Source organism: Paenibacillus naphthalenovorans (assembly GCF_900099895.1).
GTDB lineage: Bacteria > Bacillota > Bacilli > Paenibacillales > NBRC-103111 > Paenibacillus_G > Paenibacillus_G naphthalenovorans.
Genome location: NZ_FNDY01000004.1, coordinates 1 through 57,671, shown reverse-complemented (window position 1 = coordinate 57,671; position 57,671 = coordinate 1). Strand labels below are relative to the sequence as shown.

Annotated in this window: 49 protein-coding genes and 1 tRNA gene; 38 read left to right on the top strand and 12 right to left on the bottom strand. The window is 50.3% G+C overall.

From position 1 onward, the window contains the following. The first annotated feature begins 121 nt into the window (after positions 1-121). The 3 genes from BLT35_RS05580 to BLT35_RS05570 are packed head-to-tail and all read left to right on the top strand — an operon-like array spanning position 122 to position 3,442. Positions 122-1,267: a glycerate kinase gene (locus BLT35_RS05580; protein WP_307722566.1), complete on the top strand. Its 1,146-nt coding sequence runs from the start codon at positions 122-124 to the stop codon at positions 1,265-1,267. 17 nt (positions 1,268-1,284) lie between these two features. After that, positions 1,285-2,244: a D-2-hydroxyacid dehydrogenase gene (locus tag BLT35_RS05575; protein ID WP_074727246.1), complete on the top strand. Its 960-nt coding sequence runs from the start codon at positions 1,285-1,287 to the stop codon at positions 2,242-2,244. A gap of 37 nt (positions 2,245-2,281) precedes the next feature. Then, positions 2,282-3,442 (top strand): NAD(P)-binding domain-containing protein, encoded by a 1,161-nt coding sequence (locus BLT35_RS05570; protein ID WP_254777518.1) that lies wholly within the window; start codon positions 2,282-2,284, stop codon positions 3,440-3,442. Between the two features lie 160 nt (positions 3,443-3,602). Here BLT35_RS05570 and BLT35_RS05565 read toward each other — a convergent pair whose 3' ends face one another. From BLT35_RS05565 to BLT35_RS05555, 3 genes are all read right to left on the bottom strand, one after another. After that, positions 3,603-6,191 (bottom strand): Ig-like domain-containing protein, encoded by a 2,589-nt coding sequence (locus tag BLT35_RS05565; RefSeq protein ID WP_074727245.1) that lies wholly within the window; start codon positions 6,189-6,191, stop codon positions 3,603-3,605. Between the two features lie 464 nt (positions 6,192-6,655). Beyond that, entirely contained in the window at positions 6,656-7,474 is an 819-nt protein-coding gene (locus BLT35_RS05560) for a Cof-type HAD-IIB family hydrolase (RefSeq protein WP_062406945.1), read from the bottom strand. After that, a complete protein-coding gene (locus BLT35_RS05555) occupies positions 7,471-8,244 on the bottom strand; it encodes a DeoR/GlpR family DNA-binding transcription regulator (protein WP_074727244.1) in 774 nt (257 codons plus the stop codon). Before BLT35_RS05555 ends, BLT35_RS05560 begins: the two co-directional genes overlap by 4 nt. Positions 8,245-8,390: 146 nt before the next feature. On the opposite strand from BLT35_RS05555, the gene BLT35_RS05550 reads away from it, so the two are divergent. Next, entirely contained in the window at positions 8,391-9,542 is a 1,152-nt protein-coding gene (locus BLT35_RS05550; RefSeq protein ID WP_083351204.1) for an acyltransferase, read from the top strand. 74 nt (positions 9,543-9,616) lie between these two features. Beyond that, complete coding sequence (locus BLT35_RS05545) at positions 9,617-9,898, top strand: hypothetical protein (protein ID WP_074727243.1); 282 nt, start codon at positions 9,617-9,619, stop codon at positions 9,896-9,898. Between the two features lie 87 nt (positions 9,899-9,985). Here the strand turns inward: BLT35_RS05545 and BLT35_RS05540 are convergent, their stop codons facing one another. The 4 genes from BLT35_RS05540 to BLT35_RS05525 form a co-directional block, all read right to left on the bottom strand. After that, positions 9,986-10,318 carry a hypothetical protein gene (locus tag BLT35_RS05540; RefSeq protein WP_074727242.1) on the bottom strand — a complete coding sequence of 111 codons (333 nt, stop codon included), beginning with the start codon at positions 10,316-10,318 and terminating at the stop codon, positions 9,986-9,988. 138 nt (positions 10,319-10,456) lie between these two features. Beyond that, positions 10,457-10,873: a YtpI family protein gene (locus BLT35_RS05535; protein ID WP_254777517.1), complete on the bottom strand. Its 417-nt coding sequence runs from the start codon at positions 10,871-10,873 to the stop codon at positions 10,457-10,459. Beyond that, entirely contained in the window at positions 10,849-11,358 is a 510-nt protein-coding gene (locus BLT35_RS05530; RefSeq protein ID WP_062406949.1) for a sporulation membrane protein YtrI, read from the bottom strand. The genes BLT35_RS05535 and BLT35_RS05530 overlap by 25 nt, the downstream gene beginning before the upstream one ends. Further along, entirely contained in the window at positions 11,355-11,687 is a 333-nt protein-coding gene (locus BLT35_RS05525) for a YtrH family sporulation protein (protein WP_062410828.1), read from the bottom strand. Before BLT35_RS05525 ends, BLT35_RS05530 begins: the two co-directional genes overlap by 4 nt. Positions 11,688-11,886: 199 nt before the next feature. On the opposite strand from BLT35_RS05525, the gene BLT35_RS05520 reads away from it, so the two are divergent. From BLT35_RS05520 to BLT35_RS05480, 9 genes are all read left to right on the top strand, one after another. After that, a complete protein-coding gene (locus tag BLT35_RS05520) occupies positions 11,887-15,459 on the top strand; it encodes a DNA polymerase III subunit alpha (protein WP_074727241.1) in 3,573 nt (1,190 codons plus the stop codon). A gap of 89 nt (positions 15,460-15,548) precedes the next feature. Further along, complete coding sequence (locus tag BLT35_RS05515) at positions 15,549-16,043, top strand: phosphatidylglycerophosphatase A family protein (protein ID WP_054819142.1); 495 nt, start codon at positions 15,549-15,551, stop codon at positions 16,041-16,043. 262 nt (positions 16,044-16,305) lie between these two features. Further along, positions 16,306-16,497, top strand: coding sequence for a hypothetical protein (locus BLT35_RS05510; RefSeq protein WP_054819143.1), 192 nt, complete (start codon positions 16,306-16,308; stop codon positions 16,495-16,497). A gap of 55 nt (positions 16,498-16,552) precedes the next feature. Then, the gene (gene accD / locus BLT35_RS05505) at positions 16,553-17,479 is read left to right on the top strand and encodes an acetyl-CoA carboxylase, carboxyltransferase subunit beta (protein WP_074727240.1); all 927 of its coding nucleotides are present in this window, start codon (positions 16,553-16,555) and stop codon (positions 17,477-17,479) included. Further along, on the top strand, positions 17,469-18,449 hold the full coding sequence (locus tag BLT35_RS05500) for an acetyl-CoA carboxylase carboxyltransferase subunit alpha (RefSeq protein WP_062406956.1): 981 nt from the start codon (positions 17,469-17,471) through the stop codon (positions 18,447-18,449). Before accD ends, BLT35_RS05500 begins: the two co-directional genes overlap by 11 nt. Next, on the top strand, positions 18,442-20,199 hold the full coding sequence (gene pyk, locus BLT35_RS05495) for a pyruvate kinase (RefSeq protein WP_074727239.1): 1,758 nt from the start codon (positions 18,442-18,444) through the stop codon (positions 20,197-20,199). The genes BLT35_RS05500 and pyk overlap by 8 nt, the downstream gene beginning before the upstream one ends. A gap of 196 nt (positions 20,200-20,395) precedes the next feature. Further along, the gene (locus BLT35_RS05490; RefSeq protein WP_074727238.1) at positions 20,396-20,803 is read left to right on the top strand and encodes an acyl-CoA thioesterase; all 408 of its coding nucleotides are present in this window, start codon (positions 20,396-20,398) and stop codon (positions 20,801-20,803) included. Positions 20,804-20,810: 7 nt separating this feature from the next. Then, on the top strand, positions 20,811-21,206 hold the full coding sequence (locus BLT35_RS05485) for an FxsA family protein (protein ID WP_062406962.1): 396 nt from the start codon (positions 20,811-20,813) through the stop codon (positions 21,204-21,206). 136 nt (positions 21,207-21,342) lie between these two features. Then, on the top strand, positions 21,343-23,460 hold the full coding sequence (locus tag BLT35_RS05480) for an RNA degradosome polyphosphate kinase (RefSeq protein ID WP_074727237.1): 2,118 nt from the start codon (positions 21,343-21,345) through the stop codon (positions 23,458-23,460). Here BLT35_RS05480 and BLT35_RS05475 read toward each other — a convergent pair. Then, positions 23,402-24,946, bottom strand: a complete 1,545-nt coding sequence (locus tag BLT35_RS05475; protein ID WP_074727236.1) for a Ppx/GppA phosphatase family protein — start codon at positions 24,944-24,946, stop codon at positions 23,402-23,404. The genes BLT35_RS05480 and BLT35_RS05475 overlap by 59 nt on opposite strands. A 345-nt stretch (positions 24,947-25,291) precedes the next feature. On the opposite strand from BLT35_RS05475, the gene citZ reads away from it, so the two are divergent. The 7 genes from citZ (at position 25,292) to BLT35_RS05445 (ending at position 33,563) form a co-directional block, all read left to right on the top strand. Further along, on the top strand, positions 25,292-26,404 hold the full coding sequence (gene citZ / locus BLT35_RS05470) for a citrate synthase (RefSeq protein ID WP_074727235.1): 1,113 nt from the start codon (positions 25,292-25,294) through the stop codon (positions 26,402-26,404). 179 nt (positions 26,405-26,583) lie between these two features. Next, positions 26,584-27,879 carry an NADP-dependent isocitrate dehydrogenase gene (gene icd / locus BLT35_RS05465; RefSeq protein ID WP_062406969.1) on the top strand — a complete coding sequence of 432 codons (1,296 nt, stop codon included), beginning with the start codon at positions 26,584-26,586 and terminating at the stop codon, positions 27,877-27,879. Positions 27,880-27,999: 120 nt separating this feature from the next. Next, positions 28,000-28,941 carry a malate dehydrogenase gene (mdh, locus tag BLT35_RS05460; RefSeq protein ID WP_054819145.1) on the top strand — a complete coding sequence of 314 codons (942 nt, stop codon included), beginning with the start codon at positions 28,000-28,002 and terminating at the stop codon, positions 28,939-28,941. Positions 28,942-28,999: 58 nt separating this feature from the next. Further along, positions 29,000-29,143: a hypothetical protein gene (locus tag BLT35_RS26780; RefSeq protein WP_174350924.1), complete on the top strand. Its 144-nt coding sequence runs from the start codon at positions 29,000-29,002 to the stop codon at positions 29,141-29,143. 177 nt (positions 29,144-29,320) lie between these two features. Then, positions 29,321-29,920: a TetR/AcrR family transcriptional regulator gene (locus BLT35_RS05455; RefSeq protein ID WP_062406970.1), complete on the top strand. Its 600-nt coding sequence runs from the start codon at positions 29,321-29,323 to the stop codon at positions 29,918-29,920. Continuing rightward, a complete protein-coding gene (locus BLT35_RS05450; protein WP_074727234.1) occupies positions 29,917-33,048 on the top strand; it encodes an efflux RND transporter permease subunit in 3,132 nt (1,043 codons plus the stop codon). Before BLT35_RS05455 ends, BLT35_RS05450 begins: the two co-directional genes overlap by 4 nt. An 89-nt stretch (positions 33,049-33,137) precedes the next feature. After that, complete coding sequence (locus BLT35_RS05445; protein ID WP_062406974.1) at positions 33,138-33,563, top strand: hypothetical protein; 426 nt, start codon at positions 33,138-33,140, stop codon at positions 33,561-33,563. Positions 33,564-33,650: 87 nt separating this feature from the next. On the opposite strand, the gene yfbR is transcribed toward BLT35_RS05445, so the two are convergent. Then, positions 33,651-34,232, bottom strand: coding sequence for a 5'-deoxynucleotidase (gene yfbR / locus BLT35_RS05440; protein ID WP_062406977.1), 582 nt, complete (start codon positions 34,230-34,232; stop codon positions 33,651-33,653). A gap of 281 nt (positions 34,233-34,513) precedes the next feature. Here yfbR and BLT35_RS05435 point away from each other — a divergent pair, with 281 nt between their 5' ends. From BLT35_RS05435 to BLT35_RS05420, 4 genes are all read left to right on the top strand, one after another. Beyond that, positions 34,514-36,052 (top strand): fumarate hydratase, encoded by a 1,539-nt coding sequence (locus BLT35_RS05435; RefSeq protein WP_074727233.1) that lies wholly within the window; start codon positions 34,514-34,516, stop codon positions 36,050-36,052. 305 nt (positions 36,053-36,357) lie between these two features. Next, entirely contained in the window at positions 36,358-38,154 is a 1,797-nt protein-coding gene (gene pnpS / locus BLT35_RS05430; RefSeq protein WP_074727337.1) for a two-component system histidine kinase PnpS, read from the top strand. Between the two features lie 102 nt (positions 38,155-38,256). Beyond that, positions 38,257-38,976 (top strand): response regulator transcription factor, encoded by a 720-nt coding sequence (locus BLT35_RS05425; RefSeq protein WP_054819147.1) that lies wholly within the window; start codon positions 38,257-38,259, stop codon positions 38,974-38,976. A gap of 182 nt (positions 38,977-39,158) precedes the next feature. After that, positions 39,159-40,241, top strand: coding sequence for a Gfo/Idh/MocA family protein (locus BLT35_RS05420; protein ID WP_074727232.1), 1,083 nt, complete (start codon positions 39,159-39,161; stop codon positions 40,239-40,241). Positions 40,242-40,415: 174 nt separating this feature from the next. Here the strand turns inward: BLT35_RS05420 and BLT35_RS05415 are convergent, their stop codons facing one another. Beyond that, complete coding sequence (locus BLT35_RS05415; RefSeq protein ID WP_074727231.1) at positions 40,416-42,260, bottom strand: methyl-accepting chemotaxis protein; 1,845 nt, start codon at positions 42,258-42,260, stop codon at positions 40,416-40,418. Positions 42,261-42,513: 253 nt separating this feature from the next. On the opposite strand from BLT35_RS05415, the gene BLT35_RS05410 reads away from it, so the two are divergent. The 6 genes from BLT35_RS05410 (at position 42,514) to BLT35_RS05385 (ending at position 48,864) form a co-directional block, all read left to right on the top strand. Continuing rightward, positions 42,514-43,509: a PstS family phosphate ABC transporter substrate-binding protein gene (locus BLT35_RS05410; RefSeq protein ID WP_074727230.1), complete on the top strand. Its 996-nt coding sequence runs from the start codon at positions 42,514-42,516 to the stop codon at positions 43,507-43,509. Between the two features lie 107 nt (positions 43,510-43,616). Beyond that, positions 43,617-44,534 (top strand): phosphate ABC transporter permease subunit PstC, encoded by a 918-nt coding sequence (gene pstC, locus BLT35_RS05405; protein ID WP_062406988.1) that lies wholly within the window; start codon positions 43,617-43,619, stop codon positions 44,532-44,534. Next, positions 44,534-45,403 carry a phosphate ABC transporter permease PstA gene (pstA, locus tag BLT35_RS05400; protein ID WP_062406990.1) on the top strand — a complete coding sequence of 290 codons (870 nt, stop codon included), beginning with the start codon at positions 44,534-44,536 and terminating at the stop codon, positions 45,401-45,403. Before pstC ends, pstA begins: the two co-directional genes overlap by 1 nt. 29 nt (positions 45,404-45,432) lie before the next feature. Next, complete coding sequence (pstB, locus tag BLT35_RS05395) at positions 45,433-46,185, top strand: phosphate ABC transporter ATP-binding protein PstB (RefSeq protein WP_054819150.1); 753 nt, start codon at positions 45,433-45,435, stop codon at positions 46,183-46,185. A gap of 28 nt (positions 46,186-46,213) precedes the next feature. Next, entirely contained in the window at positions 46,214-46,873 is a 660-nt protein-coding gene (gene phoU, locus BLT35_RS05390) for a phosphate signaling complex protein PhoU (protein WP_054819151.1), read from the top strand. A gap of 167 nt (positions 46,874-47,040) precedes the next feature. Then, positions 47,041-48,864: a GGDEF domain-containing protein gene (locus tag BLT35_RS05385; RefSeq protein ID WP_083351201.1), complete on the top strand. Its 1,824-nt coding sequence runs from the start codon at positions 47,041-47,043 to the stop codon at positions 48,862-48,864. Here BLT35_RS05385 and BLT35_RS05380 read toward each other — a convergent pair. Beyond that, complete coding sequence (locus BLT35_RS05380) at positions 48,840-49,604, bottom strand: HAD family hydrolase (protein WP_074727228.1); 765 nt, start codon at positions 49,602-49,604, stop codon at positions 48,840-48,842. The genes BLT35_RS05385 and BLT35_RS05380 overlap by 25 nt on opposite strands. Before the next feature lie 198 nt (positions 49,605-49,802). Between BLT35_RS05380 and polA the strand changes: the two genes are divergently transcribed. The 5 genes from polA to BLT35_RS05355 all read left to right on the top strand — a co-directional run bounded on the left by polA (position 49,803) and on the right by BLT35_RS05355 (position 55,347). Further along, on the top strand, positions 49,803-52,490 hold the full coding sequence (gene polA, locus BLT35_RS05375) for a DNA polymerase I (protein WP_074727227.1): 2,688 nt from the start codon (positions 49,803-49,805) through the stop codon (positions 52,488-52,490). 21 nt (positions 52,491-52,511) lie between these two features. Then, positions 52,512-53,372, top strand: coding sequence for a DNA-formamidopyrimidine glycosylase (gene mutM / locus BLT35_RS05370; protein ID WP_062406998.1), 861 nt, complete (start codon positions 52,512-52,514; stop codon positions 53,370-53,372). A 97-nt stretch (positions 53,373-53,469) separates the two neighbouring features. After that, positions 53,470-54,150 carry a sporulation membrane protein YtaF gene (gene ytaF, locus BLT35_RS05365; RefSeq protein ID WP_074727226.1) on the top strand — a complete coding sequence of 227 codons (681 nt, stop codon included), beginning with the start codon at positions 53,470-53,472 and terminating at the stop codon, positions 54,148-54,150. A gap of 28 nt (positions 54,151-54,178) precedes the next feature. Then, on the top strand, positions 54,179-54,775 hold the full coding sequence (gene coaE / locus BLT35_RS05360) for a dephospho-CoA kinase (protein ID WP_074727225.1): 597 nt from the start codon (positions 54,179-54,181) through the stop codon (positions 54,773-54,775). Next, positions 54,772-55,347 (top strand): lytic transglycosylase domain-containing protein, encoded by a 576-nt coding sequence (locus tag BLT35_RS05355; protein ID WP_062407004.1) that lies wholly within the window; start codon positions 54,772-54,774, stop codon positions 55,345-55,347. The genes coaE and BLT35_RS05355 overlap by 4 nt, the downstream gene beginning before the upstream one ends. Positions 55,348-55,442: 95 nt before the next feature. On the opposite strand, the gene BLT35_RS05350 is transcribed toward BLT35_RS05355, so the two are convergent. Continuing rightward, complete coding sequence (locus BLT35_RS05350; RefSeq protein ID WP_054819156.1) at positions 55,443-55,667, bottom strand: alpha/beta-type small acid-soluble spore protein; 225 nt, start codon at positions 55,665-55,667, stop codon at positions 55,443-55,445. A 97-nt stretch (positions 55,668-55,764) separates the two neighbouring features. Here BLT35_RS05350 and nrdR point away from each other — a divergent pair, with 97 nt between their 5' ends. Beyond that, on the top strand, positions 55,765-56,247 hold the full coding sequence (gene nrdR, locus BLT35_RS05345) for a transcriptional regulator NrdR (protein WP_062407006.1): 483 nt from the start codon (positions 55,765-55,767) through the stop codon (positions 56,245-56,247). Positions 56,248-56,522: 275 nt separating this feature from the next. Continuing rightward, a tRNA-Ala gene (locus BLT35_RS05340) sits at positions 56,523-56,595 on the top strand. Positions 56,596-57,671: the final 1,076 nt, after the last annotated feature.

Here is a 57,671-nt window from a genome sequence, read left to right as displayed (position 1 = left end):
TTATAACTGAATTTGAGTTGAAAATAACTTTAAAATTTAGTTAAAAGCAATAAAGAAAGCGATTACGTTTTCGTGTATGATAAGGATAACAGCAGATAAGATCAGACGGGAAAGAGGATGAATGATGAAAATTGTAGTCGCACCGGATTCCTTTAAAGGAAGCCTGACGGCCGTACAGGTAGGCAATATCATGGCCCGGGCCCTGCTTCAGGAAATTCCATCAGCTGAAGTGAACGTGATTCCTATGGCGGACGGAGGAGAAGGTACAGTCGACGCCTTGGTCAAAGCGACGGACGGCAGCATCGTTCGGCTTCAAGTCACAGGGCCTAGAGGAGAGCGTGTGGACACGTATTATGGCGTCATTACGGATCAAGGAGAGCCTGCTGCGGTTATCGAAGCGGCCAATGTCATCGGACTGCCTATGGTGCCCAAGGAGCACCGGAATCCTCTGCACACGACGACCAGAGGGTTGGGTGAAGTCATTCGCAGCGCTCTGGATCAAGGCTATCGGCGATTGATCATCGGGCTTGGGGGAAGCTCGACCAACGATGGAGGATTGGGGCTTCTTATTGCGCTTGGAGCCCGTTTTACCTGCAAGGACGGACGAGCTGCGGAAGGATACGGCCGTGAGCTCGGGCAGCTGGCCGAGGCGGATTTGAAAGGCTTGGACCCGCGTCTTGCGGATTGCCGAATTACGATTGCCAGCGATGTGACGAATCCGCTGCTCGGGCCGGAGGGCGCTTCCCACATCTTCGGTCCGCAAAAAGGAGCTTCTCCCGAGATCGTACTTCAATTGGACAAAGGCATGAAGTCATATGCTGACCTGCTGGAGGCCCGAATGTCCCTTAGTCTGCGGGATCAGCCGGGAGCCGGTGCCGCAGGAGGGCTTGGCTTTGCGCTGTTGGCCCTGGGAGCTAATATGGTTCCCGGCGCTCGATTGGTGGAAGAAATGTCCGGTTTGAAGCAGCGGATCGATGAGGCGGATTGGGTGATGACCGGAGAAGGCCGAAGCGACGGGCAGACTTTGTTCGGCAAGCTTCCATATCATGTGGCGCAACTGGCCAAGGAAGCAGGAAAGGAAGCTATCCTGATCTCCGGCAGTCTCGGAGACGGCAGCGAACGGCTTACGCCCCATTTTGCCGGCTGCTTTTCTGTCGTACGCGGCCCCTCGACACTTGAGGAATGCATGGAGGATGCCGAGAACCATTTGTTTCAGTGCACGCTGAACGTAGCCCGTTTGTTGTATAAAGCTTCAATCAGATCATAAGGAGGAACCATGCGTACATGAAAATCGTTGTGTTGGACGGATATACCCTGAATCCGGGGGATTTGAATTGGAAGGGTCTGGAGGAACTCGGGGAAACGGTCATTTATGACCGTACCCCTTCAGACGAAATCATTCGTCGGGCCGCGGAGGCCGAGATTGTGCTTACAAACAAGACGCCGCTCTCGGCGGACACGCTTTCGCAGCTGCCGAAGCTGCGCTATATCGGTGTTCTGGCTACCGGATATAATGTGGTAGATATCCAGGCGGCCAAGGAGAGAGGAATTCCCGTTACGAATATACCGGCATACGGAACGAACTCCGTGGCGCAATTTGTATTCGCTCTGCTCCTGGAGCTGTGCCACCGGACACAGTGGCACAGCGATGCCGTTCACGGGGGGGAATGGTCTCGAAGCATTGACTTTTGCTTCACCAAGACGCCCCAAGTAGAGCTGGCCGGCAAGACGCTGGGCCTGATCGGGCTTGGGCGCATCGGTACCCAAACGGCCAGGATTGCCCGCGCTTTCGACATGCGGGTCATCGCAGTCGGCAGCGGCAGAAGCGTACCTCCGCAGGTGGAGGGAGTCGAATGGGTGGAGCTGAATGCGCTTTTGGAGCAGTCCGATGTGGTCAGCCTTCACTGCCCGTTGATACCTTCCACGGAAAAGTTCATCAACGCGGAGCGAATCTCGCGTATGAAGCCTTCGGCTTTTCTGATCAACACCTCGAGAGGTCCTTTAATTGAAGAGAAGGATTTGGCGGCAGCGCTCAATGAAGGGCGTTTGGCCGGAGCGGCTCTGGATGTGCTCTCCGTCGAACCGCCGACGCAGGACAATCCGTTGTTCGGAGCCCAAAACTGCATCATTACTCCCCATATGGCTTGGGCTACTAGAGACGCGAGAGCAAGATTATTGGATACAGCCGTAGGCAACGTGCGGGCTTTTCTTGAAGGCCGGACGGTTCATGTGGTAAATTCGTAAAAAACAATCCTTTTTTATCCAATTTGGAGGGGGAAAAATGACCATGAAACTGGCTTTTATCGGACTTGGCAATATGGGGCTCCCAATGGCTCGGAATTTGGTGAAGGCGAATTACGAAGTGTACGGCGTCAATCGAAGCAAGGCCAAAGAAGATGCTTTCGTGAATGCCGGAGGGAAAGCGGGACGATCCGCAGCTGAATTGGCTCAGGATGTGGATGTGCTGATGACCTGCCTTCCCATGCCCGCTGATGTGGAAAAAGTGTTCCTCGGTGACGACGGAGTCATTCCAAACGGCCGGAAGGGATTGATCCTGATCGACTTCAGCACGGTATCTCCCGACCTGAACCGGAAGATCGCAGCCAGAGCGGAAGAAGCCGGCATGTTCTTCCTGGATGCTCCTGTCAGCGGGGGAACCGTAGGAGCCGAGCAGGGCACGCTGTCCGTTATGGTGGGCGGGGAGAAGGCTGTATTTGATCAGGTTCTTCCCATTTTAGAGGTCGTCGGAAAGAACATTTACCATGTTGGCGCAACAGGCAGCGGTAACGTGGTGAAGCTGATCAATCAGCTGATGGTCGGAATACATACCCAGGCCGCGAGCGAAGCGATGGTGCTCGGTGAAGCTATGGGCGTTTCCAAAGAGACGCTGCATCAAATATTAAGCGCCAGCTTCGCTCAGAGCCGGATTTATGACCGGCACTACACGCAATTTGTGCAGAAGAATGCATTCGAGCCGGGCTTCGCTTTAAATTTGCTGCACAAAGACATGACCTTGCTCGAGTCGATGGCTCAGGAAAGCGGCACCCCGATTCCGCTCGGTTCTTATGCCGGGATGATGCTCGCATCCGCAAAGGCCGGAGGATTCGGCGACAAAGATATGTCGTCCATGTACTTATACAACAAAGAACGCGCAAGCGTGAAGACAGAGCGGAAGTATTTTGCCGTGTTTCTTCCCATGAAGGATGCGGAAAAAAGTCAGATCTATCGTCCTCAGCATCTGGCCTTTCTGGAGGAGCAGCGCAATGCGGGCAGGCTCTTTGCGAACGGCCGCTTCGCGGACGGAGGCGGCGGCTTGGTCGTTTACATCGCGCAAAACGAAGAAGAAGTGAAATCGTGGGTGGAACAGGATCCTTATATTGTTCAGGGGGCCAGAAGCTACGAAATTCACGAGTGGGATCTGGTGAAAGGCCACTTGTTTTAAGGCTTCATTGTCCTTAAGGCCGTCCGGTTTCCATACGGTTTCATTCGATAAAAAAAGCCTGCAGCTCCTTCCGTCAGGAAGGTTTGTCTGCAGGCAGGAGGATCCGCTTCGGCGGATCCTTATCATTTTATAAAAGATGATAAAAGCTGGATGTTATCGGTTAGTTCACGATGACATATACCGTCGTTTTCTTCTTGGCATAGCTTACCGTAACCGTCGCCTTCCCTTTCCCGGTAGCTTTGATGATCCCGTCCTTCACATCGGCAACGCGAATGTTGGACGAGGTCCATAGCGCCGGAACGCTAACATCTTCCTCCGACAGGTCAGCAAAGGTAGCGGTCGCTTTTACCTTTGCAGTGGCCCCCTGCTTCAACTCTACCTTAACAACGTCCGTTTTCAAATATTTCAGCTTGTCGACCTCTGTAGGAATCGCAATGCTTTTGCCGCCAAAAGATACGGAGATCGTCGCATTGCCTGCGGATACGCCCGTTACTAAACCATTGTTTACATTGGCGATTTTATAATTGCTTGATTTCCATTGAGCGCTGGCGGTTACGTCTTTTTTGCTTCCGTCCGAAAGCGTGGCGGTTAGCGTAATTTGTTCCGTAGACCCGGATTTCGTGGAAATGAACCGCTTATCCACCTCCAACGTCTGTACGACACCGATCTCTACAGATATCGAGACCGTTTTGCCGCCGTATTTTGCCGTAATCGTAGCTTTTCCGCGAGAGACTGGAGTCACCGTGCCCTTATCCACCGTGACGATCGCGGTATTGCTCGATGTCCAATCCGCTTCCGCCGTTACATCCTTGACCGTTCCGTTTGCATCGGTGGCATTTAACGTAATCGCCCTCGTTTCGTTCAAATCGAAGTGAAGAAAAGCCGGATTTGCCGTCAGCTTGTCGGCCATATCCACTTGAACCGTAAAGGTCACCGTCTTGCTTTCAAATGACGCCGTAATGGTCGCTTCCCCGGAGCCAACAGCAGTAACCACACCCGCATCAACCGATGCCGCTTTGGCATTCGAGCTTGTCCATTCGGCTTCCGTGGAAACCTTCTTTGTCGTACCGTCCGTATACGTTGCAGTCAAGTCAAGAGCTTGAGCCGCTCCTTTTTTCAAAGACAGGATGGTCTGGCTTGTTGTAGTCAAGCTTTTCAGCACGCCGACGGATACTTGGACGGTTGTCGATCTTGTTCCGTACTTGGCCGTAATCGTAACAGCCCCGGTACCTACACCGGTAATCTGGCCTTTGCTTACTTCGGCGATGGCCGAAGAGCTTGTCGACCATTCCGCTTTATCGGTAATATCCACGGTTCTTCCGTCGCTGTAAATGGCGCTTAGTGTAACCTGTTCGTAGCCGCCGACTTGAAAGCTGACGGTTTTCAAGCTTGGCTTGATCGTAATCGGGATGTCCACGGATACTTTAATCGCAACGCTTTTACCGCCGTAATTGGCCGTCACGGTTGCTTCACCGGCTTTATAAGCGGTTACCTTGCCGCTCAAAACGGAAGCGACGGCATCATTGTCAATCGACCATTTGGCCTGGTCCGTTACATCTTCCTGCGTACCATCAGCATATGTGGCCCATAATACGATGGAATCGCTTTTGCCCGTTTGCAGATCCAGCGTATCCTTTTCCGGCTCCAGCCTTTTCGGCACATCGACGTCGACGGTCACGGCCGCTGTTTTCTGACCGTATTTTGCCGTAATGATCGCTTCGCCCGATGCATTGGCAAACAATTTGCCTTTGACGACGCTAACGACAGCTTCATTGCTCGAAGACCATTCCGCCCGGCCGGTAATTTCCTCTGTGTTTCCTTCGGCGTAGCTTGCCGTCAGCTTCAACTGCCGGGTGTCGTTCTTTTTCATTAATATGTTTTCCATTCCGAGATCGAGCTTGATGGCATGATCGACATCCACTTTAATCGTGGCCGATTTCGTTCCGTAAGATCCGGTGATCGTCGCCTGTCCCGGACCGTATCCGGTAATTTTTCCCTTCAGAACGTCGGCGATATCCGGGTTGTCCGATTCCCATTCAGCCTTGTCCGAGACGTCTTCCGAGGACCCGTCCGGATAAGTGGCCAGCAGCTGTACGGTATCCGAATCGTTTAATAATAAAGATACTTTCGATTTATCCGGATCGACGCGCTTCACAATTTCGATATTGACCGGGATAGATACGGACTGGTTGTTATATTTGGCCGAAACGATAGCCGTACCTGAATTTTGCCCCGTAACCAAGCCGTTGACCACCGTAGCGACCTGACCATTATCGATATTCCAATCGGCTTTCGAAGTCACGTCTTCCGAAGCACCGTCATCATAATAGGCGGTAAGGGTGACCTGTTCCGATTTGCCTTTGCGTAAATCGATGGTTTGCTTATCCTTGATCAGCGACCGGACACGCTTGTTCACGGTCACGTTTACGATCACGGTTTTTCCCAGGTAAGTCGCCGTGATGACGGCTTTTCCTTCTTTTTTTGCGGTGACCACTCCCGCGTATACCGATGCGATATCCGATGCTCCTGAATTCCAGTCCGTTTTAACCGTCACCTCTTCTGTCGTTCCGTTAGTATGCACGGCCGTAGCTGTTAAAGCTGCGGTGCTGCCAACCTCCAGCGTCAGCTCGTTTTTATTCAGCACCAGACTGGAAATTTCCGCAGCCATCGCGCTCATTGCGCCAAAGCTGCTTGATACGATCGTCAAAACAAGTAACCCCAGCAAAAGCTTTTTTGCCCGCAAGCCCATATAGTACCATCTCCTTAGTCATTTTTCTGATAGGTCAATCTTTGTCAAAAAAAAGACCTTCTCCAGTCTCCCGGCTGCAAGCCCAATTTGGGCATTCTTCGTGACTTTGAAACCGCAATCCTCCTTTTAGATGAAAAGTCTTTCGTCTGAATAGGGGTCTCCATGAGCTCGTTTTCCTGCTTTGATCGACGACATAATTTTGGAAACCTCACCCATCGTATATCGACGGGATTCTTCAAAAATTTTAGTTTTGGAAGCTGAAAGAATGCTGAAAATGTACTCTTCGGATAAAACACTTAAGAAATAACGCCATCAGCATAAATAGAAATCTGTAAACTACCTTCAAAAACAAAAACAGGGCCGTCCCATAAGTCAACCCTGGAGTAACTGGATGACTGAGGGACAGCCCTTGTGATTTTCAGCGTAACAGTGACAATCTGCCGCCGAAGGCGGTTCTAGCCCTTTCAGCTGCTCCGGTTCGAGCGTCCGTGAAGAGAGGCATTGTGTGAGAGGATCCGTTTAATGCCTTCCGCTACACCCGATACAGAGTGCGCCGCTTTTGCCTGAACGTCAGGGTGGCTGGCAGCCATCGCAAAGCTGTGCGGCGTGACTGCGAACATGGATAAATCATTAAACGAATCGCCAAAGCAGGCGGTCTCCTCCAGCTTCATGCCCAAATGTTCAAGAAGCGAGAGCAGTCCGGTGCCCTTGGAGGTGTGCCGCGGCATGACATCCATGCAGTCCACATCAGAGATATAGGCATCAATGGCTTCGCCATACTTGCCTTTCAACACCTTCTGGAACTGCAAAAGCTCGCCGACATCGCCCATGAAGGAGATTTTGCCGCATACCAGCTGCCGGCCCAGCTTTTCCTGCAGGTCGTTCATTTCCACAAGCGGAGCCATCAGACGGCTGCTCAGCTCTTCCGCCCGTTCGCTCCAGCGTTCTACGACATAGCTGTCGGGGGCGGCGATCAGGGTCAGGAAGGGTGTACCGGAAGCCGCCTGCGCAAGATCCGCGATCAGCTCGCGTTCAAATGCGCTTTGATGAATCAGCTTTCCTTCCGCGGTGTGCACGTAAGCGCCGTTTTGGGAGATCGCGTGACCGGTAATCCCCAGCTCCTCCATGACGCTGACGATTTCGGGCCGCATTCTTCCGGAAGCGAATGCAACGGCAATCCCTTGTGCCTTTGCTTCTTGGAGCGCCTGTCTATCTTCCGGACGAACGGCCTTATGGTTGTGCAGCAGAGTGCCGTCCAAATCGCTGACAATCAATCGGATCATGGTTCGTTCTCTCCTTTGGCAATCATGATATTGATATCGTGGCGCAGCAGCGCTTCTTTCATCCCGTCCTCCGGCTCGCGGTCGGTGATCAGAATGTCGATGCTTTCCAGTCCGGCTACCCGGTAAAATTGGCGAAGCCCGAATTTCGTATGGTCCGCCAGCACAATGACCTGATCGCTTCTGCGCATCATTTCTTTCATCACATACCCTTCTTCTTCAAAAGGGTTTGTCAGTCCGTCGGGGGTAATCCCGCTGGTGCCGATGATCAGCTTGTCGGCCTGATAATCACGCAGCATTTCGAGAGTCCGTGCGCCAAAGATAAACCGGTGACGCGGATGCACGACGCCTCCGAGCAGATGGACGGTAATGCCCGGTCTTTGCGAGAGAAGTCCGGCGATGTCGATGGAATTGGTCACGATCACGTGCCCGTCCGTGCGCAGCTCTTCCGCCGCATTCATGACGGTGGTCGAGGCGTCCATGAACAAGTAGTCTCCTGTCTGCACCAAGGAGGCGGCCAGACGTCCGATGGCCCGTTTTACGGCGGGCTCCTCCTGAAGCCGGTCTCCGTAGCCCGAGACATCTTTATTGAGCCCGCGCCATATCGCGCCCCCGCGGGTACGCAGAATCTGGCCCTGCTCCTCAAGCTTGACGATATCCCGGCGAGCCGTATCCCTCGAAACCTGAAACAACTCGCAGATGTCTTCGACGGAGATTCGCTGATGCTGCCGAATATGCTCCAAAATGGCGATCAATCGCTCCTCTTGGTACATGGTCCGCTCCTTTCAACCCTTCGTTTTTATCAATTATAAGCATTATTACTTAAATTGTGCAAGTATTTATAAGTGATTGTAAGTATTTTCTCGCAGATATGGCAAATCAGAGATTCGTTCCATGCTCCCGAATATGTTACAATGTCATGAGAAGTTGCAAAGTGATTATTTTCAAAGGAAGGAAAAACCTGATCGTGGCTACTGCAAAACCGAAATCAAAACCGAAGCTGTTAGAACTGGACGTCGTCCGGGCCATCGCCATACTGGCGGTGCTGATTATTCATTCGACGTCGGATGCTACCGTGGAGCTTCCGATTGGAAGTGGCTCACAGGCCATGTATTTGGCGCTGAACAAGCTGAGCAATTTTGCCGTTCCGGTCTTTATTATCGTGAGTGGAATCGTACTTTTTTACAAATATCAGGGCGAAAGCTTTGGCGGCAAGCAGGTGCTTCAATTTTACGTCAAGCGTGTGAAGCATGTGCTCTTTCCCTATGTGCTCTGGTCGTTGTTCTATTACTTGTACAACCAGTGGATTTTCGACAGGGAAAACTTGCATATGGATTGGTCCAGGTTCGCCGATTTGCTGCCATGGGCCGAGGCATCTTATCATTTGTACTTTATGGTGATTATCGTCCAGTTTTATTTGCTGTTTCCGCTGATGATGTGGCTCTGCCGGTTTGCCTGGTTCAGGAGAAGCCTGATATGGATCGGTCTTGTCATTCAGGCGGTCTTTTACTCCTACAACCATTGGGTGGAGCCGATCAACCACATGCCGTCGCTTTGCGTCAATTATTTCAGCATGTTCACGCTGGGCGGCTGGATCGGTCTTCATTATGAGACGTTTGCCGCCTGGCTGAGAAGACATACCGCATGGGTGCTGCCGGCTGCCGTCGTCATAGGCTGCAGCTTCCTGGGACTGTTCATGCTGGAGGGTCGGACAAGCATTGTTCTTGACGGAGCCTGGTATCATGTGCTCTTCTTCGTTTATGCGGCGTTCGCAGGGCTGAGCTTGATCCGGCTGGGACAATTGCTGATTCGCTTCGCCATGCCTGCGGCCCGGGCGCTAATGGCGCTGGGGGCCGTTTCCTTCGGGATTTATTTGATTCATCCGGCGGTGCTGACTTACTACCGCACTCATTTTCCGAATGAAAGCGGAGCGATCGGGCAGTACCATCTGTATACCTTTACGGCGTTCGCTCTGAGTCTGATCATTCCATGGATTCTGACTTACGCATACGGATTGGCTGTCCGGCTGCTGCGCCGTCCCAAGCCGAAGTCGTCTGCACAAGGAGCCTGAACGGTGATATTCGGACCTCATCCTTCATACAATGGATTGTACAAGTCTTTTGAGAGGGAGGAGGGCATGCAATCATGAAAGGAATCAAAAATATCGTATTTATAGGGCTGACGCTGGGCATGCTGATTTACGCTGTACCGAAGCTTAAAACGACGGGGCTTGACTGGTCGCTTGAATCGGTATTCGGACTCGGCTGGATCGCTTTTGCTCTGCTTGTAGTGGCGGCCCATTTGCATCAGCTGCTGGGCGTGGAGGAAGAAACGAAACGGGAGCTTTTGAAGGTGAAGCGCATGAAGCGGTGGAAGATGGAGCAGGCGCTGCAAGGCAGACGCAAGCTGCTGCAGGTAAAAAAATAATGGATACGCAAAAAAGGCCTTTTTTCCTGTACAGGGTGAAAATGGCCTCTTTTTTGCGTACCGTTGTCCTTGTTCGGTTCTGCCGGATTAAATGAGCAGGGTGATGGCAAGCAGATCGAATAATACAAGAGGTAAAATGACATTGCTGTAGTACGAATAGTACGGAAAGTAAGGATAAGGACCAGGCAGTAAAGCCCGGCTGTGTCCCGGCAGCGTTTGCAGGTATAAGTGGTGGTTGTCGACATGCACGATGATGCCGTCGAAGGTCTGGCCGTGAACGGTTTGTACGCGCACGGGCTTGTGTACGTGTTGGGAGCACACGTGAAGAAGTTTTTCTTTGCACTTGCCGATGACTTCCAAGGCATTGGCTTCCAACTCGTAAATGGGCTGCTGCTGCCCTGCATGGGGAGCCTTCTCCATGATGATCGGACACCTCCTAAGGATGCAAGCTACTTCCATCCTATGCAGGCAAATCACGAAATATTAAGTATAAAATGTTGTAAAACGGTCGTATGAAAAGCAAAAACCGCCGGAAGCCCCGGACGGTTCGTATGGCTTTTAGCGCTTGAAGTGGAAGTAATTGCGAAGACCTGCGTAGAAATTAAACAATCCCAGAAGAAGGCACACCGTACCGAAAATTCGCCTGATAACCGAATCCTCAAAGAAGAACAACTGGGTGATGGAGATGATAATCAGCATGATCCCCATCGCAATATTCATCTTGGATGAGAGCAAGCCTCCGCGCTTCGGGTCCGTCTCTCTGCGGAAGCGATAGCTGTAAAAAACGGAAAAGCCAAGTGCGATGAAAATGAGTGTGCTGAGAGCGATCTGAATATTGGCAATCATGTTGGAAAGGCACATCCTTGTCGACAGGTTACATTCTTTAGTAATCACTTTACCGATTTCCGCCATGAAAATCAACCGGTTACCACCTGATGAATCGGGGGCGATCACGCCATCGGAATTCGTTTCCATTCCTTGACCGTGACCCAAACCTTGAGCTCCGTTTGCGTCAAGACGATCCATCTGACCGATTGGACGATGTAGTCCTTGTCCAGAACCCCTGTATACGGTTTTTCTTTTAGAATCTGCTCGTACACATCCGGCATGGCTGCAAAATCCGAAATTTTGCGGCCGACGATAATTTTTTTGAGCTCGCCGTGGATTCGGCGCTTCAGCTCGCTTTCCGTTATTTTATCCAATGGAGAATCGTCGGCCGATTCCACATAAATATTCAGCAGGTTGATCGTATTTTGTTGATTTTTGTTTTTTTTCAAGTCCTCCACTTCCCCCTCCAATCTGACATTTTCAGACACGAGTTCCCTGTTCTGAACGATCATCATATTAAGGCGCTGGTTATAGATACTTAGAAAAAGTGCGGCGCCGATGATCATGCCGGCAATCAGCAATCCTACCGCACGCAAAACATTTCCTGCCGATTCGTGAGGGGGAATTTTCAACCGCTGCTCCCTCCCTTGCAGATCCATTGAATAAGCGTCGTGCCCATATGGGCCCCGATAAATGCGCACACGATGTACATGATTTGTTGAATGGCAGGAGAAATGTGGCCGTCATGAAAATGAGTTTCGATCGCCCGGATCGGATCAATCGTTCCGCCGATGGCGGCAACCATAGCCCATATTTTGATCTGCTCCGACACATTCATCATTTTGTATACGGGAGGCTCCAATGTAATGACGGCGCTGATTCCCGCCAGCATGGTTCCCCCAAAAACAACCCCGAACGCCACGAAAAAATCCAGCAAGCATTTGGATAAAAATACCGCCATCATTTCCACCCTTTCCCGTTCTTTGACTGTTCGCTATAGGGCGGACCCATGCTGAAAGAGGTTGTCCCCCGTAAGCAGCCTGCCGGCCCCGACCCTCGAATGCTTCTTCATCTAAATATATGGCACACTTGTTCGCCTTATGCTAAAATAGGTACAAGATTTTTTTTGAGGGATTCAGTAAGTATAGGAGGCGGCCCGGATGGGCGATATCGATTTTGTCCATTTGCATGTGCACAGCGAATACAGCTTGCTTGACGGCGCCGCACGCATTCAGGATCTGGTTCAGCAAGCGGCCGAGCTTGGCATGGAGGCTTTGGCGCTTACGGACCATGGCGTGATGTACGGTGTTATTCCTTTTTACCGCGCGTGCAAGGAACGGGGCATCAAGCCGATCATCGGCTGTGAAATGTACTTTACTGCGGGTTCATTACGTACAAAGGGCACCAGACAGGAGCAGCCCATCTATCATTTGATTCTGCTCGCCAAAAATCAGACCGGCTATCAAAACCTGATGAAGCTTTGTTCCATTGCGCATATGGAAGGCTATCATTACAAGCCGAGGATCGATCTCGAACATCTGGAGCGCTATTCGGAAGGACTGGTGTGCACGAGCTCCTGTCTGGGGAGCGAGGTATCCCAGCATTTGCTGCACGGACGCTATGAGGAAGCGAAGGAAGCGGCGCTCAGGTACCGGGCGATATTCGGAGACGATTTTTTTCTGGAGCTGCAGGATCACGGGCTTCCGGAGCAAAAAAAAGTGATGTACGAGATGATCAGGCTTGGCCGTGAGACAGGGATTCCGCTGATCGCCACCAATGACGTGCATTACGTACGGGAGCAGGATCATGCGGTGCAGGATATATTGCTGTGCATCGGCACGGGCAAAACCGTGGAGGACGAAGAGCGGCTCCGCTTTCATTCTTCACAGCTGTATCTCAAGAGTAAAGACGAGATGGCACGGATGTTCGCCCATGTACCGGAAGCGATAGCGAACACGGCGGCTGTTGCTGAACGCTGCAATCTGGAGCTTGAATTTGGGCGGTTCATCCTCCCGCAGTTCGATCCGATTCCGGAAGGGTTAACGGCCGGCGCGTATCTTGCGGAGCTTTGCGGGCAAGGGCTTAAAAGACGCTACTCCGCTCTCAAGGAATGGCAGGACGCGGCGTGGAGGGAAGCGGTGGAGCAGAGGCTTCAGTATGAGCTCGACGTCATCGAAAGGATGGGTTACTCCGATTATTTTCTGATCGTGTGGGATTTCATCCGTTTTGCGCATGAACGGGGCATCGCTACGGGACCGGGACGCGGCTCGTCCGCGGGCAGTCTGGTTGCCTACACGTTGAATATCACGAATGTGGATCCGATTCGCTACAACCTGCTGTTTGAGAGGTTTCTTAATCCCGAGCGGGTGTCGATGCCCGATATCGATATCGATTTCAGCGATCTTAGACGCGATGAAGTCATTGACTATGTGGTTCAAAAATACGGCAGGGATCGGGTCGCCCAGATCATCACCTTCGGTACGATGGCCGCTAAAGCGGCGGTAAGGGATGTGGGACGGGCGCTGAATGTGCCGTATAACGAAGTGGACCGCACGGCGAAGCTGATTCCCAATCAGCTCGGCATGACGCTGGAGGAAGCGCTGCGCGTCAGTCCCGAGCTGAAAGCGCTGGCCGACAGGCAGCCCAAGACGGCGGAACTGCTGTCGCTTGCCATGAAGGTCGAGGGCATGCCGAGGCATGCGTCTACACACGCGGCGGGCGTCATCATTTCGCGCGAGCCGCTGACCCAGTACGTGCCTCTGCAGGAAGGAAACGAGCAGACAGCGCTGACGCAGTATCCGATGGAGCATTTGGAAGCGATAGGGCTGCTCAAAATGGATTTTCTCGGACTGCGTACGCTTTCCATCATTGAGCGTACAGTGGAGTGGATCCGCGAGCAGACCGGTAAGGCTCCGGACTGGACACAGGTGCCGATGGACGATCCGGCGACCTACGAACTGTTGGGCCGCGGAGACACGACTGGCATATTTCAGCTCGAATCGCAAGGGGTTCGGCGCGTGCTCAAGGAGCTGAGGCCGTCGGATTTTGAAGATATTGTCTCGGTTCTCGCCCTGTACCGGCCGGGCCCGATGGAGTTTATTCCGAAGTATATCGGGGGCAAGCACGGACAACTGCAGGTGGAATATCCGCATGAAGCGCTGGAACCGATTCTTCGGGATACTTACGGCATTATTGTTTACCAGGAACAAATCATGCAAATCGCTTCGCTGATGGCCGGCTTCAGTCTGGGGGAAGCGGATTTGCTGCGCAGAGCGGTCAGCAAGAAGAAACGCGAGGTACTGGATCAGGAACGGTCCCACTTCGTTCAAGGCAGCTTGGGACAGGGCTACAGCGAAGCCGAAGCGAACCGGGTGTACGACATGATCGTCCGCTTCGCGGACTACGGATTTCCGCGGGCTCATGCGACGGCTTACGGCGTTTTGGCGTTCCAGACGGCTTATTTAAAGGCTCATTATCCTGTGCAGTTCATGGCTTCGATGCTTACCGCAGTCATGGGCAGCCACCATAAAGTGGCGGAATACGTGGACGAATGCAGGCGGATGGGCATAGCGGTACTGCCGCCGGATGTGAACGAGAGCGGCTTTTTGTTTACCCCGGTCCAAACCCGGGAGGGCGGCGCCATTCGTTTCGGGCTGGCAGCCATCAAAAATGTCGGCACAACCGCGATCGAATCGATCCTGAAACAGAGGGAATCCGGTCCCTACCAAAGCTTGATCGACTTCTGCCGGCGCATCGATCTGCGGGTATGCAACAAGCGCGTGATGGAATCATTGATTCAAGGGGGCGCCTTCGATTCGCTGCCGGGACACCGCGCTCAGCTGCTGGCGATGCTGGAGGAGGCCATCGATGCGGCCGTCAAGTGGCGAAAGGACCGCGAGGATCTGCAGCTCGTTCTGGAAGGATTTGGGTTTACGGAAGAGGTGAATTGGGAGGTAGAATATCCGGATATCCCTCCATTTACGTTGACGCAGCAGCTTGAGCTGGAAAGAGAACTGACCGGTCTTTATATCTCCGGCAGTCCGCTTGACGAGTTCGAGTCCAAACTGCATAAGCTTGAGCTTGATCCTTTGTCATCGCTGCAAGAATATCCTGACGGAAGCGATGTGATGGTAGCCGGGCTGGTCACGGCAAGCAAGACGATCGTGACCAAGAAAGGCCAGCCGATGGCGTTCATGGAACTGGAAGACCGTGTCGGCAAAACGGAGGTTGTCCTCTTCCCGGAGGTGTGGAAAAAATACGCTCCGCTCGTGCAGAAGGGAAAGCCGGTGCTCATCATGGCCAAGCTGCAGCTCGGAGACGAGGACTATAAGCTGTTTGCCAACCAGCTGCTGGCGCTGGACGACCCGCACCTGGAGCAGAAGGCGGTCAAACCCGCTGCTTCCGCGGCGGGAGGCAAGTTTTCCCGAAGCGAACGAGGGCCGTCCCCGCCAGCCCGCAGGCAGCCGGCTGCGCCGAAGGCCGCCGGGGCCTCGGCTGCTCCGGTATCCCAGCGGGTGTATATCCGAATCCCCGCGCAGCATGAGCAGCCCGGCGTTCTCTCCGAGCTGAAGCGGCTGATTGCGCAGCATACAGGGGCACTGCCGGTTGTACTCTACTATGAGAAAAGCCAAAAAACGCTGGGCTTAAGCGATAAATACAAGGTAAGGCCCTCTCCGGAGCTTTTCCGGCGCATTGAAGAGCTGCTCGGTAAAGAATGTGTAAAAGTGAAATAATTCCGTCTTCCTCCGCATACATTTAATAACCCGTACGGCATCGGCGTGCTGCCGACCGATCTGATGGAACTGGAGGAGGCGTTGTTTTTATGCCGCATCAATCAATTGTCGAATATCTGGAGAAGCGGGGCGTGAGTGTCGAAAGTATTGCCGATATCGTGTACAAGCTGCAGCATCCCTATAATCCGGCGCTTTCCAAGCAAGCTTGCGTGAACAGCGTAATGACCGTTTTAAAAAAAAGGGAAGTGCAATATGTGTTGTACACCGGAATTGCGTTGGATGAGTTGGCGGAGAAAAAGCTGCTTCCCGAACCGCTGCAGGGATTGATGGAAACAGACGCCCCCCTGTACGGTGTGGACGAAACGCTCGCGCTTGGGATCGTTCATGTGTACGGAATGATCGGACTGACCAGCTTTGGATTCCTGGACAAGCAGAAAATAGGCATTATCCGGGACTTGAATAACCATAAAACGGGGATTCACGTGTTTCTGGATGACCTTGTTGCGGGACTTGCCGCAGCGGCTTCGGCGCGCATTGCCCACAAGCACCAGGATGAATTGGACGGCCTTCCTCCGGTTGAATGAAGTCTTTTTTGGCGAAATGCCGATGATATTTAAGAAATCAGATCTCCCCGAAAAGCGCTAAGGTTCGGTTGCGGGCAAAAGAGCACTTATGATATCATTAATCCAATATGTCCGTGATTCAGAACGTGGGCCATAAGTTGTATCCACATTACTGAATCACCTTGACAAACGCTCGCGTCCTCAGCTTTCCTTATGAAAAAGGTTGATTTGCCAAGCTTTAGGACAGCGCTGCCGTTTTAACCTTGGGGAGGTCTTTTTTTTCATGTGGACGGTAATCTATATCGCTCCGACAGCCAAAATCGCTGAGAGAATCAAGCAAAGACTGACGGAAGAGGGCTTTCTTGTACAGGTGCGCGCGATCAACATGACAAAAAATCAATTTGAAATTTTAGTTCCCGAAGGCGAATTGGAAGAGGTTCAAGAGGTTCTAAACACCATTTTGCATAGATCATAGCCACAAGTACCGTTTGGGCACGGACAAGTCCATCATTCGCAAGTGAGGTGTAGACGTGCAGTTCAAAGATTTATTTCAGAAAAAAAGAAAATACGCCACTGTTCCATCGGCGGACAGGCCTGCGCCCAATGCTCCGGTTGATGGAGCGATCGACGTTCCCGAGGAGCGTCCGAAACGTGAAATTCCCGAAGGACTGATGAACAAGTGCCCGAGATGCGGGACCATCCAGTATAACAAGGAACTGGACAAGAACCTGAAGGTGTGTGCCGCGTGCGATTATCATTATAAACTCAACGCGGTTGAGCGCATCCAGATGACGATGGACGATGGCGAGTTCACGGAATTCGATAGTGAATTGGGCTCGGAAGATCCGCTGGGCTTTCCCGATTACGTGAACAAATATAACAAAGCTGTTGAAACTACGGGGATGCAGGATGCGGTGATTACCGGCGAGGGAACCATCGGCGGATACCCGGTTATCGTAGCGGTGATGAGCTTCGATTTTATGGGAGGCTCGCTTGGCTCGGTCGTAGGAGAAAAAGTGACAAGGGCTATTGAACAGGCCATTGCCAAACAGCGGCCGGTCATTATTTTCTCGACGTCGGGCGGAGCGCGGATGCAGGAGAGCATTCTCAGCTTGATGCAGATGGCCAAAACGAGCGCGGCCCTGGCCAAGCTGAATGAGCAGGGGGGACTGTACATCTCCGTTATTACGGACCCGACATTCGGAGGCGTGTCTGCGAGTTTCGCTACCTTGGGCGATTATATCATTGCTGAACCGGGAGCGGCTTTCGGCTTTACAGGACGCCGGGTGATCGAGCAGACGATTCGTCAGAAGCTACCGGATAACTTTCAAACCGCCGAATTCAATCTCAAGCATGGACAGGTCGATTTCGTGGTGCACCGAAAAGAAATGCGGACCATGCTGACCAAGCTGCTTAGCATGCATACGGTAAAGGAGGAGACGGCCAGTGGCAAGTGAAATGCCTTTTGAGCTGCCGCTTGTCGAGCTTCGCGCGAAAATCGATGAGCTGCGCAAATTCGGAGAGGAAAAGAAAATTGATTTCTCGGACGAAATTGACCGGTTGGAGCAGCGATATCAGCAGTTGGAAGCCGAATTGTACTCAAGCATGACCACACAACAGAAGATGCAGGTGGCCCGCCATCCTCAACGTCCTACGACGCTCGATTACATTCAATACTTATTCACGGATTTTATTGAGCTTCATGGCGACCGTGTTTATGGGGACGACTTAGCCATCGTTGGCGGAATAGGCCGTTTTAACGGGATTCCCGTGACGGTCGTCGGACACCAGAAGGGCAAGGATACAAAGGATAATATCGCCCGCCATTTCGGCAGTCCTCACCCGGAAGGATTCCGTAAAGCGCTGCGTCTGATGAAGCAAGCCAATAAATTCAACCGGCCCATCATTACATTTATTGATACCAAAGGCGCTTATCCAGGGAATGCGGCAGAAGAACGGGGTCAAGGTGAAGCCATCGCGCGCAATCTGCTTGAGATGGCGTCCATGCGAGTGCCGATTTTATGCGTGGTGATCGGTGAAGGCGGCAGCGGAGGTGCGTTGGCGCTTGGCGTCGGCAATCGCGTGTTTATGCTTGAAAATTCGATCTATTCCGTGATCAGTCCGGAGGGTGCGGCCTCGATTCTATATAAAGACGCGTCGAAATCGATGGAAGCGGCCGAAGCGATGAAGATTACGGCTGATGAAATTTTAAAGCTCGGTGTGATCGACGCGATTATTCCGGAACCGAAGGGCGGGGCTCATCGGGATGTTGTCATGCAGGCTGAATCCATAAAACAAGTATTATGGGCGCACTTGCAGGAGTTAATGAAAATGACAGAGAAAGAATTAATGGAAGACCGTTATAAAAAATTTAGACAAATCGGTCGGTTCACAACCATTCAGGAGGGTAACCACAACCATGCGTAAAACCAAAATTGTTTGTACCATCGGACCGGTCAGCGAATCGCTGGACATGTTCAAGAAGTTGATCAACGCGGGAATGAACGTCGCGCGGCTCAACTTCTCCCACGGCGATTTCGAAGAACATGGCGCCCGGATCGCCAATGCCCGTAAAGCTTCTCAGGAGCTGGGAAAGAACCTTGCGATTTTGCTGGACACAAAGGGTCCGGAGATTCGCACAGGCAAGCTGAAGGACGATCAGAAGGTCGAGCTGATTCAAGACCGGCTGATTACGCTCACGACTGAAGAAGTGCTCGGCGATGCTGATCGCGTGTCTATTACATACAGGGATTTGTACAAAGATGTAAGAATCGGTTCCACGATCCTGATCGATGACGGCTTAATCGGGTTGAGTGTTGAGGATATTCGCGGTACCGATATCGTTTGCCGGATTAAGAATGGCGGATTGCTTGGCAGCAAGAAAGGCGTAAACGTACCCGGCGTCAAAATCAATTTGCCGGGGATTACGGAAAAAGATGCGAACGATATTATTTTCGGTATTCAGCAGGGAGTTGATTTCATCGCTGCTTCTTTCGTGCGTAAAGCGAGCGATGTCATGGAAATTCGTGAAATTTTGGAGCGTCATAACGCTGCTCACATTCAGATCATCTCCAAAATTGAAAATCAGGAAGGCGTAGACAACCTCGATGAGATTCTGGAAGTATCCGACGGACTGATGGTGGCGCGGGGAGACCTCGGTGTGGAAATTCCGGCGGAGGATGTACCGATCGTACAAAAAGCCATGATCAAAAAATGTAACCAGGTGGGCAAGCCGGTCATTACGGCAACGATGATGCTGGATTCGATGCAGCGCAATCCGCGTCCGACCCGTGCGGAAGCAAGCGACGTAGCCAATGCGATTTTCGACGGATCCGATGCCGTGATGCTGTCCGGTGAAACGGCGGCGGGAAAATATCCGGTCGAGTCCGTGCTAACGATGGCCCGGATTGCGGAGCGTGCGGAGCAGGCATTGGAACACCGTGAAATTTTCATCCGCCAAAGCAATGCTCAGCAAACCACGGTGACGGAAGCGATTAGCCAGGCGGTTGCCAACTCCGCTTTGGACCTTGATGCGAAGGCGATTCTGACCGCTACCGAAAGCGGCTATACGGCACGTATGGTTTCCAAATACCGCCCGAAAGCACCGATTATTGCCGTTACCCCGGATGACCGGGTATTGCGCCGATTGTCTCTCGTTTGGGGCGTTATGCCGGTTAAGGGCGAATCTTGCTCCTCCACGGACCAATTGTTCGAGCATGCGGTTGACGCCAGTGTCAAAACCGGTTTAGTCAGCCTTGGCGATCTGGTTATCATCACAGCGGGCGTACCGGTAGGACGTTCCGGAACGACAAACCTGATCAAAGTGCATCAAATCGGCGAAATGATTGCCAAGGGACAAGGAATCGGTACTCAGATCGCTACCGGAAAAGTGATCACGGCTCGCAGTGCGGAAGAGGCGAACGCCAAAGCAACCGAAGGGTGCATTCTTGTCACTCCTACGACAGATAAAGAATATATGCCGGCATTCGAAAAGGCCGCAGCCGTCATTACGGAAACGGGCGGGATTACTTCCCATGCAGCCGTGGTTGGTATCAGCCTTGGCAAGCCTGTGGTCGTTGGTGTAGTTAACGCGCTGGAGATTCTAAAGGACAATGAAGAAGTCTCCATATATCCCGAAGTGGGCGTCATCTACTCCGGACGGGCTCGGGTACTGTAAGAATGCCCCGGGCATACAAAAAGAGCGGACCCGCTTGCGGGTGCGCTCTTTTTTCTATAATATAAGACTTTATAAGTTGATCGGCAGGGTCACGATTCTGATAGTTGAAGAAAAGGTTCATCCAAAACACGGACCGTTCTTCATTGAATGGGCTTCGATCGGAGCATTTATCGAATGAGAGGTGAAAACATAAACTATGAAAACATTTCGTCATCACATACGTGTGCGGTATCAGGAAACAGACCAAATGGGAGTCGTGTATCACGCCAATTATTTAAACTGGTTTGAAATCGGCCGAACGGAGATGATCCGGGAGATGGGCATGCCGTATCGGACTTTAGAGGCCAAGGGGCTGCTGCTTCCTGTTATTGAAGCGGATTTGAAGTTTCATCAGCCGGCCCGTTATGACGATTCGATTACAATCCTTACCCGGATTGCAGAGTTTAGTCACCTGCGCATTCGTTTTGAGAGCGAAGTTCACAGGGAAAGTGAGCTGCTGGTCAGCGGAGGCACCCGGCATGTGTGGCTGAACCGCGATTGGAAACCGGTCCGAATCGATAAAGAAGCGCCGGATGTATACACGCTGATCAAGGAATGGAGCTGATCCGTCCATGTTACGTTATGTTGTCATCGCATTGATTGTGATTCCGGCTTTGGAGCTGATCGTTATCTTTCAAATGGGTAAGCTGATTGGCGGTTGGCCCACCTTCGGATTGATGATCGTGACCGGTTTTTTGGGCGCATGGCTTGCGCGCAGAGAGGGCCTCAAGGTGTGGCGGCAGGCACAGAATCAGCTTTCTCTGGGCCAGCTTCCCGGGGATTCGATTGTGGACGGAATATGTGTGTTTACCGGAGGAATACTGCTGTTAACTCCCGGCCTTTTGACGGATGTGCTTGGATTTCTTCTCGTGTTTCCGCTTAGCCGTCCAATGTTTAAAGGTTGGATATACGCGTTATTACGCAAAATGGCAGACCGGGGAAATACTTATTTTTTTTGGCGCAGATAGGTCCTGACTATTTTTTCAGACATTTACATAAAATTAACAAAGTCTGCATCATCTCTTAACAATATCGAATTATGATGAACAATGTAGAAAAGGACAAGCGAAAACGGTGGATTTTCATGGAGGTCATAATGCGAATATGAAAGATACAACGGTCCGTGAAACGTCGAACAACTATTTGAATCGTGATTTGAGCTGGATTGAATTCAACAGACGTGTGCTTGAAGAAGCGCAGGATGCGGGGACGCCGCTGCTGGAGCGGGTAAAATTTCTATCTATCGTATCCTCCAATTTGGATGAGTTTATGAGTGTGCGGGTAGCGGGGATCATCGAGCAGATGAAAGCGGGTCATACCAAAAAAGATTTTACGGGCTACACTCCTGCCGGATTATTCAAGCGAATCATGAAACGGACGGCAAAGATGGTCGCGGATCAGTACAAGACTTATCGGGATCTCATGAGACAATTAGCCAAACAAGGCATTATCTTTACGCGATATGATGATTTGAATGCAACGCAGCGTAAAGCCATGGACGAATATTATCACGAGATCGTTTTTCCCGTGCTGACTCCGATGGCGGTGGACCAGGCGCGGCCGTTTCCGCTGGTGCACAGCCAAGCGCTTTATTTGGCGGTGGTCTTGATGAAAGAAGGAGATAGCGAGGAGGAGGAACCTTATTTTGCCATTGTTCAGGTACCTTCGATTTTGAGCCGTTACATTGCCGTTCCGGGGCGGACCAACAGGAAGAAGCATGAATTTATTCAAATGGAAGATTTGATCGAAAAGCACATCCAGACCTTGTTCAGCGGCTATATTCCGGTGTCGGTACACGGCTTTCGGGTGACGCGAAATGCAGATCTTACGCTCAATGAAGAAGACGCGGAGGACCTGCTGGAGGAAATTGAAAACCAGCTGCGTAAGCGGCGTTGGGGGGATCCTGTTCGTTTGGAGGTTCAAAAAGGGATTCATCCTTACGCTCTGAACAAGCTGATTGACGAATTCGAAATCATTTCGGAATACATATTTGAAATCGACGGTCCGCTTGACTTGACCTATTTCATGAAGCTTGCAGCCTCGGTGCAGGGATACGATCATCTCCGCTATCCTCCGATTAAGCCGGTATATCCGCATGAGCTGGACGATGTCGAGGATTTGTTTGCCAAGCTTCGCGGGCAGGATGTGCTCGTCTATCATCCGTACGAGTCGTTCGATGCCGTTACCGACTTTATATGCGATGCAGCCTACGATCCTCAGGTCCTCGCGATCAAAATGACATTGTACAGGGTCAGCGGCAATTCCCAGCTTATTCAGGCGCTTGCACGCGCGGCTGAATCCGGCAAGCAGGTGACGGTCGTGGTGGAACTGAAGGCGCGCTTTGATGAAGAGCGGAATATCGCGTGGGCGAGAAAGCTGGAGCAGGCTGGTTGTCATGTGGTATACGGTCTGGTAGGGTTAAAGACGCACTGTAAAATCACCTTGGTCGTTCGTCAGGAAGCGGACGGACTTCGGAGGTACGTACACGTGGGTACAGGCAATTACAATGATAACACGGCTAAGCTTTATACGGACGTGGGATTATTTACTTCTCATAAAATCATAGGGGAGGATGCTTCCGCACTGTTTAACGAGGTAACCGGTTATTCCGCTCCCCATAATTGGAAAGCTTTCGGTGTGGCGCCGACCGATATGATGGAGAAGTTTTTCGAGAAAATCCGACGGGAGAAGAATAACGCCGCTGAGGGCAAGCCGGCTCACATTATTGCGAAGCTGAATTCGCTTTCGAACCAGCAAATGATCGATGAGCTGTATGCGGCGTCCCAGGCCGGCGTCCGCATCGATTTGATCGTTCGGGGAGTATGCTGCTTAAGACCGGGGGTTCCCGGCTTAAGCGAACATATAACGGTGCGCAGCATCGTTGACCGTTTTCTTGAGCATTCGCGTATTTATTACTTCGAGAACGCAGGCGACCCCGAGGTCTATATTGCCAGCGCGGATTGGATGACGCGGAATTTAACCCGCCGGATTGAATTGATGTGTCCTGTGTTCGATAAACAGAATGTGCAGTCGTTGATTAACGTTTTGCAGTTAAGCCTGCGGGACAATGTGAAGGCGAGACAGCTTCAATCGAACGGCATGTATGAACCCGTTCGATTGAAGGATGCTCCCCCGAGGCGGAGTCAATTCGAAGCGATGCGCATCAGGTCGTGGAAAACGACGTTTCCTGACAATGAAGCTGAAGACCCCAAATCTTCTTGAACTCCTTTTGCAACCCCTCGACCTCTCTGTATTCGGCAGAGGGGTCGTGTTTTCTTTTTAGGCGCAAATTCAATGAAGGGCCTTCGATGGAGACGGATTCAAGTTCAAGGGCCTGTGTTTCACTGGCATCCAGAGCAATGGCGAGACGAACCAGGGTTCCCAGCTTGCATATGAGCTCGATATCTGAATCCGAGATAATATCCTTGTGTTGAAGAACCGCTTGCAGCGTTCTGTTTTTTGCTTTGTATGTGGCGATCAGAGCGCAGAAAAGCAGCTCACGGTGGGTAAGTCCGTCGATTCTCGTATAAGCGATCATGTGAAACGTGTGCTTGGGAAATTGGTAATATTGCACGGAGGCGCCGATTCGGTACAGCTTGGATGCAATGCTGAGGCAAAGCCTCATTTTTGAATCGTGAAGCTGCAGCAGCTTGGTTTGAGCCAAAACGTCAAAAAGCTTCAGCGCGTTTTCATTTACACGGGCAATATGCACTTGGGGAGCCGTTGAATGCAGGCTTAAGAATTGGTCCGCACTGCGTTCTGCGATATGCAAATGCCCCGTATCCGGAGGACAGAAGCTCTCGAAAAAGAGTCCGTCCCGGAGGCCGGCCCCGCTAACAACATATTGCAATGCGCCAGTTGCCTGAAAGACCGTTTGCAGGATAATGACACCCGGCACGATAATATCGTAACGGTCCTTGGAAAGACCATCGACTTTTTTTCTCCTCTCTCCGGGCAAGTTCGAGAGCCATAGAGCCAGCTCGTCCATATCCTCAGGAGATATGACGTAGTTATGCGGGATAGGCAGTGAATATTTACGCTTGCGTTGGTTGATTTTACTAAGCGTTCGAACCCCGCCCCCAAGCCCGACAAGCGGAAGTCCGGGGTTTTGGCTGATCCAGGAATGCGCAGAGAGCGCCCGCTGGACCATTTGCCGGATACCGTTCAGTTGTTCTGCCTGGAATTCACCGTCCGGTGCAAACTTGCGGGTCGTATTTACGGCGCCGAATGGAAAGGAGACGCTGCGGAGCAGCTTCCGGTCGCGAAATAGGCTGATTTCCGTGCTGCCGCCGCCGATATCGACGAGATAACCGTCCGATATGTCCATCGTCTGGATCATTCCCAGAAATCCGAGCCGGGCTTCGTCCTCTCCGGACAGGATTTCAATGTGAAAGCCGGTTTGCTTCGTTAGGGCATCGACAATTTCCCGCGCATTTGTAGCGTTCCGGATCGCAGCCGTGGCAGCAGCGCGGCAGTCTGTGACGCCATGGGCATCACAGATGCGTTTGAAATGCGACAGCATGCGTACGATGTTTTGTATTTCAGCAGGAGGCAGGCCCCCGTCAGGTCCGATCCGCTGACTCAGCCGGGCAGATTCCTTGAATTCACCGATAACCCGATAGGCCCCGGTTTCGTGAAGCTCGTAGATGGCCAAGCGGATGGAGTTGGAACCGATGTCGATGATGCCGATTCTTCGGCTGTTGTTCATGGCTTTCTCCTCCTAGAGTTTTGCCGGAGCAAGACTTGATGCGTAACGAAAAAGATAAACTTATTTTAACATCGTTTGTCCAGCCTGCAAAACTTTGAAGAATGTGTTTACATCGGTTAAGAAATGTTTTGTACAGGGCCGTTTTCTTCGTTATGAGAATATTGGAAAGATAAAAATAGCATAATATCAAGTGTTTGAGTCCATACGAGTCATCAAGAAATGACCATGGGATAGCATATGTTTATTGTGCTGATAATGAACTTTTATGTCCAAATTTGTTCACATCGGTAGATAAATCCTTTATATTAGACTTATGTGAAATCGAACGCAAAAGGAGAGATTAACTTGACTGCTACCAAAGGATTGGAAGGAATTGTCGCTACTACCTCCTCCGTTAGCTCCATCATTGACGGTGTGCTCACCTATCGCGGTTATAATATCGACGACCTTGCGGAGAATGCAACATTTGAAGAAGTCGTATATTTGTTATGGTATGGCAAGCTGCCTAATCGCTCAGAACTGGACCGGTTGCTAAAGGATTTAAGTGAAAACGCTGCGATTCCTGCAGAAATCATCGACCAAATCAAATTATATCCAAAAAATGTAAATTCCATGGCTGCTCTGCGCAGTGCTGTTTCCAGCCTGGCTCTTTACGACGAAGAAGCAAATGATATGAGCAAAGAAGCCAACCTGCGTAAAGCGATCAAGCTGCAGGCCCAAATTCCGACGATTATTGCTACGTTTGCCCGTATTCGTGAAGGGAAAGAGCCGATCGCTCCGAAGGCCGGCGTTTCCATTGCCGAGAATTTCTTATATATGCTAACCGGCAAAAATCCTGAAAAAATTGCTGTTGAAGCGTTGGACAAAGCTCTTGTTCTCCACGCTGATCACGAGCTGAATGCCTCCACTTTTGCGGCTCGTGTTACCGTTGCCACGCTCTCCGATATTTATTCCGGCGTTACTTCTGCGATCGGAGCGCTCAAGGGACCTCTGCACGGCGGAGCAAACGAGGCGGTTATGGCGATGCTGGAGGAAATCGGTACGGTTGATAACGTTGCAAACTATATCAATGAGAAGCTGGCTAACAAGGAAAAGGTCATGGGCTTTGGCCACCGCGTATATAAAAATGGCGACCCGCGCGCGAAGCATCTTCAGAAGATGTCTCAGGAATTGGGTAAAATTACAGGCAATTTGAACTGGTATAACATGTCCATTCAAATCGAGGAAATGGTTACCGGTCAAAAAGGCCTGAAACCAAATGTGGACTTCTACTCCGCATCGGTGTATACTTCACTGGAAATCCCGCGCGACCTGTTTACCCCAATTTTTGCGATCAGCCGTACTTCCGGCTGGACAGCTCACATTCTGGAGCAGTATGATAATAATCGTCTGATCCGTCCACGTGCTGAATACACGGGTCCTTTGCATCAAGTCTTTGTTCCGATCGAGAAGCGCTAATGATCGGAGATTGAAATTTTTGCTTGATACCTAAACGGGCTGCTGCGGCGTCTTTTTTACCTCGGCTTTCATAGTAAGGCTTGAGACAAGCGCCGCGGCTCCCGTATATTTTTGAGGGTATCCCTAATTCTCGGGTCAGTGCAAACTGGCTCCAATTTTACGAGGAGGTTTATATATCTATGGTACAATTTGAACAATATGCGCAACCGACAGAAGGCGAGCGTATCACGATCACGAACGGTCAATTGAACGTTCCGAACAATCCGATTATTCCTTTCATCGAAGGCGACGGTACCGGTCCGGACATCTGGGCGGCAGCCCAACGCGTGTTGGACGCAGCGGTAGAAAAAGCGTACAAAGGCGAGAAAAAAATCGCGTGGTATGAAGTGTTTGCCGGAGAGAAAGCTTTCAATAAATTTAACAACTGGCTTCCGGCCGATACACTTACTGCTATTCGTGAATACATTGTTGCCATCAAAGGGCCTTTGACTACTCCGATCGGCGGCGGTATCCGCTCCCTGAACGTAGCTCTTCGCCAAGAGTTGGATCTGTATGTATGTTCCCGCCCGGTTCGCTACTTCAACGGTGTACCTTCCCCTGTGAAACGTCCTGAGCTCGTGGACATGGTTATTTTCCGTGAGAACACAGAGGATATCTACGCAGGGATCGAATGGGCTTCAGGCTCGGAAGAAGTGAAAAAAGTCATTGCGTTCCTGCAAAACGAAATGGGCGTGAAAAAGATCCGCTTCCCGGAAACGTCCGGCATCGGTATCAAGCCTGTATCTTCCGAAGGTTCCAAGCGTCTGATTCGTGCGGCAATCGAATATGCGATCCGGCATAACCGCAAGAGCGTAACCTTAGTTCACAAAGGTAACATCATGAAATTTACGGAGGGTGCGTTCAAAAACTGGGGTTATGAGCTTGCTGAACAAGAGTTTGGCGACAAAACCTTCACATGGGCGCAGTACGATAAAATTAAAGAAGAGCAAGGCACAGAAGCAGCAAACAAAGCGCAAAAAGATGCGGAAGCCGCCGGTAAAATCATCATCAAAGATGCGATTGCGGATATCGCTCTGCAGCAAGTACTGACTCGTCCGACTGATTTTGACGTCATCGCCACACTGAACCTGAACGGCGATTACCTGTCCGATGCATTGGCGGCTCAAGTAGGCGGAATCGGTATCGCTCCTGGAGCGAACATCAACTATGTGACCGGCCATGCCATTTTCGAAGCAACTCACGGTACGGCTCCTAAATATGCAGGTCTCGATGTAGTTAATCCAGGCTCCGTTATTCTGTCCGGCGTTATGATGCTTGAGCATCTGGGTTGGCTGGAAGCGGCTGAACTGATCTACAAAGGTATGGAAACCGCGATCAATAATAAAACGGTAACTTACGACTTTGCACGTTTGATGGAAGGCGCAACCGAAGTGAAATGCTCGGCGTTTGCGGATGAGATCATCAAAAACTTCTAAATCGATTGCACCTTGATCCCTTTCTAAAGGAGTAAATTGGGTTTTATATCCTTTGAACGGCGAAAGCTTGTCCGAGGATATGAACCCATCAACAATATAATTTCGGGAGGCAACCAAATCATGGCGATTCAACGCAAAAAGATTACGGTTGTAGGCGCTGGTTTCACAGGTGCAACTACGGCGCTAATGCTGGCTCAAAAAGAACTTGGTGACGTGGTATTGTTGGACATTCCCCAGCTTGAGAACCCGACAAAAGGAAAAGCGCTGGACATGCTGGAGGCTTCTCCGGTACAAGGATTTGACGCTAACATCATCGGTACTTCCAACTATGACGATTCGAGCAACTCCGATATCGTCATCATTACTGCAGGAATTGCTCGTAAGCCGGGGATGAGCCGTGACGACCTCGTGACTACGAACGCCGGCATTGTAAAATCCGTTTGCGAAAACGTCAAAAGAACAAGCCCGGAATCGATCGTTATTATCCTCAGCAATCCGGTAGATGCAATGACTTATGTTGCTTTCGAGACACTCGGTTTCCCTAAAAACCGTGTTATCGGTCAATCCGGTGTTCTGGATACAGCACGTTACTGCACATTCATCGCACAAGAGCTGAACGTGTCGGTTGAAGATGTCCGCGGCTTTGTGCTTGGCGGTCACGGCGATGATATGGTACCTCTCATTCGTTACTCCAACGTTGGCGGTATTCCGATCGAGAAGCTGATTCCTGCTGACCGCATCGAAGCCATCGTGAAGCGTACGCGCACCGGCGGCGGCGAAATCGTCAATCTGCTTGGCAACGGTTCGGCTTACTATGCGCCTGCGGCCTCACTTGTGCAAATGACAGAAGCGATTCTTAAAGACAAGAAGCGCATTCTTCCTTCCATTGCTTTGCTCCAAGGCGAATACGGCTATGACAACCTGTTCATGGGTGTTCCGACGCTTCTTGGAGGCAACGGCATTGAGAAAGTATTTGAACTGGAACTGCTTCCCGAAGAAAAAGCGGCGCTGGACAAATCTGCCGAATCCGTACGTAATGTAATTAAAGTCGTAACCAGCTAATTAAAAAGATTATACTTCAAACCAGCCTTCCGGCCCTTGCCGGAGGCTGGTTTTTTAATTGAAGTTTGATGAGGAGGGGCAGAAATTTCTGCCCTTCACTCTAGATTTGTGGAGTCGCCTTGAGGCGCTTTTCTCTTTAGAGACTGCTGCAAAGCTGAAAATCAGCGCAGCAGCGAGCGGAGACGCAAAAGCCTCTCTGTAAGGTCGATTTTCAGCGTAGTGGCCCGCGGCGCGGTTTTTCTTGTAAACTCCCTTATTGAAATTAATGGTAAATCATGATACCATCAGAAATGACTGACTAGTCAGTCATAACATTTCAATTGCAAAAATGTTTTCACAACATGTTTTTGCAATTTTATTTTTTATAGGGGGAAATGGCGTGGCAGCAGACAAGAGAGACAGCATTATTAAATCGGCGCTTAAGCTTTTTGAAGAAAAAGGCTACCACAGCACGAAAATTTCGGATATTGTGCAGAACGCGGGAATGGCGCAGGGAACGTTTTATTTATATTTCAAGAGTAAAGAAGATATGTTCCGCCAAGTGGCCGAGGCTTGCCTGGATGAAATTGTGGGCGCTTTGGCACAAGGGCCTTCAGTAACGGAAGGTTTTGATTTAGATCGAATGCTGTACCGGATCATCCGTCAAACGCTTGTTATTTACTATGAGAACCGGACGATTTTAAATATTATAAACCAGCATGGTTCCGCGTCTCCTGAGATAGCCGATATTTACAAGCTATTTTATGATAGAATGGCAAGCGTTATCAAAGGTAAGCTTGTACAGCTTCAGGCGTATCCGGGCTACACGGATGAACAGCTGGAAATGACCGCATATGCCAAAATCGGTATGGTAGAGTTGGCTGCGTACCAGTGGTTTGTTGAGAGGAAATGCGGTCCGGAGCACATTGACTCGCTCACAGAGGTATTGGTCGGCGTAAATATCAATTGCAAGCCGGGAACGGATGTGAAGGGGGGATGATCGGCAAAATCCTGAAGTATCGAAAAGTGACGCTGCTTTTTTTTGTCATGGCGGTGCTGCTTGGCATATTCAATATATCCACGATGAAGCAGAGGGAAAATCCGGAGATTGATCTGACCGTAGCGGTCGTCAAGACGATTTATCCCGGAGCTTCACCGGAAAAAGTGGAGCAGTTCATTACCCGGCCTTTAGAGGATAAAATCAAGGAGATGAGCGATATTTCCGTGATCAGCTCCACTTCGTCGGCGAACGTCTCGGTCATTCAAGTGGAGGTCAAAGCGGATACGGACATCAAACGGGCATGGGACACGCTGCGGCAGAAGGTGCAGTCCGCGTCAAGCGAGCTGCCTCAGGACGCGCATCAACCAGAGGTGAATGACGATCTCGGTAAGATTGCAGAGCAAATCCTCCATTTCGTGGTGGAGACTCCCGAGGAGCTTGAACCGCTCAGGCCGGTCATGGAAATGTGGAAAGAACAGCTTGGCACGGTTCCTGGCGTCAGCAATGTAGAGATCGTCGGCTTGCAGGAACAGGAAGTGGCTGTAACGCTGGATACCGACAAGCTGAACACCTTCCGGCTGCCTTGGGGAGTCGTGGCGCAGGCGCTTCAAAACAAACAGAATCGTATTCCATTAGGAATGGTCGATAAAGGCACGAAGCAATATTTCGTGAACATGAGCGGAGAATGGAAATCGGCGGAGGATATCGCAAATACGGAAATTTACGGTCTGCCGGGCGGAAAAACGCTGAGAATCGGAGATATTGCCGACGTCAAGCTGCAGCCGAAGAAAAGGGAAGTCAGCATCATACATAACGGGAAACCTGCGCTGGACTTGGTTATCAATGCGGCAAAGGGCGCGGATATACCGGATCTGCAAAAGCGGATTGACCGGAAGGTGTCCGAGCTAAAGCCGAAACTTCCGGAGAATGTCGAGCTGCAATCGCTTTTTACCCAGAAGGAAAGCCTGGATCATTTGTTTAAAGAGCTGATAAAAGAGCTGTTGATCGGCATCATGGCGGTTATCGTCGTTTGTTCGATGGGTCTTGCGTTCGGGACCGCTCTGATCGTTGCGCTGGCCATTCCGATTTCGATCACGGTCGGCTTTATTCCGGTGGAATTTATGGGGATCGATTTAAACCAAATCACCATTGTGGCGATAGTGATTGTGCTGGGAATTCTAGTGGATGACGCCATTGTCGTCAACGATAATATTCAGCGCCGGCTCCAACTGGGAGATGACCCTCGGACTGCATCGCTTGAAGGAAGCCGTGACGTCGCCATCTCCATCCTGACGGCGACGATCGCCACAGCCGCAGCTTTCCTGCCGCTGTTCTTTTTGAAAGGAAATATCGGCAGTTTTATACGTCCGCTGCCTGTAGTGATCTCGTTCACGTTGGCCGCGTCGATGGCCATGTCGCTTACCATCATCCCCATTTTCCGTACATGGGCAGCCGAACGCAGGCTCCGCCGCCGGAGCCTACAATCGACAGATGCCGTCGACACTTCCCGTAAGGCGCATGCCGATCCGGAATTACAGCAGGCTCCCGGTCTGCTCGGCAAACAGATCCAGCGGTTGAGTATAGTGTACAGCAAGCAGATTCACCGCTTTTTGCAAAGACCGCTGCTTACAGGAATGGCCGCGCTTTTGGTGGGAACAAGCGCCTTTGGTCTGCTTCCGCTGCTGGGTGTGCAGTATTTCCCGCCTGCGGAGAAAGAAGAAATGCTGATCGACATTAAGCTTCCAAAGAACAGGTTGTTTGCGGAAACCGAGTATACGGTATCTAAAGCGGCAGCTTGGGTAGGGCAGCAGCCGGGTGTACGTTTCGTCTCGTCGTATGCAGGCCGTTCCACTCCAAAGTTTTATTATTCCGAAGCCGATGTATCCGGGACTCATGTGGGCCAGCTATTCGTAAAGATTGATCCTAAGGTCATTCAAACGAAGGAAGTGGTTTCTGCATGGAGGGAAGAGCTCAAGGCGATGTTCCCGCCTGATGTGGAGATTACGCCGCGTGAGCTGGAGCAAGGTCCGCCTGTAGGAGCGCCGATCGCTTTGCGCATCAGCGGAGGAGAGCTGTCACAGCTTCGGCAAATCTCGTCGGACATCCAAGGCATGCTTGAGGAAATCCCGGGCACGGTCAGCGTATCCGACGACGTTGGAGACGATATGAACACGGTCGAGATTGATCCCGATCCGGCCAAGCTGAGTCTATTTGGAGTAAACGAGAACGATCTCTCTATGACCCTTCGCATTGCCACAGAGGGTCTGGAGGTGGCGGAGATGCAGAAAGGTAAGGATTTAATTGATGTGACCCTGTATGCTAAGAAGAAGACCCATGATCCTGTGGAAACCATGAAAGACATGTACGTGCCTGCGCTGCAGGGCGGCACCGTTACCATTGGTGAACTGGGTGTGATCAAGGAAAGCCGGATGATCCAAACCATACATCACCGCAACTTGACCCGTACGATCACGGTTCGAAGCTTTGTACAGGATCGTCTTGCGGATGACATTGTAAAGGAGCTTCAAGTCAAGCTGCAGCAGTATTCTCTGCCTGCGGGCTATTCCATCGAATTCGGCGGAGAAAACGAGGAGCGCAACGATGCGTTCGCTTCCATCGGAATGCTCTCTTTGATCGTTCTTCTTTTGATTTATGTGATTATGGTCATGCAGTTTTATTCTCTCTCCATACCGCTGCTGATTCTGTCAACCGTTTATCTGGCTGCCGGAGGAGCGGTCATCGGTTTGTTTCTGACAGGGTCGCCTATAGGGTTTATGGCGCTGATGGGACTGGTCAGCCTGGCCGGGATCGTGGTGCGGAACGGGATTATTCTCATTGAATTCATAGAACAGGCGAGGGAGCGCGGACTTCCGCTGTACGAGGCTGTGGCGGAAGCAGGGAAATCCCGTCTGCGGCCCATATTGCTGACGACGGCAACGGCGATCGGCGGCTTGCTTCCGATGACCATCATGGGTGGGAACCTGTGGCGGCCGATGGGCATCACCATCATCTCCGGCTTGCTTTATTCGACCTTGCTGACCTTGATCGTTGTTCCATCCTTGTTCGTGATACTGGCCAAGCGGCGGGATCAGAGGGCAGCCAAAGCGGGCATAAGCGAGCATGCGTAGCGCTGCCGGTTCATTTGCTTCAAGGCATCGCATTCCGTTATACTAGGAATAATCAAAAATAATGGAAAATTGGGGAGGCAACACGAATTATGCTGGATTTTATATTGTACTTGCATGTGTTAAGTGCGGTTATGATGGGGATTTACCTGCTGCTCCCGTTTCTGGCCCAGCGCGTTCAGGCTCTGGACTCCACAACGGCGCAGTACGGTTTTTTGCATGTGCTGTTCGCGATGAACCGCGCTGCGCAGTTTGCGCTGATCATTGCATTCTTAACCGGAGGCTATATGGTGAGTAAAGCTCCCTATTCCATACTGTGGATGGTGCTTTCAATCGTGTTGTTCCTGGCTATTGCGGCGCTTTCGGGGATCATGGGCAAAAGGATGAGGCTGGCTTTGGCCGAAGAATCTGGCAGCACGATCCCCAAACAAATCGGCTCGATCAAGACGCTCAGCCTCATCAACGGTATTCTATTTTTCGTCGTTCTTACATTGATGAATTTTCCGTTTATGCGGTAAGTGCTGAACTTTAAAAGACCGGGTGATCATCATCCCGGTCTTTTTTCTGTACACATAAGGCGGGATTCCCCGGCCTTGGGCCTTGCATTACAGTTCATCCAGCGTTTTTTCCAAACTGGGGGCCATGTGCTGCAAAAAATATTGGATTTCCTGCATATTCATAGCGTCCATCGAAGCTTTGATTTGCTTTTTCGCCGTCGCGAACTCCCGGTTGCCTGCAGACAGCTCGGTGACGCATTTCAGATAGGCATCCAGAAGATCTGCGGCTTTGACGTATTTTTTCAACTCCGCGTCGGCTTCCGTCTTCATACCGATAAGCGGGTCATAGACGCTTCGAAGCGGCTCCGGCACCATGTCAAGCAGCCGCTCGGCGGCCAAATGCTCGATCTCGCGGAAGTTGGACAAAATCTTCGGATTGTGATGTTTTACCGGAGTCGGTATATCGCCTGTAAACACCTCGGTGGCATCGTGAAACAGGGCCATGCTGACCACACGGTCCGTCGGCACCTGCCGCTCAAATACCTCGTTTGCGATCGTGCACAAAACATGGGTCAATATCGCAACATGAAACGAGTGCTCGGCAACATTCTCCTTGACGATGTTTCTCATCAGACTCCAGCGTTCGATATACCGAAGCCGGTACATATAGGCAAAAAAGTGGCTGTCCATTCTATCATCATCCTAATAGAGAATAGCTTTCTATACGATTGGTCAAGCAGGCCGTTATGCTTCCGTTCCTGCACCGGAAATATGATCCTGAGAAGCTCTGCTATAGTAGGATTATACACGATTTGTCCGCTGATTGCTCGTCCGGATTCTCAGTACACCGGGGATGCGGCCTGATGAAAACGATATTTTGGTACCGGCGGTAATATGCTATTATTAAGAGAGTTGTGTAGTTTTATAATAGAAAGTTTCTTTTTACGAATCGAAAGGAGTTTTTCTACATCATGCAGCATTTTCAAGAGAGCATTTATAAACTGATCGTCGAAACGTCCACGAACCTTCCGGCCGACGTGCGCCAAGCGATTCAGAACGCCCGGGCCAAAGAAGACGCAGGCACGCGTTCTGCGCTATCCCTCTCCACCATCGCTGACAATATTCATATGGCGGAGTGCAACGTATCTCCGATCTGTCAAGACACGGGAATGCCGACATTCATCGTACATACACCGGTCGGAGCTAACCAGATCGAGATGAAAAAACAAATTATAGCGGCGGTTGCCCAAGCTACCAAGGACAGCAAGCTGCGGACGAACTCGGTCGATTCCTTGACCGGGGCGAACAGCGGCGATAATGTCGGCCCGGGCACTCCGGTTATCCACTTTGAACAGTGGGAAAAGGACATGATCGAAGTCAAGCTGATCCTTAAAGGCGGCGGCTGTGAAAATAAAAATATCCAATACAGTCTTCCGACTGAATTGGAAGGACTCGGCAAAGCCGGACGTGATTTGGACGGTATCCGCAAATGTATTATGCATGCCGTATATCAAGCGCAGGGGCAGGGCTGCAGCGCAGGCTTTATCGGAGTAGGCATCGGCGGTGACCGTACAACGGGTTACGAACTGGCCAAGCATCAGTTGTTCCGTGCTGTGGACGACGTGAATCCGAATGAAGAGCTGCGCAAGCTTGAGGAATATGTGATGGAAAACGCCAACAAACTCGGCATCGGTACGATGGGCTTCGGCGGTCAAGTCACATTGCTCGGCTGTAAGATCGGAGTCATGAACCGTTTGCCGGCCAGCTTCTTCGTATCGGTGGCCTACAACTGTTGGGCGTTCCGCAGACAGGGCGTGCTGATTGATCAGAGCACCGGCGAGATTACGGATTGGGTTTATCCTAAGGGCGAGGAGCTGCCGATGCAAAAGGACGAGCCGGCAGCCGCGGCGGCAGGCCAGCAGGAGCGCCGCGAAATCGTGCTGCAGACGCCGATTTCCGAAGAGCAAATTCGCCAGCTTCGCGTAGGGGATGTGGTCATCATCAACGGACCTATGCATACGGGACGGGATGCGCTGCACAAATATTTGATGGACCATGATTCTCCAATCGATCTGAACGGCGCTGTCATTTACCATTGCGGACCCGTCATGGCCAAAGATGAGAATGGCGAGTGGGTTGTGAAAGCGGCCGGACCGACTACAAGTATTCGCGAGGAGCCTTATCAAGGAGATATCATCAAAAAATTCGGTATTCGTGCTGTCATCGGTAAAGGCGGAATGGGTCCGAAAACGCTCAAGGCGCTTCAAGAGCACGGTGCCGTATATTTGAATGCCATTGGCGGCGCCGCCCAATATTATGCGCAATGCTTCAAAAAGGTGGAAGGCGTCGATTTCTTGGAGTTCGGTATACCGGAAGCGATGTGGCACCTGCAGACTGAGGGCTTTGCGGCCATCGTCACGATGGATTCCCACGGAAACAGCTTGCACGCTGATGTTGAGATGGATTCGCGCGATAAGCTGGCCCAGTTCAAAGAACCTGTATTCGCATAAAATCGTAAAGAACTTCTATACGGTTATAACCTATAAAGCCATGAGAGCCCCGGTATCTGTTATACTTGGGGCTCTTTATTATGACAGGAGAATGAAATAGGGCTGCGCCTCACTCATTCACAGGTTGGCCCCTTTCTTTACAAAAAAATAACTGGAGTTCCACTTCCGGAACAGGTACGATATAGAGTGATATGTCCTTTGGAAGAAATACACATGAATGAAATTTGCCCCATACAGGAAATTCTTTGTAAATGGGAGTTTTTCTTGAAGCGTATGGCCTCGGCTGCGGGAGGATGACTTCATTGTTGAACAAGTTCCGGACACGGTTAACCCTGATTTTTATTGCCTTGATCGGCTCTTCGGTGCTGATCGCGGGTATTTTTGTAGCTCAAATGATGGAGCGATCCCATATTGATACCCTTACTACTTATATGGAGCGGGAACTTCGCATCTTGCTGGTCACGATGAACTGGAACAGACAGGGTCCGGAATCCGAACAAATTCATTATTATTCGGATATGGCCGCTAAGCTTAAGAAATCGGCCGATGCGCGGGTTACCTTTATCCGTGCGGACGGCAAAGTGCTGGGCGATTCCGATAAAGATCCTTCTCAGATGGAGAATCATTTGAACAGGGAGGAAATTATCGATGCGGAATCGTCGGGAATAGGCTTTGTCACGCGTTACAGCAGCACATTGAACCGAAACATGATTTATGCCGCCGTTCCGGTCAAGGACCAGGGCCAAACGATCGGCTACCTGCGGTTAGCCATGAGTCTTGAAGAAGTGGAGAAATCGATCCGTAACGTTTGGCTTATGCTGATTGGCGGCCTTTTGACGGTGTTTGCCATCGCGGGCTTGCTCAGCTACCGTATCGCTTATGGCATTACCAGACCGATTGAGCTGATGACCAGTGTGGCACAGCAAATTACGGACATGAATTACAAGTATCGCGTACAACTGAACAAAAAAGATGAAATCGGCAAGCTCGGCGATGCGATAAACCATATGGCGGATAGTTTGCAGCTGCAGATGAATCGCATTCTGGAAGATGAAAACCGGCTCAAAAACGTGCTGGAGAATTTGATTAGCGGCGTTGTCATGATCGATGGGGAAGGGAAGATTGTTCTGCTTAACCGGTCGGCTGAAGAATTTCTCGGTTTTTCCTCCAAAGAGCTGTTAGGGAAAAAGTTCGACGAAGCCAAGCAGCAGATCGAATTTACGCAGCTCATACAGGAATGTATCGATACCCGGGAAAATATTCGTGATGAAATGATCTTTTATTTTCCGGAAGAGCGCATACTGGAGATCAACCTGAATCCGATCTTTCAGTCGAATAACCAGTGGGCCGGGATGCTTATTGTTCTGCATGACATTACATCCGTGCGGAGACTGGAGAGAATGCGTTCCGAATTCGTGGCCAATGTATCGCATGAGCTGAAGACGCCGATCGCCTCAGTCAAGGGCTTTGCAGAAACGCTGCTCGCCGGAGCGCTCGATGACAAAGAGACAGCCAGGTCGTTTCTGAAAATCATCTTTGATGAAAGTGAACGGTTAAACCGGCTGATTGGAGATATTCTGGAGCTGTCCAAAATTGAGTCCAAACGGATACCGCTTCAATTCTCTCCGGTCCATCTCGAATCGTTTGTTGAAAACTGCCTTCATGTGATGAAAACGGAGGCCGAGAAGAAATCGATCGAACTGAAGATGGAGGTGCCGGAAGACGTCTACATGGAAGCGGATGAGGATCGGCTGCGTCAAATTCTGATCAACCTGCTCTCCAACGGCATCAACTACACGCCTGAAGGAGGCAAGGTGAAGGTGAAGGTAGAACAGCTGGCCAGCGGTTCGGAGGCTGGAGAGGTGGACACGGTCCGGTTTACGATTTCGGATACGGGGATTGGCATCCCGAAGAAGGACCTGCCGCGGATATTCGAGCGCTTTTACCGCGTGGACAAGGCCAGGTCGAGAAGCTCAGGCGGCACGGGACTCGGGCTGTCGATCGTGAAGCATTTGGTTGAGCTGCACAAAGGCACGATCCGTGTGGAGAGCGAGGTCTTCGTCGGCACCAAGTTTATCGTTGAGCTGCCGTTAATCCAGTAACACCGGGAGCTTTACAAAATCTTAACAAAAGCTTCTTAACAATTTGTCAACAATTCATGCTATGATTAGTATGAAATATAGAATGGGGTTGGGGGTTTTCCCATGTCACATAAAATATTAGTCATAGAGGATGAGCCTACGTTAGCCAGATTGCTTTCTTACAACTTGACGCAAGAAGGCTATGATACCAAAGTCATCGATCATGGCAGCGACGGTTTGCAGGCCGCCCTGCATCAGCCGTTTGATTTAATTATTCTGGACATCATGCTTCCGGGAATGAATGGCTTTGAAATTTTGTCGAGATTGCGGCAAAAAGGAATTAAAACGCCCGTTATCATTCTGACTGCGCGCAACGCCGAAGAGGAGATTGTTCAAGGGCTTAAATACGGCGCTGACGATTATATTACAAAGCCTTTCGGAGTAGCGGAGCTTCTTGCTCGCGTATCGGCGGTACTTCGCCGCACCTTGTCGGATGATGCATTTGCGGACAAGTCCGGAAATGATGATAAAGTCATTACTGTAGGGGAGCTGAAGATTTATCCGGAGAAATACGAAGTGATCCTCCATGGCGAATCCATTCCGCTTAGACCCAAGGAATTTGAGGTGCTGCTTCATCTTGTGCAGCGTCCCGGTGTTGTAGTTACACGGGATGACCTGATGAATATTGTATGGGGCTTTGATTATATCGGAGGACAGCGGACTGTAGATGTACATGTCAGTTCGCTGAGGAAGAAATTGGAAATGAACCAGCAATCCGTCCAAATCGAATCGATTCGCGGTGTAGGTTACAAGCTTGTTCATGCGGCAGCTAAAAAAGGATAAAACCTGGAATAAAGGAGACTGGCATCGGGCCGGTCTTCTTTTTTTGCTTAAAATGGAAAAGACAAAATCGTATAAAAGTAGCGCCAGATATGAAATATCTTTTTGAGATCAATTTGTCTATACTATACTTCAGAGTTAATCAGAAGAACATTACGATTTGTGGAATCAGGGAGGTTTTTACAATGTCTAAAGTCTATAGAATCGGAATTATCGGTTGTGGCGGAATTGCAACCGGCAAGCATATGCCCGCTTTGAAAAATCAGCCCAATGCGGAAATGGTGGCCTTCTGCGATATTGTGGAAGAAAGAGCGCAAGACGCGGCTAAGAAGTATGGGACGGAAGACGCCAAAGTATATACGGACTATCGTGAGCTGCTTGCGGATCGTTCCATTGATATCGTACATGTGTGTACGCCTAATGATTCTCATGCGGATATTTCCATCGCGTCCCTGGAGGCCGGCAAGCATGTCATGTGCGAGAAGCCGATGGCCAAAACCGCTGCCGACGCCAGACGCATGGTTGAAGCTGCAAAGCGCACGGGCAAAAAACTGACGATCGGTTATCAGAACCGCTTCCGTCCGGACAGCCAATATCTAAAACGCGTTTGCTCCGACGGTGAACTCGGGGACATTTATTTCGCGAAGGCGCATGCGATCCGCCGCCGCGCCGTTCCGACCTGGGGCGTGTTCTTGGATGAAGAAAAGCAAGGCGGGGGGCCGCTTATCGATATTGGTACTCACGCGCTGGATTTGACGCTGTGGATGATGGACAATTACAAGCCGAAGGTTGTGCTTGGAACGGCATTCCACAAGCTCTCCAAAAAAGAAAACGCAGCGAATGCATGGGGACCGTGGGATCCGAAAAAATTTACGGTAGAGGATTCGGCCTTTGGTATGATTATAATGGAAAACGGAGCAACGATCATGCTGGAATCCAGCTGGGCGATCAATATGCTGCAGACCGGAGAGGCCAAAACGACGCTGTGCGGCACGGAAGGCGGGGCCGATATGCTCGACGGGCTTCGGATTAATGGCGAGAAGCACAGCCGGCTCTACATGAATGAGATCCAATTGGATGCCAAAGGCGTAGATTTCTATGACGGCCAGACGGAAAGCCCGGCCGATTTGGAAGCGCGTTTGTGGCTGGAGGCCATTGAGAAAGATATCGATCCTGTCGTAACGCCAGAGCAGGCGTGCGTCGTATCCGAAATTCTCGAGGCCATTTACGAGTCCTCCAAGACCGGTAAAGCCGTATATTTCAACTAATGCCCAAAAACACCCTGTTCGATTTTTGTATCGAGCAGGGTGTTTTGCGTTGCAACCACGACCATACCATTGAAGAAACGCCGGGAATGGGATGTCCGTTAAGCCAAAATCACCCCAAGGGTGGTCGCGTCTCTCCACAGGCAGCGACAGATGGATTTTCAGCCCAACAGACCGTTAGACCGACACTCTGTTTTCTCGTATGCTGTGTTCCTCGGACGCTTCTGGTGCAATGATCATCTCTTCGGGATTCGGTTTCTCGATTACGCTTTGATCGAGTATTTCCGTCCCGTCGGAAATTTTGAATCGGTTGATTTCATCGAATAACTGCTGAGCGAGTGATAATATATCGTCGGATTGTGAAGCGATCCGGTGAATGGCCGAATCCTGATGCTGCGATGCCGAATTCACTTCCTCGACGCCGGCGGCCGTTTCCTGAGCGATGGCGGCAATGTGCTGCACGGAAGAGGCAAGCTTGCTGTTTTTGTCTTCTGCTGCGGAAACAAGGGTATGTATCTGTTCAATATGGTCTGAAAGCTCATCCATAGATAGTCGGATGTCCATAAACGCGTCCATGCTTTCGTTAATTTTGCCGGTCTGGTTCTCGAAAGAAAGCTTCATCTCGTTTAACGAAGCTTCCATCTCGCTTATTTGCGCCTGCAGCGTTTGCACGATCCGGGTGATTGTTTTGGAGGATTCGCTGGTTTGAGCCGAAAGCTGCCGCACTTCATCCGCGATCACGGAAAACCCTTTGCCGTGCACACCCGCTCTGGCCGCTTCAATGGCCGCATTCAGCGCCAGTACATTGGTTTGGGCGGATATTTCGGTAATGCTTCCGACGATTTTACCGATTCGGGCGGAGCTGCGGGATAAGGTTTCCATCGTCAGATAAACCTGATGCAGTACTTTTTCGGATTGCTCTGCGGCTGATTTCAACCCTTCCATCACTTGGGATCCCGTATGGGTATTGGATGAGGCTTCTTTACTCTTGCGCTGCATCATCACGGTATATTCGGTTATTTGACGTATTTCCCTGGTGGTTTCGGTAATAATATAGGCACTGTTTTCCGAGAAACGGGCTTGTTCTTCGCTTCCTGACGATATTTCCTGAATAGCCCGGACGATGTCCTTGTTAGCGGCCGCGGTTTCTCTGGAGAACTCGTGAAAGGAACGCGAATGTCTGGATAGGGATGAAGCAACGGTTTGAGTATTCGACAGCATTTCTTTGATTCGGTCAATCATCTCATCGAAGCTTTGACTGAGCCTGCCAAGCTCGTCGGAGGAGGAACTGTTAATTTTATGGCGGAGATCCCCTTCGGCAACCTGCATTACAGCATGCTGCAAACGCTGAATCGGCTTCATAAATGATCGGATGAGCAAAAATGCGGTTATGCTGCTGATGATCGTAACGAGCAAGGTTGTGATAACGGCAAACCGGGCAGAATCATTCAATTGACGATGGGTACTGCTCACAGCCGTCAAGGCGTATTGATTGTAAGCTTCATTGAAGAGATCAACATGTTCAAATATGTAATCTTTAAACAGCTCTGATTCATTATGCGCGGATTTCAACTGTAGGTCCATCTCTTGAGGCTGGAGCGATGAGTTCATCACAATCTGCTGCGCCTTATCGAAAGTGCCTGCAAATTCTTTGGAGGTGTTCGTCAGCTTGGCGCTCCAATTGCGTTCATCCGCGTTGGATGCGGTAAGAGCCATCCTTTCCACCGACCGCAAAAATTCCTCTTTTTCCTTATTATATGTATCAATCAGCTCGGGTTTTTTGGTCAATACATAAGCCGCATAGATGGAAGCCAGCGAATTAGCCTGTTGCTTTAACTGCAGAGCCAACTTTTGTTTATCCGTCTGCTCGTTCTGATATTGGAGATGCTGCTTGATGCTGTCTACTTGCCATAGATTAAAGACCGAAACTCCGGCAAAGAGAAGCGTAATAAAAGAAAATGTCATAATCAGCTTTGTTTTCATAGATAACCGCACATCTCTGATGCTTTTTAGTCTCTTCATAGTACCCTCCATATATCGGTTGTCTTGTGTATATACTACGAATGTACTATGGAATAATTAAATCCAGGTTCGTACAATGTAAATCTTTTGTAAAACCTGACGAAAAAACGCTGATTTCAAAGGATGGTATCACCGTCCATTTCATAGATTTCGATATTTTTTACATTCCGTTAACAAATCTTTGAACTGACGAAAACAAAAGGGGCGTAACATGGTCATTGTGAACGACAAACAAAAATTATGAGGAGTGGTCATGTTGTTTAAAGGTTTTGCACGTAAAGGTACACTCGCATTATCTTCTATCGTTTTGGCATTATCTCTGGCCGCATGCGGAACACAAACGGAAAGCCAGCCGAACCAAGGCGCGGCGCCATCTGACGGTAAAACAGCTCCTGCTCCGGAAGGCCTGAAAGGCGAAATCAAAATCGACGGCTCTTCCACAGTGTTCCCTATCTCTCAAGCCGTAGCTGAAGAATTTATGAAAAAGCATAAAGACGTAAAAATTACGGTAGGTGAATCCGGATCCAGCAACGGAGTCAAGAAGCTGCTTGCCGGGGAAATTCATATCGCGGACATGTCCAAAAAATTCAAGCCTGAAGAATTGGAAGAATTGAAGGCAAAACAAAACACGGAAGCTGTTGAAATGCCGATTGCTCTTGACGGTGTCACGGTTGTGGTTAATAAGAAAAATACCTTTGCCAAAGAAATGACAGTGGAAGAATTGAAGAAAATCTGGTCCAAAGACAGCCAGGTAAAAAAATGGAGCGATGTTCGTCCTGAGTGGCCGGATAAAGAAATCAAGCTGTATGGTCCCGGTACGGCATCCGGTACGTTTGAGTTCTTCACGGAAGCGATCAATGGTAAAGCGAAAGAGTCCCGTTCGGATTATACGCCTTCCGAAGACGACAATGTATTGGTTAAAGGCGTACAAGGCGACGAATTTGCAATGGGTTATTTCGGTTTCTCATACTACAAAGCGAATGAAGCTACTTTGAATGCTGTAGCTATTAAGAAAGACGCTAACTCTCCTGCGGTAGCACCTACCAAGGAGACCATCGAAAAAATGACTTATGCTCCATTGTCCCGTTATCTTTATGTGTACCCGACGAAGAAAGCCATCGCCGAGCCTCACATTAAAGAATTCCTGAAATACTATAACAGCGAAGAAGGCGCTAAAATGGTTGAAGCAGTTGATTACATCAGGCTTCCTCAAGATGTTATCAATAAAAACCTGGAAGCACTGAAGTAAACCATCAAGCAGAATGATTTTGGTTTAAAAACCGCGGCACCTAAGCGATCATATGCGCAGGAAGCCGCGGGTTTGCCAAAATCATTGCTTTACACGGGGGTTAAGCTATGGAAATGAAAACACCGAGAGTGAATTACAAAAAGAAAAAAAGTATGATTTCGTCGGACGTGCTAATACCCAAAATATTAGCTTTTTTTGCTGTTATCTCCATTCTTACAACAGTAGGTATCGTCTTGATTCTCGTATTCGAGTCGCTCGGTTTCTTCAGAGAAGTCCCATTTTGGCAGTTTATTACCGGGACGGAATGGACGCCCCTTTTCTCCGATCCGAAATTTGGAGTACTGCCGCTTGTGACAGGAACCCTGCTTGTCACTTTGATTGCAAGCATCGTGGCGATTCCGATCGGACTGGGGAGCGCGATTTATTTAAGCGAGTATGCGCCGTCGAAAGTACGGAATATCGTAAAGCCGATTCTGGAAATATTGGCCGGTATTCCTACGATCGTTTACGGTTTTTTCGCATTAAATTTTGTAACTCCGGTATTACAATTCATTATCCCGCAAACGGAAATCTTTAATGCGCTCAGTGCGGGCATTGTCGTGGGGATCATGATCATTCCCATCATTTGCTCCCTCAGTGAGGATGCTATGATGGCCGTTCCTAATTCGCTCCGCAACGGCGCTTACGCGCTGGGGTCTACAAAGTTGGAGGTTGCCCTTAAAATCGTAGTGCCTGCTGCCTTGTCGGGGATTATCGCTTCCTTCGTGCTCGGCCTGTCCCGTGCCGTAGGGGAAACAATGATTGTCACCCTGGCCGCGGGAAATTTGGCCCAAATGGCTTATAATCCTTTGCAAAGCATTCAAACCCTTACTGCTTATATCGTTTCTGTCAGCTCGGGAGATACAAGTTACGGTTCTGTAGAATACATGACCATTTATGCCGTAGGGATTACCTTATTTGTTATGACACTAGCGATGAATATTCTGGCGAGAACGATTTCCAAAAGGTTCAGGGAGGAATACTGATGGCAACGAAAGAAAGCATGCAGCATGTCGCTCAAAGGAACAGAAAAAATAAGTTCTTTCATCAGTTGTTTTTTGTCTCCACCTGCTTTGGGATTTTAGCGCTCGCTTTATTGTTAATACAAGTGATTGTTCAAGGGGCGGGGTGGCTGGATTGGCAGTTTTTGACGAGTTATGCATCCCGAATCCCGGAAAATGCCGGGATCAAGGCCGCCTTGGTCGGCACATTCTGGTTGATGATGATCACCGCGCCGCTGACATTCATTATCGGTGTCGCGACCGCAATTTATTTGGAGGAGTACGCCAAGGATACGCGCTTCAGCCGTCTGGTTCAAACGAATATCGCTAACCTGGCGGGCGTCCCTTCGATCGTTTACGGATTGCTTGGATTAACCGTGTTCGTTCGGATGCTCCAGCTGGAGCGCAGCTTATTGTCCGGGGCGCTGACGATGACGCTGCTGGTGCTGCCCATTATCATCGTCGCATCCCAGGAAGCGATCAGAACGGTACCTCAATCGCTTCGCAATGCCTCGTTCGCTATGGGGGCCAACCGTTGGCAGACGATTGTACGGGTTGTATTGCCCTCCGCACTTCCGGGGATATTGACCGGATCCATTCTTTCGATGTCCAGGGCGATTGGAGAAACGGCGCCCCTCATCGTCGTCGGAGCCGTTGCTTACATCGCTTTTTTGCCTAAATCGCCTTTTGACAGCTTTACGGTAATGCCGATTCAAATTTACAACTGGGCAAGCCAACCGCAAGCGGAGTTTCAAAATGTGGCTGCGGCCGGCATTATTGTCCTGCTGATCATGCTGCTTAGCATGAATGCATTCGCCATTTATTTACGCAATAAATATCAGAAGAAGTTGTAAACCAACGGGCCACAGGAGGAAAGCATGATATGTCCATTGTAAGCATCAATAAATTGAATCTGTATTACTCCGAGTTCCATGCTCTGAAGAATGTCGATATGGAAATACAAGAAAATTCCATCACCGCCTTTATCGGCCCGTCCGGCTGCGGGAAATCCACCCTGCTCCGTACATTAAATCGCATGAATGATATGATCAAAGGCATACGTATAGAAGGAAACGTAATTATCGACGGCCAGAACATCTATGATCCGGACGTCAACGTAGAGCTGCTGCGCAAAAATATAGGCATGGTGTTTCAGCAGCCTAATCCTTTTCCCAAATCGATCTACGAAAATATTGCTTACGGTCCTCGCATTCACGGCATCAAGGACAAGGAGCAGCTCGACCACATCGTCGAAAGCAGCTTGAAGGCGGCCGCGTTATGGACCGAGGTCAACGGTAATCTGAAAAAGTCCGCCTACGGCTTGTCGGGGGGACAGCAGCAGCGTCTATGCATCGCCCGGGCGCTGGCGGTAAATCCCAGGATTCTGCTCATGGACGAACCGACGTCCGCGCTGGATCCGATCTCTACTTTGAAAATTGAGGAGCTGATCCGCGAGCTGCGCGATAAATATACGATTGTTATCGTGACTCATAACATGCAGCAAGCGGCGAGAATCTCGGATTATACGTCCTTTTTCCTGAATGGTGAAGTCATCGAATCCGACCAGACGGAAAAAATCTTCACGACGCCGACGGACCAAAGAACAGAAGATTATATTACCGGCCGTTTCGGTTAATCGATCATTCTATAAAGGAGCTGCTTTTATGGATACAAGATCCAATTTTCACCAGGCAGTAGAAGAGTTGCAAGAGGATTTGCTCAAAATGGGCGGGCTGGTTGAAAACCACATCTCCCTGGCGGTAGAGGCTCTGGGAGCAAGGGATGAACAGCTGGGAAGAAGAATCATCGAGCAGGACGACCGGATCGACGAACTGATGCTTCGGATCGAGGAAAATTGCCTGCGTCTGATTGCGCTGCAGCAGCCGATGGCGAGCGACCTGCGGATTATCGGTATGGCGCTCAAAATTTCGACGGACCTTGAACGAATTGGAGATCATGCGGTAGATATTGCGAAAATTGCGATCCGCATGTCGGGAGATGCGCTTGTGAAGCCGCTTGAAATCATCCCCAATATGGCACTGCTGGCGAAGGATATGCTTCATGAAAGCCTGCTGGCTTACACTGAGCGGGACATTCACCGTGCCGCCGCACTAGCGGAAAAGGATGATCAGGTCGATAAGCTCTACAGCTCCGTAGTTGATGAAATCATAGGGATGATGAATAACGACCCCGGCCGCAACCGCCAGCTGTCTCAGTTGATGATGGCTGCTCTCTACCTGGAGCGTGTAGCGGATCATACGACGAACATCGGAGAAGGCGTTATCTATATGGTGACGGGGAAACGTAAAGACTTGAATATTTAGCGAAATACAGCCGGATTTCCGCGGATGCGGAATCCGGTTATTTTTGTTCAATGGCGTCGTGGCCGCGCATCCATCTGTACTAAATTTTAACATTCCGATAGCCCGAATTTAACATGGGGTTGAAATTCCTATGCTATCTTAGGAATAAAGAAACCGGATAAGTAGGGATGCCCATGCCAATCGACGCCATGCCCGGATTTGATAATGAAAATCGGGAAAACCTGCGTACAGAGCTGCTGCATATTATACGGAACCAAACCATCAAGTCCGTTTATCAGCCTATCGTTTCGTTAAGCGAGGGAATCGTCATGGGATATGAGGCGCTGACCCGGGGACCGGAGCACTCTGCGCTCCATTCGCCGATTTCATTATTTGCTGCAGCCAAAGCGGAGGGCTTGTTATATCCTTTGGATAGGCTGGCGAGAGCCAAGGCGATTGAGGGAGCTTTCACAAAGACGAAAGAGCAACTCCTGTTTCTCAATGTATCGGCAGAAATTTTGAATGATCCGGATTTTGTGCCCGGAAGAACACTGGAGCTTTTGGAAAAGCGGGGGCTATCTCCCGGCCAAGTGGTTTTTGAGATTACAGAACGGAGCTCCATTGAAGATTTTGAATCGGCCAAACAAATTCTCGGCCACTACCGGCAGCAGGGCTACCGTATTGCGATCGACGATGCCGGAGCAGGCTATTCTTCGCTTCAAGCGATCGCAGAGCTGCAGCCTGATTTTATTAAAATGGATCGATCTCTCGTACATAACCTTCACTTTAATAAAACGAAAGAGTACATTCTTGAGACGATGCTCACTTTTGCGCAGAAGCTGGGCATTTACTTGATTGCTGAAGGAATAGAAACGCGCGAGGAACTGATGAAGCTTACCCGCATGGGGGTACATTACGGGCAGGGCTACCTGCTGGGGCATCCCGGGCCGGAGGAGGCTGTTTTGCCCCCGGAGCTGACTGATCATATTATGATGCATCGTAAAATTGTCGAGGCAAGCAGTGTCTGGACCATCGGAGACATTTGTGTGCCGTGTCAAACTTTTGATTACAGGGATCCCATTTCGATCGTTGCGAATTATTTTAAGAACCATACGGATGCGGCGGGTGCCGTGATCGTTAACGGGCAAACGCCGGTCGGCTTGATCATGCGCGACAGGCTGTTTCAACAGTTGGCGGGTCAATACGGCTATTCTTTGTTTTGGAACCGGCCGATCGATCAGCTGATGGACGCTCAACCGCTCATCGTAGATGAGCAAGCCCCGGTAGAACAAGTATCCCAATATACGACCTCTCGCGATCTCCAGACTTTTTATGATTTGGTCATCATTACATCCGGGGGCCGGGTAAAGGGGACGGCCTCCATACGTTCCATTCTGGAATGCATCACTACCGCAAAGATGGAAAGGGCGAAAGTGGCTAACCCGCTCACCGGTCTGCCCGGGAATATGCAAATTCACCGGGAGATCAACAAGCGGCTTCTCGACCACAAGAAGTTCTCCGTCATTTACGGGGATATTGATTATTTTAAATGGTTTAACGACCGGTACGGATTTCACCGAGGGGACCAGCTTATCCAGTTTACTGCCGATTGCATTCAACAGGTGATTGGCCTGCTCGGCCATCCTTATGATTTTGTAGGTCATATCGGGGGCGATGATTTTATCGCCATCACCGGGAGCGAGGACCCTGAAAAGCTTTGCGAAGAGATGCTTCGACGTTTTGAACTGGGGGTCAAAGCATTCTATGACTATGATGACTGGACTTATGTCGAGGACCGGCATGGCAGACGCCTGGAGAGCGAAGGGGTTACTCTGTCGCTATCTCTTGTGATCTGCCATACGGGTGCGGGTGTAAGCCTGGAGCAAATTTCCCGTACGGCAGCCATGGTGAAGAAGCGTTCGAAGGCACACCGCGGCAGCGTTGTTGTTTGCGATTGCGTCGGTATGCCGTTCACAAAGAACCGTGCTCAGGAAAATAATTCGGACAATTGATCCAACCGCTTGATCAAATACACTTTACGCTTCCCCAGCCGCTGCTGGGTTATTTTTTTGGCATCGGGACCTGCTGCGGAGCCGGATGTGCTCAGCCATACGGCGTCCAGACCCGCTTTCACCGCGCCGCACACATCGTGTCTCCAGGAATTGCCTACCATCACGGCTTGTTTGGGGGAGAACTGCATCGTCTTTAGAGCTTTTTTGAATAGATAAGGAGCCGGTTTCTTGTCGGCCGGCTTTAGCGCAGTAAACACATGCTCGGGAGGAAAGAACGTACCGATATCGAACCGTTTCAGCATCAGCAGCACCTCGGAACGCGGGCTATTGCTGATAATGGCAAGCCGGTAGTTTCGAGACAGACGCTCGAGCACCTCCCGAGTATGCGGAGGCATGGTTTTGGCTTCAACCTGAAGCCGCCTGATTTCCTGAATGAACCCGCGCTTCATAGCACCGGATACTGGTATGTCCATCGCTTCCATGGCTTCTTGCAAGCACTGCTGCTGAAGCTCGTCAAGCTGCTGGAAGGTAATCCTGGACTTTTTTCGTTGCTGCCACCTGGTGATGTACTGGGTCCATACTTGCTCTGCACTTGGTTTTTCATCCCGGGACCATCTGCCGGTGAAATTTTCCCATACACGCCGAAACCCATCCTCGAAGCTTAAATTTTGCTGCACCAGCGTTTGGTTTACATCGAAAAAAATAACGCGTTTGCCAATAAGTCGTACCGTTTCGTTCATAGACGGTTCCTCCGATCTCCCTTTCACGCTTTGAACGTGCCATTCGTGCAGACGGGTAGGGATCAAAGTTAGTACATTTTATGCGGCAAGGAAGGAACACACACCCTTTTTTCGGGAAGGAAGGTAAGGTTTTTTTCTATGGCCGTCCTATGCTATCATGTAAGAAGCAGATAGTTTCACGAAAATGGGGTGTAGTCTTTGTCCAAATTGATTTTGATCGATGGCAACAGCATTGCGTATCGCGCATTTTTTGCGCTGCCGCTGCTCAGCAATTCCAAGGGATTGCATACGAATGCGGTCTACGGCTTTACGACGATGCTGTTGAAGCTGATAGAAGAACAAAAACCGACGCATTTTCTCGTGGCATTCGATGCCGGGAAAACGACGTTTCGACATAAAGACTACGCAGAATACAAAGGAGGAAGGGAAAAGACGCCTCCTGAGCTTTCCGAACAGTTCCCTGTGCTGAAGGAACTGCTGGAATCGTTTGGCATTCGCCAATTTCAAATGGACGGCTATGAAGCCGACGATATCATCGGCACACTGACGCGTACCGCAGACGAGCAGGACGGTATGGAAGTCCTGGTAGTGACCGGGGACAAAGACATGCTGCAGCTTGCTTCCGACAAAGTGAAGATCGCGCTGACGCGCAAAGGGATCAGCGAGGTGGAGCTGTACGATCCTGCCCATATCGAAGAAAAATACGGGCTGAAGCCTGCTCAAATCATTGATCTTAAAGGTCTCATGGGCGATGCCAGCGATAATATTCCCGGCATTCCGGGTGTGGGCGAGAAGACGGCTCTGAAGCTGCTGCACGAATACGGCTCGGTCGAGAAGGTGCTTGAGAACGCGGCGGGCATCAAGGGGAAGCTGGGCGAGAAGGTCGCCGCTCACGCGGAGGATGCGCGGATGAGCAAGGAGCTGGCGACGATTTTCCGCGAGGTTCCGGTGGAGATTCCTTGGGACGATCTGGCATACGGCGGGTATGACGGACAAGTTTTGGGCGACATGTTCCGCAAGCTGGAATTTAAATCGCTGCTGGAGCGGTTGAATCTGCCTGGCGGAGGAAACCAAGCCGCTTCTGCGGACGCTGAAGCCGAGGCCAGGATTCAGTCGGTTCAGGTGACGCCGGACAGGCTGGGAGAGCTGGTCGAAGCGCTGCCCGGCGTTCGGGCGCTGCATGTCGAGGTCATAGGGGATAATCCGCATACGGGGGAAGTGCTCGGCTTGTCCTTTTATACCGAGTCGGACTCCGGGACGGATCCGATCGGCTATTATTTGCCGTTTGAGCTCCTTAAACAGGAGGCTGAAGAGGCTGAGCGTGTGCGCGCATGGCTGGCAGACGAGAAAAAGTCCGTCGCCGTCTACGATCTGCACCGCGCGCTGGTGGCTCTCTTTTGGCAGGGGCTGGAGCTGCGGGGGGTCAGCTTTGATGTGCTGCTTGCCGGTTATTTGCTCGATCCGACGGAATCTGCGCTGACTTTACACGGACTCACCGCCCGGTATGGCTTGACTGCCATCCCCGCCGATGAGGACGTTTTCGGCAAAGGCGCCAAATTCAAGCTTCCGGAGGCGGATGTTCTGTTAAGCTTGATGAGCCGTAAGGCATTGGCGGTAATGGAGCTGGCCAGGGCATTGCAAGCCGAGCTGGAGGCCAGCGGGATGAATGAGCTGTTTCACGAGCTGGAGCTTCCTTTGGCGCTGGTGCTTGCCTCGATGGAACGCAAAGGGATTAAAGTGGATGTGGAGGAGCTCCAAGCTTACGGTGCCGAGCTGGGCAAACAGCTTGAGAAGATCATGCAGTCCATTTATGACGAGGCGGGGATGGAGTTTAACATTAATTCTCCAAAACAGCTTGGAGAAATCTTATTTGAGAAGCTTCAGCTGCCGGTGATCAAGAAAACGAAAACGGGCTATTCCACCGACGCTGAAGTGCTCGAAAAGCTCGAGCCTTATCATCCGTTGGTCGGACATATACTCCATTACCGGACGCTGTCCAAGCTCCAGTCCACCTATGTGGAGGGCTTACTGAAAGAGGTGCGTCCGGATACCGGGAAAGTGCACACTTATTATAAACAGACGATTGCGGCGACAGGCCGTCTAAGCAGTCAATATCCGAATCTGCAAAATATTCCGATCCGCCTGGAGGAAGGGCGTAAAATCCGCAAGGTGTTCAAGCCCTCGGAGCCCGGCTGGCGTATTCTGACCGCTGACTATTCGCAGATCGAGCTGCGTGTGCTCGCCCATATTTCCCAGGACGAGAAGCTGATCGAAGCGTTCCGGCAGAACATGGACATTCATACGAAAACAGCGATGGATGTATTCGGCGTACCGGAGGATAGTGTCGATTCGAACATGCGCCGTCAGGCGAAGGCCGTGAACTTCGGCATCGTTTACGGCATCAGCGATTATGGTTTGTCACAAAATTTAAATATCACCCGCAAGGATGCGGCGAAGTTTATCGAGCAATATTTTGCCGTCTTCCAGGGGGTTCGCCGATATATGGACGATATTGTCAAGAAAGCCCGCGAGGATGGTTTCGTTACGACCCTTCTTCACCGCCGCCGGTATTTGCCGGAAATCAAGGCCTCCAATTTCAATCTCCGTTCGTTTGCCGAGCGGACCGCGATGAATACGCCGATCCAGGGCACCGCGGCGGATATCATTAAGCTGGCTATGGTGCAGCTGGACAAGCGGATGAAAGAAGAGGGAGTACGGAGCAGACTGCTGCTTCAGGTGCATGACGAATTGGTGCTCGAGGTGCCTGAGGATGAGCTGGAGGTCATGAAAAAGACGGTTGCCGAAGTGATGGAAAACGCAATTGAGCTCGACGTGCCGCTGAAGGTGGATGTAGATGACGGGGCTAACTGGTACGAGGCGAAGTAATCTGCAAGGAGGGAAGACAGCATGCCGGAGCTGCCAGAGGTAGAAACGGTCCGAAGGACGCTGAATCAACTGGTGATCGGCAAGACAGTGGAACGGGTTTCGGTTAAGCTGCCGCGAATCATTCAGTATCCGGAGGACATTGAGAGATTTCAACTGCTGCTCAGCGGGGAAACCATTCAGTCCGTCGAACGCAGAGGCAAGTTTTTGCGGTTTATGTTCGACCATTATACGCTGGTCTCGCATCTTCGCATGGAAGGCAGGTACGGTGTGTATCGCAGCGGGGAGCCAGAGGAACGGCATACCCATGTCGTGTTTTATTTTACAGACGGTACCGAGCTGAGATATAAGGATGTGCGCCAGTTCGGGACAATGCATCTTTACCCGAAGGATCAGGATTTGCAGGAAGCCCCGCTGAAGAAGCTGGGGCTGGAGCCTTTGGACGAAGCATTTACATTCGAGGCTTTCCGGGACCGGATCGGGTCGCGTCCGACCAAAATCAAGCCGCTGCTGTTGAATCAGGAATATATTGTAGGGATCGGGAATATCTATGTAGACGAATCGTTGTTCCTGGCTGGCATTCATCCCGAAAGGGAGGCCAGAAGCTTAAGCCGGCATGAGCTGGCCAAGCTGTATGAGGCGGTTGTGAGGACCTTGAAGGAGGCAGTGGCTGCAGGCGGCTCTACCATCAAGTCCTATGTGAACGGCCAGGGCGAAATCGGTATGTTTCAGCATCAGTTCAAAATGTACGGCCGAAAAGACGAACCTTGTTTCCATTGCGGGCATAAAATCGAAAAAATGGTTATAGGGGGACGAGGGACCCATTATTGCCCCAAGTGCCAGCCTCTAAAACGCAGGAGAAGCAAAGGGGCTTTAAAACGCTAAAGTACGCGGACCATGGGAAGAATGCCTGACATGCACCCTCCGCCCAGACCTTCCATATAGTAAGAAGTAAAGTCGATCTGGTTAGGGAGGGAAGGGCATGCTGCCTGTCGTCTCATTGATGCTTCTGGCGTTTGCCGTTAGTCTGGACGGTTTCGGAGTCGGCGTGATGTACGGGCTTCGTAAAATCCGCATTCCGCCTATGTCCATTGCTATTATTTCATTTTGTTCCGGCTTTATTATTTACATGTCCATGCAGGTCGGCGTGCTGATGAGTCAATTGATTGACCCGGCGGTCGCCAGATACGTCGGAGCTTTTATTCTGATGGGCATTGGCGTATGGGCGATATATCAGATGTTTTCAGATAAAAAGGAGGAAGAGGGAAAAACGGAGGCGGCAAAAACGCCCGGGGAAATAGAGTCCGGGACTGCAGGGGCCAAAGCCATATGGTATATCGAACTGAAAAGGCTGGGGCTCGTCATTCAAATCCTGCGCACCCCGTCCATTGCCGATGTGGACCGGTCAGGGATCATTTCGGCTTACGAAGCCGTACTGCTGGGCGCCGCATTGTCGCTGGATGCGTTCGGCGCGGGCATCGGGGCGGCACTGCTCGGATTCACGCCGTGGCTTACCGCTGCCGTTATTGCACTGGCCAGCGGGACGTTTCTCGGGCTTGGCCTGCAGATCGGCTTCCGGTATGCTGAGCTGAAATGGATTCGCAAGCTTTCCGTTTTACCCGGATTTCTTCTGATCTTCATGGGCATTATGAAATTGTTGTGATCATTATTTTGATTTAGGGGGAAACCCATTGAACATCGGATTAACCGGGGGCATTGCCTGCGGCAAAAGCACTGTCGCTTCCATGCTTGTCCGCCGCGGCGCGCTGTTGATCGATGCGGACCGCATTGCCAGGGAAGTGGTAGAGCCAGGCACCCCCGCCCTTACTCAAGTTATCGAAAGATTCGGAGCCGATCTGCTGCTGGAGGACGGTTCCCTGGACCGGAAAAAACTCGGGGAGCGCGTCTTCGGGAATACGGCTGCGCTCAAGGATCTCGAAGCTTTGCTTCATCCGCCGATTCGGGCGGCTATGCGCGAGCGGATGGAGGCATACGAGACACAGCATCCGGACAAGCTGGTCGTCGTAGATGTGCCGCTTTTGTACGAATCCCATCTGCAGGCGATGTACAGCGAGGTGATGGTCGTCTATGTGCCACGGCACGTCCAAATGGAACGTCTGATGAAGCGGGACGGGTTAACCGAGGAACAGGCGAACAAACGGCTGGATGCGCAAATGCCGATCGAGAAGAAAAAAGAACTGGCCGATATCGTTATCGATAATTCGGGCACGATAGAAGAAACAGAACAGCAGATTGAACTATTTTGGTCGGAGAGGGGACTGTCATGAGCTTTTTGCGCAAAAAGCGAGTCTTCGCCCTGCTTCTGTTGACTTTTTTGCTATTTTTGTTTCTGGGCACGAGTGTATTGGGACGTATGTTGTATCCGATCCATTATGAAGAGGAAATTCGCCAAAGCGCAGAGAAGTATCAGCTTGACCCTTTGCTCATCGCTGCCGTTATCCGGGTAGAAACCAACTATAAGCCTGACGCGACTTCCAGTAAAGGTGCGCACGGTCTTATGCAATTGATGCCGGATACATCGGAATGGATTATAGAGAAGGCTCCTTTTCCGGGTGAATTCAAAAACCGCTTGGATGATCCGGCCGTCAGCATTGAACTCGGTTCATGGTATTTGAACTGGATGTTTAAGCAGTTTAACGGCAATACGTTTGCCGTCCTTGCCGGCTACAACGCAGGACACGGTATAGTGAGCCGTTGGCTGCTGGAGGGAAGATGGGATGGAACGCTCGACAATACGGATCAGATTCCTTATGGCGAGACCAAGCGTTATGTGCAGCGTGTCACGTATTATTATGACAAGTATTACAAAACCTATGCGGAGGATTGGGGAATCCGTTAATATTTTGGCTTATAGCAATAAAGAAGCGCCGGACAAGCTCTCCTTATGGGGAGTTTGTCCGGTCTGCTTCTTCTCGTATGCTTCAAAACGTGTTATTATTTGAATTGACCAGCGATTTGCTGCTCGGCGATTTGCACCAGGCGGCGCGTAATGTGACCACCGATCGCACCAGTATCACGAGTAGCCATATTACCGTAATAGCCATCTTGAGGAATGGCAATACCCAGTTCCTGAGCTACTTCGTATTTCAATTGATCCAGAGCGGCATTTGCTTGTGGTACTACCAATACATTGCTGCTGCGGGATTGACCTGCACCCATGTCTGTTCACCTCCTTGTCGTTGGTAAACCTATTATGTGCGTTTACACGAATCTCATGTCAGGGAGCTGTTGGGAATTATGGAAAGGAGAAAGGCCGATGAAATGCCCATATTGCGATTATCCCGGCACCAAAGTGTTGGACTCGCGTTCCGCAAACGAGAATAAATCGATAAGACGCCGCCGGGAGTGCGAGAAGTGCCAGAAGCGGTTCACTACGTTTGAAATGGTGGAAGAAACGCCGTTGATCGTCATTAAAAAAGACGGCAGCCGTGAGGAATTCAGCCGGGAGAAAATGCTCCGCGGGCTTATCCGCGCTTGTGAGAAACGACCGGTATCCGTAGAAAGATTGGAAATGATCGTCTCCGAGGTCGAAAGGCAGATCCGCAATACCGCCCAGGCGGAAGTAGACAGCCGCGAAATCGGCGAGATCGTCATGTCCGAATTGTATCCCGTTGATGAAGTAGCCTACATTCGTTTTGCCTCCGTTTACAGACAATTTAAAGACATTAATATGTTTATGAAGGAGCTGAATGAATTGCTCTCCAAGCACCATGTTGGCGGAAACGGCAGCGTAAATTAATTTTAATAAAAATGTTGACAAGCCCCATCCCGATGTGCTATCTTTAATTTTGTCGCCGCTGGAGAACAAAATGATAACAACATCTGGGGGCCTCAGCGCAGCCGGGAAAACGATGTTGTCTGGTACATTATCTTCTCATAAAAAACGACTGATTATCATCGCAATGGTTTCATAATTTATGGGGTCACGGCTCAGTTGGGAGTTCGGGCCGAGCGAAGACGCCGCTCAAAAGTGGAACAACTTCATTCTTGATATTTCCTTAACCGAAAATTCCTGGGGAATTAGCTCAGCTGGGAGAGCGCATCGCTGGCAGCGATGAGGTCAGGGGTTCGATCCCCCTATTCTCCATACACCTTAAATTCAAACGGCAGAGATGCCGTTTTTTATTTTGATTTGTTTTGTACCGACACATGTAGAATGCGTAGTATCAACATATCGTGTTGATAAATGACGGGACACCTAAACCATATACTTTAGTGGAGTGAATATGGTTAGGGGTTCGACCCTCCACTATAAAAGCTCGACCTCATATGGTCGGGCTTTTGATTTGCTCGAAAATGTACAATCCATTTAACTTTTTATCGCTATTTGTAGTCAATATTAGGGACATTAATCCTATTTTCTAGTTCCTTCTTACGTTCAGCAAAACATTGTAGTTAGCGTTAAATAGGGCTAAAAGAATTAGTACTTTTTGCAGGAAAAACAATGAAAACGTCGGAATTTTGGAATGTTTGATTAATTTCCATTAGGAGGAACAAGATGGAACTCATTGAAATATCAAGACCCGCTCGTCCTCAAAATGGCGAGATCCTTTTTGGCACTCCGATCCCTCCTATTGATAAATTACTGTTACTACCACTTTTATTGGCGATTACCCTATCCCTCAAAAGTACAATATTGTTGCATCTCAGGGGATCGGTCCCAAATTAAAAGATTATATAAATCCAGCGCGCGGGTTGCCGCATGGTGGCGGAAATAATCCTCACACAATAGCCGAAGATTTGATACAGAATTGGGATAAGTATTGCAATGCAAGACTGGTATCAGCAAGAAGAGCCATGTAAACCTCACTGTAGAGTTGGAGACATATATACGCAATTTTGATTTTTCTATTGTTCAGGAAATCCCTCCCATTCAACTTATTGATGAATACAGTAAGACATAGTTTTTCTTTCAATTGGGAGTAAGTATATTTAGTATTGTAAAACTGAACTTTAAGGGGAAATTACTTTTTTTACATTCATACACCAAAAACCTCCATTTATTGGTATTTTAAAAACTATATTATATAATATAGGTGAAAATAAAATTTGGAGGTTGGATTTATGAAAAAAAAACTACGACTGACCAATTAACGCACAATATTTATTTTCAGCGTTTTGAAGGTATTTTTCTGGATTGCTTCTGAAACGTCTTCGTTTAGC

Coding starts and splice junctions, on each gene's coding strand:
- BLT35_RS05385 (WP_083351201.1), top strand. CDS start 47,041: ATGCCCATGCCAATCGACGCCATGCCCGGATTTGATAATGAAAATCGG.
- BLT35_RS05435 (WP_074727233.1), top strand. CDS start 34,514: ATGCAGCATTTTCAAGAGAGCATTTATAAACTGATCGTCGAAACGTCC.
- yfbR (WP_062406977.1), bottom strand. CDS start 34,232: ATGGACAGCCACTTTTTTGCCTATATGTACCGGCTTCGGTATATCGAA.
- BLT35_RS05490 (WP_074727238.1), top strand. CDS start 20,396: ATGAAAACATTTCGTCATCACATACGTGTGCGGTATCAGGAAACAGAC.
- BLT35_RS05380 (WP_074727228.1), bottom strand. CDS start 49,604: ATGAACGAAACGGTACGACTTATTGGCAAACGCGTTATTTTTTTCGAT.
- BLT35_RS05410 (WP_074727230.1), top strand. CDS start 42,514: ATGTTGTTTAAAGGTTTTGCACGTAAAGGTACACTCGCATTATCTTCT.
- BLT35_RS05540 (WP_074727242.1), bottom strand. CDS start 10,318: ATGGAGAAGGCTCCCCATGCAGGGCAGCAGCAGCCCATTTACGAGTTG.
- pstB (WP_054819150.1), top strand. CDS start 45,433: ATGTCCATTGTAAGCATCAATAAATTGAATCTGTATTACTCCGAGTTC.
- BLT35_RS05575 (WP_074727246.1), top strand. CDS start 1,285: ATGAAAATCGTTGTGTTGGACGGATATACCCTGAATCCGGGGGATTTG.
- pyk (WP_074727239.1), top strand. CDS start 18,442: ATGCGTAAAACCAAAATTGTTTGTACCATCGGACCGGTCAGCGAATCG.
- BLT35_RS05525 (WP_062410828.1), bottom strand. CDS start 11,687: ATGGCGGTATTTTTATCCAAATGCTTGCTGGATTTTTTCGTGGCGTTC.
- BLT35_RS05450 (WP_074727234.1), top strand. CDS start 29,917: ATGATCGGCAAAATCCTGAAGTATCGAAAAGTGACGCTGCTTTTTTTT.
- BLT35_RS05355 (WP_062407004.1), top strand. CDS start 54,772: ATGAGCTTTTTGCGCAAAAAGCGAGTCTTCGCCCTGCTTCTGTTGACT.
- pstA (WP_062406990.1), top strand. CDS start 44,534: ATGGCAACGAAAGAAAGCATGCAGCATGTCGCTCAAAGGAACAGAAAA.
- BLT35_RS05545 (WP_074727243.1), top strand. CDS start 9,617: ATGAAAGGAATCAAAAATATCGTATTTATAGGGCTGACGCTGGGCATG.
- BLT35_RS05415 (WP_074727231.1), bottom strand. CDS start 42,260: ATGAAGAGACTAAAAAGCATCAGAGATGTGCGGTTATCTATGAAAACA.
- BLT35_RS05550 (WP_083351204.1), top strand. CDS start 8,391: ATGAGAAGTTGCAAAGTGATTATTTTCAAAGGAAGGAAAAACCTGATC.
- BLT35_RS05475 (WP_074727236.1), bottom strand. CDS start 24,946: ATGAACAACAGCCGAAGAATCGGCATCATCGACATCGGTTCCAACTCC.
- BLT35_RS05555 (WP_074727244.1), bottom strand. CDS start 8,244: ATGTACCAAGAGGAGCGATTGATCGCCATTTTGGAGCATATTCGGCAG.
- BLT35_RS05425 (WP_054819147.1), top strand. CDS start 38,257: ATGTCACATAAAATATTAGTCATAGAGGATGAGCCTACGTTAGCCAGA.
- mutM (WP_062406998.1), top strand. CDS start 52,512: ATGCCGGAGCTGCCAGAGGTAGAAACGGTCCGAAGGACGCTGAATCAA.
- BLT35_RS05520 (WP_074727241.1), top strand. CDS start 11,887: ATGGGCGATATCGATTTTGTCCATTTGCATGTGCACAGCGAATACAGC.
- nrdR (WP_062407006.1), top strand. CDS start 55,765: ATGAAATGCCCATATTGCGATTATCCCGGCACCAAAGTGTTGGACTCG.
- BLT35_RS05420 (WP_074727232.1), top strand. CDS start 39,159: ATGTCTAAAGTCTATAGAATCGGAATTATCGGTTGTGGCGGAATTGCA.
- BLT35_RS05580 (WP_307722566.1), top strand. CDS start 122: ATGATGAAAATTGTAGTCGCACCGGATTCCTTTAAAGGAAGCCTGACG.
- BLT35_RS05560 (WP_062406945.1), bottom strand. CDS start 7,474: ATGATCCGATTGATTGTCAGCGATTTGGACGGCACTCTGCTGCACAAC.
- icd (WP_062406969.1), top strand. CDS start 26,584: ATGGTACAATTTGAACAATATGCGCAACCGACAGAAGGCGAGCGTATC.
- ytaF (WP_074727226.1), top strand. CDS start 53,470: ATGCTGCCTGTCGTCTCATTGATGCTTCTGGCGTTTGCCGTTAGTCTG.
- BLT35_RS05570 (WP_254777518.1), top strand. CDS start 2,282: ATGACCATGAAACTGGCTTTTATCGGACTTGGCAATATGGGGCTCCCA.
- mdh (WP_054819145.1), top strand. CDS start 28,000: ATGGCGATTCAACGCAAAAAGATTACGGTTGTAGGCGCTGGTTTCACA.
- BLT35_RS05565 (WP_074727245.1), bottom strand. CDS start 6,191: ATGGGCTTGCGGGCAAAAAAGCTTTTGCTGGGGTTACTTGTTTTGACG.
- pstC (WP_062406988.1), top strand. CDS start 43,617: ATGGAAATGAAAACACCGAGAGTGAATTACAAAAAGAAAAAAAGTATG.
- BLT35_RS05480 (WP_074727237.1), top strand. CDS start 21,343: ATGAAAGATACAACGGTCCGTGAAACGTCGAACAACTATTTGAATCGT.
- BLT35_RS05485 (WP_062406962.1), top strand. CDS start 20,811: ATGTTACGTTATGTTGTCATCGCATTGATTGTGATTCCGGCTTTGGAG.
- BLT35_RS05350 (WP_054819156.1), bottom strand. CDS start 55,667: ATGGGTGCAGGTCAATCCCGCAGCAGCAATGTATTGGTAGTACCACAA.
- phoU (WP_054819151.1), top strand. CDS start 46,214: ATGGATACAAGATCCAATTTTCACCAGGCAGTAGAAGAGTTGCAAGAG.
- BLT35_RS05515 (WP_054819142.1), top strand. CDS start 15,549: ATGCCGCATCAATCAATTGTCGAATATCTGGAGAAGCGGGGCGTGAGT.
- BLT35_RS05445 (WP_062406974.1), top strand. CDS start 33,138: ATGCTGGATTTTATATTGTACTTGCATGTGTTAAGTGCGGTTATGATG.
- BLT35_RS05535 (WP_254777517.1), bottom strand. CDS start 10,873: ATGGAAACGAATTCCGATGGCGTGATCGCCCCCGATTCATCAGGTGGT.
- BLT35_RS05510 (WP_054819143.1), top strand. CDS start 16,306: ATGTGGACGGTAATCTATATCGCTCCGACAGCCAAAATCGCTGAGAGA.